Origin of the sequence: Pseudoalteromonas rubra (genome assembly GCF_001482385.1) — a bacterium.
Classification (GTDB): domain Bacteria; phylum Pseudomonadota; class Gammaproteobacteria; order Enterobacterales; family Alteromonadaceae; genus Pseudoalteromonas; species Pseudoalteromonas ardens.
Map to the genome: position 1 here is coordinate 1,902,017 of NZ_CP013611.1, position 57,671 is coordinate 1,959,687.

General features: G+C 48.8%; 55 protein-coding genes and 1 tRNA gene (2 of these 56 running past the window's edge). 28 read left to right on the forward strand and 28 right to left on the reverse strand.

Annotation, left to right across the window (positions count from 1 at the left end; all coding sequences use genetic code 11):
• The 8 genes from AT705_RS08380 to AT705_RS08415 all read left to right on the forward strand — a co-directional run.
• Nucleotides 1–696 carry the 3' portion of an LruC domain-containing protein gene (locus AT705_RS08380; protein ID WP_237113803.1) on the forward strand. 930 nt of this gene lie to the left of the window's left edge, so only the last 696 of its 1,626 coding nucleotides appear in the window; its start codon lies off the left edge, out of view; it ends in the stop codon at nucleotides 694–696.
• Between the two features lie 12 nt (nucleotides 697–708).
• Nucleotides 709–1,326: a hypothetical protein gene (locus AT705_RS08385; RefSeq protein ID WP_058796247.1), complete on the forward strand. Its 618-nt coding sequence runs from the start codon at nucleotides 709–711 to the stop codon at nucleotides 1,324–1,326.
• 147 nt (nucleotides 1,327–1,473) lie between these two features.
• On the forward strand, nucleotides 1,474–2,973 hold the full coding sequence (locus tag AT705_RS08390; protein ID WP_058796248.1) for a sigma-54-dependent transcriptional regulator: 1,500 nt from the start codon (nucleotides 1,474–1,476) through the stop codon (nucleotides 2,971–2,973).
• Between the two features lie 252 nt (nucleotides 2,974–3,225).
• Nucleotides 3,226–4,479 (forward strand): oligosaccharide flippase family protein, encoded by a 1,254-nt coding sequence (locus tag AT705_RS08395; RefSeq protein WP_082668954.1) that lies wholly within the window; start codon nucleotides 3,226–3,228, stop codon nucleotides 4,477–4,479.
• A 13-nt stretch (nucleotides 4,480–4,492) separates the two neighbouring features.
• On the forward strand, nucleotides 4,493–5,515 hold the full coding sequence (locus AT705_RS08400) for a glycosyltransferase family 2 protein (protein ID WP_058796250.1): 1,023 nt from the start codon (nucleotides 4,493–4,495) through the stop codon (nucleotides 5,513–5,515).
• Nucleotides 5,516–5,763: 248 nt separating this feature from the next.
• Complete coding sequence (locus AT705_RS08405) at nucleotides 5,764–7,032, forward strand: polysaccharide biosynthesis/export family protein (RefSeq protein ID WP_082668955.1); 1,269 nt, start codon at nucleotides 5,764–5,766, stop codon at nucleotides 7,030–7,032.
• The gene (locus AT705_RS08410; protein ID WP_058796251.1) at nucleotides 7,029–8,420 is read left to right on the forward strand and encodes a GumC family protein; all 1,392 of its coding nucleotides are present in this window, start codon (nucleotides 7,029–7,031) and stop codon (nucleotides 8,418–8,420) included. The genes AT705_RS08405 and AT705_RS08410 overlap by 4 nt, the downstream gene beginning before the upstream one ends.
• 12 nt (nucleotides 8,421–8,432) lie before the next feature.
• Nucleotides 8,433–9,716, forward strand: a complete 1,284-nt coding sequence (locus tag AT705_RS08415) for an O-antigen ligase family protein (protein ID WP_058796252.1) — start codon at nucleotides 8,433–8,435, stop codon at nucleotides 9,714–9,716.
• Here AT705_RS08415 and AT705_RS08420 read toward each other — a convergent pair.
• Nucleotides 9,650–10,156, reverse strand: a complete 507-nt coding sequence (locus AT705_RS08420) for a LabA-like NYN domain-containing protein (RefSeq protein WP_058796253.1) — start codon at nucleotides 10,154–10,156, stop codon at nucleotides 9,650–9,652. The two genes, AT705_RS08415 and AT705_RS08420, sit on opposite strands and share 67 nt — an antisense overlap.
• Before the next feature lie 25 nt (nucleotides 10,157–10,181).
• Nucleotides 10,182–10,520: a hypothetical protein gene (locus AT705_RS08425; protein ID WP_157576708.1), complete on the reverse strand. Its 339-nt coding sequence runs from the start codon at nucleotides 10,518–10,520 to the stop codon at nucleotides 10,182–10,184.
• A gap of 172 nt (nucleotides 10,521–10,692) precedes the next feature.
• Between AT705_RS08425 and AT705_RS08430 the strand changes: the two genes are divergently transcribed.
• The 3 genes from AT705_RS08430 to AT705_RS25225 all read left to right on the forward strand — a co-directional run bounded on the left by AT705_RS08430 (nucleotide 10,693) and on the right by AT705_RS25225 (nucleotide 15,540).
• A complete protein-coding gene (locus AT705_RS08430; protein ID WP_058796255.1) occupies nucleotides 10,693–13,341 on the forward strand; it encodes a purple acid phosphatase family protein in 2,649 nt (882 codons plus the stop codon).
• Between the two features lie 167 nt (nucleotides 13,342–13,508).
• The gene (locus tag AT705_RS08435; RefSeq protein ID WP_058796256.1) at nucleotides 13,509–15,128 is read left to right on the forward strand and encodes an FAD-binding protein; all 1,620 of its coding nucleotides are present in this window, start codon (nucleotides 13,509–13,511) and stop codon (nucleotides 15,126–15,128) included.
• A 205-nt stretch (nucleotides 15,129–15,333) separates the two neighbouring features.
• The gene (locus AT705_RS25225) at nucleotides 15,334–15,540 is read left to right on the forward strand and encodes a hypothetical protein (RefSeq protein ID WP_157576710.1); all 207 of its coding nucleotides are present in this window, start codon (nucleotides 15,334–15,336) and stop codon (nucleotides 15,538–15,540) included.
• A 114-nt stretch (nucleotides 15,541–15,654) separates the two neighbouring features.
• On the opposite strand, the gene AT705_RS08440 is transcribed toward AT705_RS25225, so the two are convergent.
• On the reverse strand, nucleotides 15,655–16,899 hold the full coding sequence (locus AT705_RS08440; RefSeq protein WP_420492118.1) for an amidohydrolase: 1,245 nt from the start codon (nucleotides 16,897–16,899) through the stop codon (nucleotides 15,655–15,657).
• A gap of 377 nt (nucleotides 16,900–17,276) precedes the next feature.
• On the opposite strand from AT705_RS08440, the gene AT705_RS08445 reads away from it, so the two are divergent.
• The 4 genes from AT705_RS08445 (at nucleotide 17,277) to AT705_RS08460 (ending at nucleotide 21,945) form a co-directional block, all read left to right on the forward strand.
• Nucleotides 17,277–17,507, forward strand: coding sequence for a hypothetical protein (locus tag AT705_RS08445; protein WP_058796258.1), 231 nt, complete (start codon nucleotides 17,277–17,279; stop codon nucleotides 17,505–17,507).
• Between the two features lie 61 nt (nucleotides 17,508–17,568).
• Nucleotides 17,569–18,483 (forward strand): IS5 family transposase, encoded by a 915-nt coding sequence (locus AT705_RS08450; RefSeq protein WP_058795072.1) that lies wholly within the window; start codon nucleotides 17,569–17,571, stop codon nucleotides 18,481–18,483.
• Nucleotides 18,480–19,502 carry a hypothetical protein gene (locus AT705_RS08455; RefSeq protein ID WP_058796259.1) on the forward strand — a complete coding sequence of 341 codons (1,023 nt, stop codon included), beginning with the start codon at nucleotides 18,480–18,482 and terminating at the stop codon, nucleotides 19,500–19,502. The genes AT705_RS08450 and AT705_RS08455 overlap by 4 nt, the downstream gene beginning before the upstream one ends.
• Complete coding sequence (locus AT705_RS08460) at nucleotides 19,483–21,945, forward strand: AAA family ATPase (protein WP_058796260.1); 2,463 nt, start codon at nucleotides 19,483–19,485, stop codon at nucleotides 21,943–21,945. Before AT705_RS08455 ends, AT705_RS08460 begins: the two co-directional genes overlap by 20 nt.
• 239 nt (nucleotides 21,946–22,184) lie before the next feature.
• On the opposite strand, the gene AT705_RS08465 is transcribed toward AT705_RS08460, so the two are convergent.
• Nucleotides 22,185–23,528 carry a serine hydrolase domain-containing protein gene (locus tag AT705_RS08465; RefSeq protein ID WP_058796261.1) on the reverse strand — a complete coding sequence of 448 codons (1,344 nt, stop codon included), beginning with the start codon at nucleotides 23,526–23,528 and terminating at the stop codon, nucleotides 22,185–22,187.
• A 358-nt stretch (nucleotides 23,529–23,886) separates the two neighbouring features.
• Here AT705_RS08465 and AT705_RS08470 point away from each other — a divergent pair, with 358 nt between their 5' ends.
• Nucleotides 23,887–24,108, forward strand: coding sequence for a hypothetical protein (locus tag AT705_RS08470; protein WP_058796262.1), 222 nt, complete (start codon nucleotides 23,887–23,889; stop codon nucleotides 24,106–24,108).
• A gap of 82 nt (nucleotides 24,109–24,190) precedes the next feature.
• On the opposite strand, the gene lpdA is transcribed toward AT705_RS08470, so the two are convergent.
• The 5 genes from lpdA to AT705_RS08495 form a co-directional block, all read right to left on the reverse strand.
• Complete coding sequence (gene lpdA / locus AT705_RS08475; RefSeq protein WP_010384093.1) at nucleotides 24,191–25,615, reverse strand: dihydrolipoyl dehydrogenase; 1,425 nt, start codon at nucleotides 25,613–25,615, stop codon at nucleotides 24,191–24,193.
• A 222-nt stretch (nucleotides 25,616–25,837) separates the two neighbouring features.
• Nucleotides 25,838–27,727 (reverse strand): pyruvate dehydrogenase complex dihydrolipoyllysine-residue acetyltransferase, encoded by a 1,890-nt coding sequence (gene aceF / locus AT705_RS08480; RefSeq protein WP_058796263.1) that lies wholly within the window; start codon nucleotides 27,725–27,727, stop codon nucleotides 25,838–25,840.
• An 11-nt stretch (nucleotides 27,728–27,738) separates the two neighbouring features.
• Nucleotides 27,739–30,405: a pyruvate dehydrogenase (acetyl-transferring), homodimeric type gene (aceE, locus tag AT705_RS08485; protein ID WP_058796264.1), complete on the reverse strand. Its 2,667-nt coding sequence runs from the start codon at nucleotides 30,403–30,405 to the stop codon at nucleotides 27,739–27,741.
• 68 nt (nucleotides 30,406–30,473) lie between these two features.
• Nucleotides 30,474–31,223, reverse strand: coding sequence for a pyruvate dehydrogenase complex transcriptional repressor PdhR (gene pdhR / locus AT705_RS08490; RefSeq protein WP_010384087.1), 750 nt, complete (start codon nucleotides 31,221–31,223; stop codon nucleotides 30,474–30,476).
• 479 nt (nucleotides 31,224–31,702) lie between these two features.
• Nucleotides 31,703–32,011: a hypothetical protein gene (locus AT705_RS08495; protein ID WP_058796265.1), complete on the reverse strand. Its 309-nt coding sequence runs from the start codon at nucleotides 32,009–32,011 to the stop codon at nucleotides 31,703–31,705.
• A 228-nt stretch (nucleotides 32,012–32,239) separates the two neighbouring features.
• On the opposite strand from AT705_RS08495, the gene AT705_RS08500 reads away from it, so the two are divergent.
• Nucleotides 32,240–32,563: a hypothetical protein gene (locus tag AT705_RS08500; protein ID WP_058796266.1), complete on the forward strand. Its 324-nt coding sequence runs from the start codon at nucleotides 32,240–32,242 to the stop codon at nucleotides 32,561–32,563.
• A gap of 19 nt (nucleotides 32,564–32,582) precedes the next feature.
• Here the strand turns inward: AT705_RS08500 and AT705_RS08505 are convergent, their stop codons facing one another.
• Nucleotides 32,583–33,047 carry a GNAT family N-acetyltransferase gene (locus tag AT705_RS08505; RefSeq protein ID WP_058796267.1) on the reverse strand — a complete coding sequence of 155 codons (465 nt, stop codon included), beginning with the start codon at nucleotides 33,045–33,047 and terminating at the stop codon, nucleotides 32,583–32,585.
• Nucleotides 33,048–33,254: 207 nt separating this feature from the next.
• On the opposite strand from AT705_RS08505, the gene AT705_RS08510 reads away from it, so the two are divergent.
• Nucleotides 33,255–34,904, forward strand: coding sequence for an alpha/beta fold hydrolase (locus AT705_RS08510; protein WP_058796268.1), 1,650 nt, complete (start codon nucleotides 33,255–33,257; stop codon nucleotides 34,902–34,904).
• Between the two features lie 38 nt (nucleotides 34,905–34,942).
• Here the strand turns inward: AT705_RS08510 and AT705_RS08515 are convergent, their stop codons facing one another.
• Entirely contained in the window at nucleotides 34,943–35,638 is a 696-nt protein-coding gene (locus AT705_RS08515; protein WP_335339066.1) for a penicillin-insensitive murein endopeptidase, read from the reverse strand.
• Between the two features lie 248 nt (nucleotides 35,639–35,886).
• Between AT705_RS08515 and AT705_RS08520 the strand changes: the two genes are divergently transcribed.
• Nucleotides 35,887–37,251: a hypothetical protein gene (locus AT705_RS08520; RefSeq protein ID WP_058796269.1), complete on the forward strand. Its 1,365-nt coding sequence runs from the start codon at nucleotides 35,887–35,889 to the stop codon at nucleotides 37,249–37,251.
• Between the two features lie 82 nt (nucleotides 37,252–37,333).
• Here the strand turns inward: AT705_RS08520 and AT705_RS08525 are convergent, their stop codons facing one another.
• Nucleotides 37,334–38,062, reverse strand: coding sequence for a hypothetical protein (locus AT705_RS08525; protein ID WP_058796270.1), 729 nt, complete (start codon nucleotides 38,060–38,062; stop codon nucleotides 37,334–37,336).
• A 245-nt stretch (nucleotides 38,063–38,307) separates the two neighbouring features.
• Nucleotides 38,308–39,354, reverse strand: a complete 1,047-nt coding sequence (locus AT705_RS08530; RefSeq protein WP_058796271.1) for a fibrinogen-like YCDxxxxGGGW domain-containing protein — start codon at nucleotides 39,352–39,354, stop codon at nucleotides 38,308–38,310.
• Between the two features lie 184 nt (nucleotides 39,355–39,538).
• Between AT705_RS08530 and AT705_RS08535 the strand changes: the two genes are divergently transcribed.
• Nucleotides 39,539–39,799, forward strand: coding sequence for a hypothetical protein (locus tag AT705_RS08535; RefSeq protein WP_058796272.1), 261 nt, complete (start codon nucleotides 39,539–39,541; stop codon nucleotides 39,797–39,799).
• An 88-nt stretch (nucleotides 39,800–39,887) separates the two neighbouring features.
• Here the strand turns inward: AT705_RS08535 and AT705_RS08540 are convergent, their stop codons facing one another.
• A complete protein-coding gene (locus tag AT705_RS08540) occupies nucleotides 39,888–40,727 on the reverse strand; it encodes a hypothetical protein (RefSeq protein WP_058796273.1) in 840 nt (279 codons plus the stop codon).
• Between the two features lie 205 nt (nucleotides 40,728–40,932).
• Between AT705_RS08540 and AT705_RS08545 the strand changes: the two genes are divergently transcribed.
• Nucleotides 40,933–41,235, forward strand: a complete 303-nt coding sequence (locus AT705_RS08545) for a hypothetical protein (protein WP_058796274.1) — start codon at nucleotides 40,933–40,935, stop codon at nucleotides 41,233–41,235.
• A gap of 50 nt (nucleotides 41,236–41,285) precedes the next feature.
• Here AT705_RS08545 and AT705_RS08550 read toward each other — a convergent pair whose 3' ends face one another.
• Complete coding sequence (locus AT705_RS08550) at nucleotides 41,286–42,125, reverse strand: hypothetical protein (RefSeq protein WP_058796275.1); 840 nt, start codon at nucleotides 42,123–42,125, stop codon at nucleotides 41,286–41,288.
• Nucleotides 42,126–42,325: 200 nt separating this feature from the next.
• Here AT705_RS08550 and AT705_RS08555 point away from each other — a divergent pair, with 200 nt between their 5' ends.
• Nucleotides 42,326–42,739 carry a KR domain-containing protein gene (locus AT705_RS08555; protein ID WP_058796276.1) on the forward strand — a complete coding sequence of 138 codons (414 nt, stop codon included), beginning with the start codon at nucleotides 42,326–42,328 and terminating at the stop codon, nucleotides 42,737–42,739.
• A 211-nt stretch (nucleotides 42,740–42,950) separates the two neighbouring features.
• A complete protein-coding gene (locus AT705_RS25230) occupies nucleotides 42,951–43,115 on the forward strand; it encodes a hypothetical protein (protein WP_157576714.1) in 165 nt (54 codons plus the stop codon).
• A gap of 51 nt (nucleotides 43,116–43,166) precedes the next feature.
• Here the strand turns inward: AT705_RS25230 and serB are convergent, their stop codons facing one another.
• The gene (serB, locus tag AT705_RS08560; protein ID WP_058796277.1) at nucleotides 43,167–44,180 is read right to left on the reverse strand and encodes a phosphoserine phosphatase SerB; all 1,014 of its coding nucleotides are present in this window, start codon (nucleotides 44,178–44,180) and stop codon (nucleotides 43,167–43,169) included.
• A gap of 120 nt (nucleotides 44,181–44,300) precedes the next feature.
• Here serB and AT705_RS08565 point away from each other — a divergent pair, with 120 nt between their 5' ends.
• On the forward strand, nucleotides 44,301–44,921 hold the full coding sequence (locus AT705_RS08565) for an AhpA/YtjB family protein (protein ID WP_058796278.1): 621 nt from the start codon (nucleotides 44,301–44,303) through the stop codon (nucleotides 44,919–44,921).
• On the opposite strand, the gene AT705_RS08570 is transcribed toward AT705_RS08565, so the two are convergent.
• The 4 genes from AT705_RS08570 to prfC all read right to left on the reverse strand — a co-directional run bounded on the left by AT705_RS08570 (nucleotide 44,888) and on the right by prfC (nucleotide 49,925).
• Nucleotides 44,888–45,652, reverse strand: a complete 765-nt coding sequence (locus AT705_RS08570; RefSeq protein ID WP_058796279.1) for a TatD family hydrolase — start codon at nucleotides 45,650–45,652, stop codon at nucleotides 44,888–44,890. The genes AT705_RS08565 and AT705_RS08570 overlap by 34 nt on opposite strands.
• Before the next feature lie 11 nt (nucleotides 45,653–45,663).
• A complete protein-coding gene (gene pdxH / locus AT705_RS08575) occupies nucleotides 45,664–46,302 on the reverse strand; it encodes a pyridoxamine 5'-phosphate oxidase (protein ID WP_058796280.1) in 639 nt (212 codons plus the stop codon).
• Between the two features lie 93 nt (nucleotides 46,303–46,395).
• Nucleotides 46,396–48,138, reverse strand: a complete 1,743-nt coding sequence (gene argS / locus AT705_RS08580) for an arginine--tRNA ligase (protein WP_058796281.1) — start codon at nucleotides 48,136–48,138, stop codon at nucleotides 46,396–46,398.
• A gap of 197 nt (nucleotides 48,139–48,335) precedes the next feature.
• On the reverse strand, nucleotides 48,336–49,925 hold the full coding sequence (prfC, locus tag AT705_RS08585) for a peptide chain release factor 3 (protein WP_058796282.1): 1,590 nt from the start codon (nucleotides 49,923–49,925) through the stop codon (nucleotides 48,336–48,338).
• A gap of 293 nt (nucleotides 49,926–50,218) precedes the next feature.
• Between prfC and AT705_RS08590 the strand changes: the two genes are divergently transcribed.
• The 3 genes from AT705_RS08590 (at nucleotide 50,219) to AT705_RS25680 (ending at nucleotide 51,995) form a co-directional block, all read left to right on the forward strand.
• Nucleotides 50,219–50,959 (forward strand): thioesterase II family protein, encoded by a 741-nt coding sequence (locus tag AT705_RS08590; protein WP_058796283.1) that lies wholly within the window; start codon nucleotides 50,219–50,221, stop codon nucleotides 50,957–50,959.
• 65 nt (nucleotides 50,960–51,024) lie between these two features.
• The gene (locus tag AT705_RS25675; RefSeq protein WP_237113804.1) at nucleotides 51,025–51,165 is read left to right on the forward strand and encodes a hypothetical protein; all 141 of its coding nucleotides are present in this window, start codon (nucleotides 51,025–51,027) and stop codon (nucleotides 51,163–51,165) included.
• 197 nt (nucleotides 51,166–51,362) lie between these two features.
• On the forward strand, nucleotides 51,363–51,995 hold the full coding sequence (locus tag AT705_RS25680) for a CorA family divalent cation transporter (protein ID WP_237113805.1): 633 nt from the start codon (nucleotides 51,363–51,365) through the stop codon (nucleotides 51,993–51,995).
• Nucleotides 51,996–52,016: 21 nt separating this feature from the next.
• On the opposite strand, the gene AT705_RS08600 is transcribed toward AT705_RS25680, so the two are convergent.
• Nucleotides 52,017–52,091 (reverse strand) — tRNA-Arg (locus AT705_RS08600).
• A 221-nt stretch (nucleotides 52,092–52,312) separates the two neighbouring features.
• Between AT705_RS08600 and AT705_RS08605 the strand changes: the two genes are divergently transcribed.
• On the forward strand, nucleotides 52,313–52,495 hold the full coding sequence (locus tag AT705_RS08605; protein WP_010384046.1) for a helix-turn-helix domain-containing protein: 183 nt from the start codon (nucleotides 52,313–52,315) through the stop codon (nucleotides 52,493–52,495).
• Between the two features lie 87 nt (nucleotides 52,496–52,582).
• Here AT705_RS08605 and AT705_RS08610 read toward each other — a convergent pair whose 3' ends face one another.
• The 7 genes from AT705_RS08610 to AT705_RS08640 form a co-directional block, all read right to left on the reverse strand.
• Nucleotides 52,583–53,380, reverse strand: a complete 798-nt coding sequence (locus tag AT705_RS08610; RefSeq protein ID WP_058796284.1) for a phosphotransferase — start codon at nucleotides 53,378–53,380, stop codon at nucleotides 52,583–52,585.
• The gene (gene pnuC, locus AT705_RS08615; RefSeq protein WP_058797945.1) at nucleotides 53,367–53,987 is read right to left on the reverse strand and encodes a nicotinamide riboside transporter PnuC; all 621 of its coding nucleotides are present in this window, start codon (nucleotides 53,985–53,987) and stop codon (nucleotides 53,367–53,369) included. Before pnuC ends, AT705_RS08610 begins: the two co-directional genes overlap by 14 nt.
• Nucleotides 53,987–54,241 (reverse strand): hypothetical protein, encoded by a 255-nt coding sequence (locus AT705_RS08620; protein WP_058796285.1) that lies wholly within the window; start codon nucleotides 54,239–54,241, stop codon nucleotides 53,987–53,989. The genes pnuC and AT705_RS08620 overlap by 1 nt, the downstream gene beginning before the upstream one ends.
• Before the next feature lie 30 nt (nucleotides 54,242–54,271).
• Nucleotides 54,272–54,808: a nuclear transport factor 2 family protein gene (locus AT705_RS08625; RefSeq protein WP_237113806.1), complete on the reverse strand. Its 537-nt coding sequence runs from the start codon at nucleotides 54,806–54,808 to the stop codon at nucleotides 54,272–54,274.
• A gap of 98 nt (nucleotides 54,809–54,906) precedes the next feature.
• Complete coding sequence (locus tag AT705_RS08630; RefSeq protein ID WP_058796286.1) at nucleotides 54,907–56,283, reverse strand: Gfo/Idh/MocA family protein; 1,377 nt, start codon at nucleotides 56,281–56,283, stop codon at nucleotides 54,907–54,909.
• A gap of 154 nt (nucleotides 56,284–56,437) precedes the next feature.
• Complete coding sequence (locus AT705_RS08635; RefSeq protein ID WP_058797947.1) at nucleotides 56,438–57,511, reverse strand: phosphotransferase enzyme family protein; 1,074 nt, start codon at nucleotides 57,509–57,511, stop codon at nucleotides 56,438–56,440.
• Between the two features lie 43 nt (nucleotides 57,512–57,554).
• Nucleotides 57,555–57,671 carry the 3' portion of an NTP transferase domain-containing protein gene (locus AT705_RS08640; protein WP_058796287.1) on the reverse strand. It continues 768 nt past the right edge of the window, so the window shows 117 of its 885 coding nt (coding positions 769–885); the start codon falls outside the window, past its right edge — the gene reads right to left on this strand; it ends in the stop codon at nucleotides 57,555–57,557.

Sequence of the window (57,671 nt, forward strand, 5' to 3'; positions counted from 1 at the left end):
GTTGTTAAACAACGCATTCGCTTTACCTACAATGCAGACAACCAGATCAGCGGATTCATCATTTATGGTTGGATCACGGCGCGCGGTGCGGCCTACCAAAATGGCTTTGGTCTGCGCCTGATGAACAGTGACCCGGCTTTGATAAAACAAGCCACCCTGACTGTAGATGGCACAAATTATGACAAAGAGGCAGAAAGTGGACAAACTAACGCCGTGATATCGGTGTGGAGCAACACCCATACTTTTACCACCACAAATCAGCCTGGCCAGTGCCAGCACTTTAATACGGTGATGACCTGCGACTACTTTGAACCTGTGCCATACACCTTAGATGTCAGCTTTGAACAAAACCTGGGTGCACTGAGCATTAACGATTTCGATTTCTTCCTGTACAGAACACAAGATCGTTCACTGGAAATCCACATGGCAGATTACCCGCCAACAGACAAGTTTGATGCTAACCGCTTTGGCACAGCCGATGATACCTCAGATGCGCAAGCGGGCCGCTACTTCAGAACAGCCGAGAACCTGCCTTGGGCCTTGATGATCAGTAATGACTGGCACTACCCCAGAGAGTATCTCGACGTGATTTGGGCGTATCCTGCCTACGAAACCTGGGTGGAAAGTAATGGCGAGCAGGCCCAGGACTGGTTTATGACCAACGAACGCACCACCCACACTTTCAGCGCACATTAAGAGGATACGACCATGAATACATTGACTAAATTTTCAGCTTTAACTTTGGTTTGTTTCACTTTAAGTGGCTGCGGAGGAGGCGGTGGTGAAGGTGGCTCAACAGGCACTTCAACCAGCAGCGGTAATACGGCCACAGCACCGGCAAATAACACCAGCACACCTGCATCTACTAGCACCACACAGAGTCAAAGTCAGACGCAGAACGACGCAGCAACACCTGTCGAGGCAACAGAGCCTGAACCAAGTTACGAGCCGGACCCGACATTGCTGGACAGCCAGGCTGAAACCTCTAACGATTTGCATGTCAAAGCGGATTTTAACTTCAGTACCAGCAAAACAGTGACCTTAGATCTGGGTGGCCAGGATGTGCTTGGAGACAGTCTGGCTAATAAGATGGTAAAAGTCTATGCCATGCATGAGGTGGTTGAAAGCTATGAGGACGAGGCGATGGCCGACAAAGCCCTGCTGGCAACGGCGCGCTTTAACAACGCCGGACAAATCACCATGACACTGGATATTCCAGTCAATTACAAAACCTTGCTGATCAGCGTAGATGGTATGTTGCAGAGCAATCATTTACTCACCGAACTGAATATGCAGGCCACCACGGTAGCACATCAGTTCAATTAAACAATGACAGTTCCTCGCTAAACCGCCTGCTCCTCTCTCATCGCAGGCGGTTTTATCTATCATCAAAAAGTCCAGTGTATAAATGCTTCACTTTGTCTAGGACTGTGTAATACTTCTATTAACACGCGTTAACTTAGGCAGGATTACATGGACCCGGTTACTAACATTACCTTACTGTTCGTCGATGACGAACCCCTTATTCTGCGCTCCCTCACCCGTGCGCTTAAAAGCGAGCCTTATACGGTGTTCACCGCGACAAGTGGAGAAGAAGGCCTGGCCTTGTTAGAACAGCACCCTATCGACGTTGTTGTCTCAGATAAAATGATGCCCAATATGTCCGGCATTGAATTTCTGGCTCAGGTCGCCGAGCGTTTTCCGGACACCATTCGTATGATGCTCACCGCCTTCACCGAAGTAGAAGATCTCATTGACGCAATTAACCAAGGTAAGGTATGGGGCTATATGCAAAAGCCCTTCGACATCAGTAATATCAAGCTGACACTTGAGCAAGCCGTTCAGACTAAGATGTTGGTCGCCGAACGCAATATGTTGCGGGCCAGCCTACAGCGCTATCATAGCTCAATCAAATCGCAGTTTTATCGCTTTGTAGGGGGCTCCATTGCCATGCAAATGGTGTATAAAGCCATCGAAAAAGCAGGCCCCAGTCAGGCTAATGTATTTATCACCGGGCCCAGTGGGACCGGTAAAGAGCTGGCTGCCGATGCTATTCACCGCGCCAGCACACGTAAAGACAAACCGCTGGTGTGCATCAACTGTGCTGCGATCCCCAATGAACTGATGGAATCAGAGATCTTTGGTCACATCAAAGGCGCATTCTCGGGGGCAGTCACTAACCGCGATGGTGCTGCCACGCAAGCAGATGGCGGCACCCTGTTTTTAGATGAAATCGGCGAAATGGACATGAACCTGCAGGCTAAGATCTTACGCTTTGTCCAGTCAGGGGCCTTCCAGAAGGTCGGTAGTGGCAAAGAAGAAAAGGTCGATGTGCGTTTTATCTGCGCGACCAACCGCGAACCACATCAGGCCATTGCCGATCAGCGGTTACGTGAAGACTTGTTTTACCGTCTGAACGTCATTGCCATTGATTTGCCCGCATTGCATGAACGAGATCACGATGCCCTGCAAATTGCGCAGCACTTTTTGAGCAAGTTCAGTGAAATCGAAAACAAAGTCTTTGTTGGTTTTTCATCTGCCGCAGAGCGACTCATCGTAAACTATGACTGGCCCGGTAATGTACGTCAGCTCGAAAACCTGATCCACAGCTGTGTGGTAATGTCCGATGGTCCCCTCATCACCGAAGACACGTTACAAATGCAGCTTAAGCTCAAGCCGAGCGATGCCCAGGTTTTACTTAACGGTCAGTCTGGCAGCGCCGCTGCAGCTCAGGACACACCAATGCCGCAACCCGTGGCAGTGCAGGAAAGTGGCTATGCAGCCCCCCTTCCACCGGAAGTTCCTTCTGAAAATCAGATTTGTTCACTCGCCGAGGTTGAACGTATCGCCATAGAAAAGGCCATTGCAGCATGCGATGACAATGTGGTGAAAGCTGCCAGTTTACTCGAAGTTAGCCCTTCAACGCTGTATCGCAAAATACAGCAATGGGGAGACAATAAAACCGGTGCCTGATCCACTCAAGCATGCTGTCTGTGCAGATTGCAAATTGCAAAATCGCCATTGCAAAATGCAATCTGCAAACACTTCCTGTTACTAAACTTGCTCCATCTGTTGTCTTCAAATTGAGCTCAGTCACCTCAAGAAAACTGTTAAAACCATATAAAACAAACAATTAAAATCATTTCCCGGTTTATTTTTTGTGCTCACCCACCTTGGTACAAATTTTGGTTAGTAAAGGTATCTGATAAAAAAGAGCGCGATGCCATGACTAACCCATCCAGCACAATGCGGACCCTGCTCAGCAACACGTCTTACCTGATTGGTACAGAGGTGGTTGCCAAAGCATCCAGGCTGTTAAGCATTATGGCCATGGCCGCTTGCTTGTCAGCCGCAGAGTATGGCGCTGCTATGCTGGCACTGACCATTCATGAAGTAATGAGGCTGTTAATGCGCTCTGGCGCTGGCACGCAGATCATTCGCGCCAACGATCAGGAATTACCGGCTTACTTGAAAAATGGGCTAATTTTGCAATGGCTCTTATGTAGCTCGTTGTGTGTGGTGCAAATTATTGTGGCGTTGACCACCATCTGGCTGTTTCCTGGGCAGGATATCGCGCTGCCCGTCAGCCTTATGGCACTGTCTTATCTGGTTTTTCCATTTATGTGCATTCGCGGCTACTTAATGCAGCGCCGCAACCAGCTGGGGCTATTTGGCTTGCTTAGCAGCATAGGTGTCATAGTCGAGAACCTGGTACTTGCCATCGCTCTATACCTGGGTGCTGGTCTGATGGCCATCGTGATTGGCAAGTGGGCATTTACTTTGGTCTGGCTTGTTTGCTTCTCATTCGTCAAGTCAACACCGATCACAGGGACATTTAGTAAGCCTGTGTTTGTTCGTCTGCTTCGCGCCTCCACTCAGATGGTCGGTAGCGACATTCTGCGCTCATTGCGCGTCAACATGGATATGTTTCTGGGAGCCCGCCTATTGAGTCCGGAACTGTTCGGTTTATATAGCTTTGCCAAGAGCGTTGGAGTCGGGCTAGCAATATCACTGACGCAAGCCTATACCACTGCACTCTACCCCTATGTGTGTAAACTGAAAAACAGCAATGTGTTTGACTCAAAACACAAACAACAACTTATTGTTATAACAACGGTTATATCGACCATTTTTATTATGCAGGCGTTGCTGGTTCCCTGGTATGTACCAGTGTTGTTCACCGAAAACTGGCAAGAGAGCTTCATAACAGCCAGCCTGCTGTGCTTAATTGCCACCAGCACAACCTGGACAGACAGCTACGCCGTGATACAGAGAGCAAATGGCCGCTTCACTCGAGAATGCCAACTGAATGCTTACTGTTTACTGATTTCATTGACCGGGCTGTTAATGATACAGCCAGATCAACCCACTTTACTTGCCGCCGTACTGGTTAGTTGCAGCGTCTTATGGTTGCTCTTCCCATTGGCAGACATTGCGCTGAAACATTGTCACGTCAGCACAGCAAAATCTTCTTCATGATCCGGAGCCCATTATGACTAACTATGTAATTAACTCAAAACCCGTTGTCAGTATCATCATCCCTATGTACAACGTTGAAAAGTATATCGATAAATGTATCTGCTCAGTACTTAATCAGACTTATCAGAATTTTGAAGTGATCTGTGTAGATGATGGCTGCAGCGACAACACACTCAGTTACCTGAGAGACTATAAAGACCACCGTATCCACATCATTCGTCAGCAAAATCGTGGCTTATCCGGGGCCCGTAATACGGGGATACGAAATGCACGAGGCGTTTATATCGCTTTGCTGGATGCCGATGACTATTGGGCAGTTAATAAACTTGAAAAACACGTTGCCCACTTAAATCGTAATCCTCATGTTGATGTCAGCTACTGCCCTTCGCTGTTTGTTGATGATGACAACAAACAGCTGGGCATTGGCCAGTTTCCAAAGTTAGATAACATAGATGCTAAGACCATTTTTTGTCGTAACCCCGTTGGTAATGGCTCAGCACCGGTGGTTCGTGCTTCTATACTGGAAAAAGTAGCGTTTCACGACGATACCCGCAGCTGGAGACAGTACTTTGATGAAAACCTGAGACAGTCCGAAGACATAGAAATGTGGCTGCGCCTGGCGCTAAATGCTCAGGCGATCTTCGCCGGGATCCCTGAACCCTTAACCTTTTATCGTGTTAATGCCAGCGGCCTGTCCGCCAACTTGAAAAAGCAATATCAGAGCTGGGAAACGGCGGTCAATAAACATCGCCGTAGCCATGCGAAGTTTTTCAGACAGTGTGGGTCGCTTGCCCGCGCTTATCAGCTCAGATACCTGAGTCGTCGTGCCGTACAATCGCGCAATGCATTTGCCGCAATAAAACTGATACATCAGGCACTATTCACTGATATCCGCATTCTATTAGATGAGCCTGGCCGCACAGCACTCACCTGGTGTTGTGCCCTGACCAGCCTATTGCCAAAATCGCTGTACAATCGCGCAGAAAAACTGGCGATGCGCACTGTGGGCCAGTCTAACAAACATCCTGTAGGCTAACCTCTCACTCCCGGGCCTACGCATTTATCTGCTTGTCGCAGATACTGCACCTCGCACCTGAGGCCCTTAAGCCAGCATTTGCTGGCTTCTTTTCATTTTGAAATTGCTTTGCAAAATACAAAAAGCCACGCAGAAAAACACAAAAAAAACCTTAAGCGTCTGATTGTTATAAATTTTAAAAATTGGCTCAAATTGTGCTCATATCTTGTTAAGACCACTTAGAGAGACAGACCTCCAAGGAGCACATTATGAGACCAACCACTGCAATCACAGCCCTGCTGACCCGCACTTGTGCGCTCGTACTGTGTGTCCTTGGCTCAGGGTGCTCACTCAGCCCGGACTATAATGACGAGGACTTTTACGGCATGCCGCATGCGGTTGGCACGCAATTTGGACAATCCAATTCTGTGTTTGCCTCTCGCCTGACCTGCACCGATGCCGATGACTTTGCCGCGGCAGCGAATTATCGGGTTGATCAACCAATCCCTTTGTCTGCACCCGCTGTCACTCCAGTAGACCATCGTTCACCAGATTTGCAGGGCTCTGCACCGCTCAGCCCGGGAGATCTGATACAGGTCAATATGGAATACGGAGAAGGCTTTAATGGCGATTATGTCATTAACAACTCAGGGACATTAGACTTACCTGTCATTGAGCCTGTTTATGCCGCAGGCCTGACAACAGCAGCACTGGCTAAAAAGGTGGAACTTGCTCTGATCCGTGCCAAAATATTTCGTGCTCAAACGCTGGATGTCACCATAAAAATTAAAAACTGGGCTGCAATCGAAGTTCCAGTATCCGGGGCGGTTTTTTCACCAGGACGCGTCACAATTAACGCTAAAATCCCAGCTCAATTACTTGAAGAGCAAATTGCAGCTTCTGGCGACCATTCGAAACAACGCCTGTTGTCTGAGGCTATACGTGCTGCCGCAGGTGTGCGCCCCGACGCCAAATTGGATCAGGTGATCCTGGTTCGTCAAGGCTGGCGTATCGAAGCAGATATGAGTGGTATATTAACTGGCCAACCTGTTACAGATCACGTGCTCATTGCAGGCGACCAAGTGATCGTGCCCAGCACGGGGTGTTTTCAACCTAACCTGGTGCGCCCTTCACAAATTACGCCAAAAGGCTTTCGGGTCTTTATGTCTAACCTGATTGACTCGTCAATGAGTAACGCTAATGCCGCAATAGGTCGTTTTTCAAGTAACCTGCCATATGGCACCCGTTTATTACAGGCCGCGATTTCAGCGAACTGTGTAGGTGGTAAAGAATATACCAATGCCCCTCGTCGCGTCGTGCTGGTCAGCAATCATCCACTGACAGGCCAAACCCAGGTCGTCGAGCGCTCTGTAGAAGAGCTGATGCGTATGTCTTATCGCGACCATGTTAACCCGTATGTTATGCCGAATGATGCGATAGCCTGCTATGATTCAGATATCACTAACTTGCGTGATATCGCCAAAACCCTGCTCGATATCGTGGCACCTTTCTCTTTGCTGAGTAAGGAGGATTCATGAACACGCAACTTCAGGTAACCACGCCGTACTCACGGTTTAGATCTGCGATTTATCGCACCCTGCATAAGCCTTACCTGGTCACCTGTCTGGTTAGCTATGCCGTTATTTTGTTACTGGTCTTTGCCTACCTGCAACAACCCGCAAAATACCGTAGTGACCTGGATATGGTACTACCCGGAACCGGTGCAAACAGTAATGTCTCTCTGGATGAGGTTGGTCAGGTCGTGTCTTCAACCACCGCACCGTTTGGTAAAGGCTATAACCCCAAGGTCAATTACAAAGAAATGCTGATGAGTAAAAACCTGATCGAAAACGCCGCCAAATCCATGGGTATGACTGCCGCAGCATTTGGCCGCCCTAAAGTGCGCCTGACTGAGCAAACATCCATTTTGAAAATCGAGATCACTGGTGCCAGCCCACGGATCGCCGAAAACAAAGCCTGGGCCCTGTACGACGCTTTGCAAAACCAGCTTGATTACCTCAGGGCCGACGAAGTAAAACGCCGTGACGCCAGCATCAAGTCTGTCTTAGATCAGTACAGAGAAAGACTCAACTACACACGGAACAACATCACCGATTTCCAGCAACGGTCATTACTGATCAGTCGGGACCAACTTGACCAGCAAATGCGCACTCTCTCCAATTTGAAAGAGCAGGTAGCCATTGTTAAAGCTGAGATTGGGCGTTCCGAATATTATGTCAGTCAGCTCAGTGTCGACTTGGGGGTCTCCCCCTCTATGGCTGGTCAGGCGTTTGTACTGCAATCGGATGGCGAATTCAGGGCCTACCTGTCTGAGCTGGATAACAGTGCTGCGCAACTGAGCGAGTACCGTTCACGCTGGGACGATGGTCACCCAATGGTGAAAGCGGAACTAGCCCGTTTTGACCAATCAAAAGTGGCACTCATAAACCGTTCGGTGGGACTGGTAGGCATCAATGCCGCCCATGCCTTTCATACCACAGATCTGGCCAACAACCCCAATCGGGCGCAATTGTTTGCCGACCTGATCAGCGCCTTCGCCGCTAAAAAAGGGTCTGAAGCAAAACTGATTGAACTGGAAAATGCGGTTCAGTTGTTAAACGAAAAACTGAAAGTTTATGCCCGGGAAGCCGCAGAACTTGAACGCCTAGAACGTGAGTTTGATCTGGCAAAAGCCGTTTTCACCTCAGCAGTCGCAAGACTCGAAGCTAGCAAGGCGGACGTCTTCGCCTCATACCCGGTTATTCAATTGATGTCACCACCATCACTGCCGGTTAACTCCTATTCCCCGAAAAAGTCCATTGCCATTGCGGCAGCACTGGCCGCGATGATCTTCTTATCCATGGGGATATTGATGATCAACAAGCGTCGGGTGATTATCTCCGCCTTGATGAAGCAACCAGACTAACCGGAGGCAAGCATGTTATTCACTGCCTACTTACCGTTTAAGGAGAAACGCTTCATCAGCACAGAAGAAAAGCTGGTCTGGGCTGGGCTAGTGCTGACCTACCCCGCCTTTTTGCTGGGTATGCTGTATGTCATGGGCTCCGTCATCGGCTGGCTGATTTTTATGGTCGTACTAATGCGTTGTTACCTGAACTTACGCGCGAAGCCCCCTCCACTCTCACCAATCATCTGGATGTGGATCATCGCGATGTTACTCATGCTGCTGGCTTTACTCATCGCCCATAGCGAGTGGTCTCTGGGCGTAGGAAAAACCATAAAGTCCACCATTGGCTGGATGAAAGGCTGGGCGTTACTCGCGATTTTCCCTGTTATTGCAGCCTTGGCAAAAATTCGCAAAGAAGTGGTGATCCGCGGCGTATGTATAATCGCCATTCATACCCTGATCTTTTCATTCATCTCTATCGCATTTTACATCGTGAAACTACCCGGCGATATCTTCCTGTCGCCGTTAAAAGTTATTGGCGGACCCGGGGAAACGTTTTTCATGGTCAGTCTTTATGGCATTAATCCCGAAACGGGCGCCGGGCGCTGGCGTTTCTTTACCCCCTGGGCACCGGCAGCCGGCTTTATGGCCTGCATATATCTGGTGTTTTGCTTGCAGGAAAAAAATGCGCAGCTGCGCCGCTGGGCCATTACCGGCTGCTGGGCTATGTTATTGCTGTCACAATCCCGTGCCGGTATCGCCATTTTCATTATGCTGTTTCCACTGGTGCTGTTCAGTGATAAATTTAAAGAGCCCTGGATGCTGTTACTGCTTGGTATTACTGTACCCATCATATTGCTACTCGGTGAACCCATCTACAATTCGCTTATGGATTCCTACGAAGCGGTGAAACAGCAACGTCCCGGCTCAACGCGGGTGCGTAAAGCGCTGGCCAACATTGCCATTCAGCGCTGGCAGGCAGAAGCGCCCATCTGGGGACATGGCATTGTTGAGCGCGGGCCTAAAATGGTGGAATTTATGCCGATTGGCTCGCACCACAGCTGGTACGGGTTGTTGTTTGTTAAAGGCATAGTTGGTGCGGTTGCGCTGGCTGTCCCTATGCTTGTTTCGAGTGTCTATTTACTGTGGGCATCGCAAGACTCAAAAACTGCCCAGACAGCACTTTGCCTGATGGCCGTGCTAGTCTGCTACAGCTTTTTTGAAAACCTGGAGATCCTGTCGTTCCTCTACTGGCCTGCGCTACTGTGGTTTGGCTTTGCGTTTAGTAACAAGCGTTCATCAATGGCAATGTAACGGGTGGCCGCGCGCTTCAGCGAGTTAGCTGTGAGCTGAGGCACGCCGTACACTTCGACTTCACAGCCATGACGGCTGCGAATACGCTCGGCGAGTAGATCGAAGTCACCATCTCCGGTCAGCAACACCACCACATCACAATGTGGCGCACATTCCATGGCATCGAGGGTGATCCCCACATCCCAGTCACATTTGGCCGAGCCATCGGCGCGCTGAATATAGGGTTTTTGCTTAACCTCAAAGCCAATGGCTCTGAGAATATTCTGAAACTGTTGCTGCTTAGGTGCATTCGGCTCACTGGAATACGCCAAAGCACGATACAAAATGCGCTCTTTTAATACCGCCTCCCAGAAGCCGTTGTAATCAAAGCTTCTGCCATAGGCCTGTCTGGTGGTGTAATAGATGTTCTGGACATCGACCAGAATGGCGATTTTTTTCATAGTGCTACGGACCTTTTAGATTCATTCATGATGACGGCCGTGCACCACACTGAGTGTCAATGAATGCATCTATGCCCTCGTAATAAAATTGCTTGCCAAGCTCAGGCTGTTGCTTAATAGCCTTGCTCAGTGCTGTCAGCAAAGTGTCCGGGCTCCAGGCGTGCAGACACTGACCATCGACCCCACGCGGTGGATTCAGTTTGAGCGCATCAAGAAAACCAAATAAATAGCCCTGGCAACCCTGTCTGAGTGCACTGTGCTGCTCAGAACGACAGTCATCGACAAAGTGCATAAGCCGACTTGGCTGATAAGCCTCACTATGAAAACATACCCAGGCCAACGTAAAGATCACACTTACCCGCACATTTGGCTCCCCCGCATCTGAGTGCGTATCGGCTGCATAATGGCCTAACTATATCACAGACCCCTGCCAGTGGGGGTCATAAATAAGACGTTAAAAATTCACAACGTTTACATTCCAAATACACTTGTTCCCCGGATAATCCCGCGTTTCGTTTAATTACCAAGGAAATACTATGACCTATTCTCTGCGAATACTGGGTCTGGGTCTGGTGCTGGCGCTCGGTCAGGCACACGCCCACACCGACGGGCTGGCAGTCCACCCCTATTTGCAATCTGCAACCCCGACCAGCATCTGGATCAAATGGGAAACCAGCAGTGGTGATGAGTCCATTGTAGAATGGGGCACCACCGCTGAGCTGGGCCAGCAAGCCAGCGGTACCAGTGATACAGGTTATCTGCTGAGTCGTATCCATGAGGTCCAATTAACAAATCTTGAACCGGATAGCGTGTATTTCTACCGGGTCAGAACCGGCGATACTTACAGTCATGTTCACCAGTTCAGAACCCCACCGCTGGCCTCTGCCGAGAAGAGCAGCCGCATTCTGGCGGTCAGTGACATGCAACGCGACTCGGGGAACCCGGGCAAATTTGGCGAGATCATTAACCAGGGTGTATTGCCTTATGTGCAACAGGCACTGGGACTTGAGTTACACGATGGCCTGAATATGACCCTGATCCCCGGTGATTTAGTCGACAATGGCCAGGATTACAACAGCTGGCGCACCAGCTTCTTTTCACCCATTGCTGCGCTGGCCAGCTCAGTGCCGTTGTATCCTGCCCCCGGCAATCACGAGCGTGATACTCCAACCTACTTTAAATACTTCCGGCTGCCAGAAAACGGTACACCCGGCTATGAAGAACACTGGTGGTATCAGGACCATTCCAATGTCCGGGTGCTGTCACTCGACACCAATACCAATTACCGTATTGATGAACAGCTCGTCTGGCTGGACAAAGTGCTGGCCGAAACCTGTCTGCGTGCACAAACCGATTTTGTCTTCGCCCAGATGCACCACCCGCATAAATCAGAAATGTGGATTGCCGGTGAGACCGATTACAGCGGTAAAATTGTTGAACGTCTTGAGGCCTTTTCAACGCGCTGCAACAAACCGAGCATTCACTTTTTTGGCCACACTCACGCCTACTCTCGAGGCACCAGCCGGGATCATAATCACACTATGGTGAATGTGGCTTCCGCCGGTGGCAACCTGGATTACTTTGGCGAGTTTGCACAGCGCGACTACACGGAATTCTCAGTCAGTGAAGACGAATATGGCTTTGTGGTGGTAGATATTACCGCCGGTGATGACCCGGCCTTTGAGCTCAAGCGCATTTCAATGGGTGATGAACAAGTGCCACTGAACAGTCAGATCAAGGACACCCTGACTGTAAGATTAAACAACACGGTACCGTTTACGCCTGAAATATTGGCCCCCACAGGACAAGTCCCGGCCAGTTGTGCCAATGCAGTTGCAACCTTATTTGCAGATCCCGATAAAGATCTGTTTGGTGCTGCGCACTGGCAATTGAGCACTCACTGCGATGACTTCAGCCAGCCGCTGATCGATACCTGGTATCAGCATGAAAATATCTGGGATGGGGTTGATACCCGTGCAGGCCTTGCACCTAACCGCTTTGCACTGGGTCAGCTGACGCCTGGCGCGCAATATTGCGTCCGCATGCGCATGCGAGACCGCTCTCTGGCCTGGAGCGACTGGTCACAGCCACACTCATTTACCACCACCGATAGCGCACAACTGACCGATAACCTGTTACAAAACCCGGGTGCAGAACTGGGCACCGACAGCTGGCAAGGTGACGGGCCGCTGGAAAGCCTAACAGATAAAGCCTGTGGTTCCGTTTCTCCTTATCAGGGAGAACGCTTCTTTGCCGTCGGTGGTGTCTGTGATAATGAACGCCAAAGCGGACGCGCATATCAGCGTGTTGATGTCAGCAACTGGGCAGCCAGCATTGACAATGGCACCCTAAAAGCCCTGTACTCGGGCATGCTACGTAACTGGGGTGGCAGCGATATTCCCGCTTTTGCCCTTGAATTTCGTGATGCAGATCTGGCGCTATTGAGCAGCACACCCGAAGTTAAAGGCGGGACTGCCAACTGGCAGGCCTATGCCCAGGAGGCACCGCTGCCCGCCAATACCCGTTATATTGATTTCGTCCTGACAGGCCAGCGCACCAGTGGGACCGACAATGACAGCTATTTTGACAACTTAGCACTCAAGCTGGCCGAGCAAAGTAACTGCGCCACAGTGTCAGATCAGGGACCTGCTGGCGTGGCGGAAGAATACATTACCCAGCAACCAGGCAACTCAGCTAACCTGCTGCAAAACCCGGGCGCCGAAGCCGGCATTCAGGGCTGGAGCGGCGCCGGTCCGGTGGAATCTTTGACGGTTCAAGAATGTGACTCTATTCCCCCTGCGACTGGCGAGCGGTTTTTTGCCGTGGGTGGCGTGTGTACGGGCGAATCCGCTCAGGGCCAGATCAGTCAGACACTGTCTGTACAACACTACAGCCGATTAATCGAAGCTGGCCGGGTCAGCGTCAGTTATGGCGGTCAACTTCGCAATTATAGTGGCAAGGATGTGCCTGCCATTCAGCTGCGTTTCCTTGATAACCGTCGACAAAGGGTGAGTGACAGTGAACAACTCAACACCACAGCTGCACAGTGGACAACCGTATCCGGGCAAACATTGCTACCTCAGGGGACGGCCTATATTGAGTTTGTCCTGCGAGGGACGCGTAATCAGGGCAGCGACAATGACAGCTACTTTGATGATTTGATCTTGCAAATACTTGTTGAATAAGCCATCCGTCGCCGACCCACATCGGCGGCATCTTGAACTTTTCGCATCATGACACTTTTTTGATTGTTTTTTACACTTTCCCGATCCGGTATCTGATACATTCAATTTGCGTAAAAATCATCCCATTTACGTCCCCTCATTTTATACAACATAAAAAGGAAGTGTTTATGGAACACAATAAAAAGCAATCAGGCGAACATATCGCCACCTCACGACGTCAATTTCTCAAATCATCACTGGCTATGGGCGGTGCCGTCGGTGCAGCCCCTCTCATGCTCAGCAACCCGGCTACCGCCAGTCCTCAGTACGGCCAGTATCATAAAGTGTATGCCGACGACCCCAGATATCTCTCTATGCTCACCGGTTCTAACCTGAGGTTTCCCAATCAGCCAGGCTATATCGCGGCATGCAGCTCTGCCCATGAAGTTTACATGGCAGCCAGGGAAGCCGTGGAAAATAAACTCAGGTTCACTGTGCGATCTGGGGGACATTGCTATGAAGGCTTTGTGGTGAATGATCAGGGTGTGGTTATTGACCTTAGCAATATGGATCGAGTCTATCGCAGCGATGATCACTATGTCGTTGAAGCAGGCGCTTCTTTAGGACATACCTATAAAACCCTGTTTAAGGAATTTGGCGTGATCATTCCTGGCGGCTCCTGCTTTGGCGTCGGTGTTGGTGGTCACGTTTGCGGTGGCGGATTCGGCATTCATTCCAGGCAATACGGACTCAGCAGTGACTACCTGGTGGGGGTAGAATTAATCACCTTTGATCAATGGGGCGGACAGGCCAACTACCCGCGCAGCTATTTTAAAGGTCAATCAGCAAAAGCTGACGAAATCGTCTGGGCACATCAGGGCGGCGGCGGAGGCAACTTTGGCATAGTCACTAAGTATTTCTTTAAAGACCTGCCCCCTGTGCCGGCATATATCCACCTACAGGAAATTGCCCTGCCCTGGCACTTGTTCGATTATGACCAGTTCGCCCAGCTGCTGCGCAATTATGGCGAATTCTGGTACGCACATAACGGCCCCAATAGTCGGTTTAATGCTTTGCACACGTCGATGGCATTACCCAACTCGGTGGCTGGCAGCGGCGACATTCGACTATCCCTGTATTGTAGTGGCGATCCAGCCCTGATTGATGAATTTATCGATGCCTTGTTTACCCCAGAACAACTCACGGAGGCAAAAAAGGGGCTACGTACCACCAATCATATGGGCTTGCAGGAACAAGAAAACGCCCCTCAGCGCCCGGTGCCACCGGGCAGTTACTTTAGCATGCCCTGGTGGTATGGCACTCAGTATGGCGCTGGGACACTGGTTGGCGCACGGGGCAAGAATAAATCGGCTTATATGAAACAGCCTTTTCCCGACGCACAAATTCAAACACTCTGGCAAACATTGCGCCATGGCGACTATCTGAGCCCAGGCGGCATGTTGCAGTTGTCTTCTTATGGCGGCCAGATCAACGCGCTATCAGATACCGACACTGCCGTTTCCCACCGCGATTCCATTATGAAACTACAGTATCAGACCTACTGGTTTGATGCGGCCCAGGACCCCTACCATATTGGCTGGATCAATGGCTTTTATCATGCCATGTACGGCGCTAAAGGGCCGCTGCCCGACGAGGTGATGGATGGCTGTTATGTGAATTATGCCGATGTCGATATCCCGAACTGGCAGCATTTATACTACAAACAAAATTATGCCAGGTTACAGCAGCTGAAACGTCAGCTGGACCCTGGGAATCAACTTCATCATGCTCAATCTATCGAGCTGTAAGTATTTAGCTCAGAGAGTTAATTTTTAACGTTATAATAACCAATGTTGAGCCCTGCCAATCACCACGGGCTCACTGAAAATAAGAAAAAAACTACCCAAAACAACAAATTATACAAAAATACTCACAAACCTTGTTGACTCCCCCCCACCAAAATGTAAATATTTTCACGCATTTAATGCAGAAATGAAAAATAAGGAAATAACAATGAAACTTAAAATATCTAAAAAGAAACTTAAAAGTCTATCGAAAGACCTGTCAGCTATCCCGGCAACAAAAACAGCCGAAATCGCTGGTGGTGATAAATACTCTCTCTATCGTGAGTGCATCCATACTATGGTTGTTCAATGTGGTTCTTTCACTTGCCCATCACGTCCAAACAATACGAACTGCGGTACAGATACCTGTCACTAAGCTTTAAGTTATGATGCGACCCTGGTCGCATCATTTTGTCTCCCTCCATGCAGCTTATCCGCTGTCACAAAGCACGAGCCCGGCAGCATGCGTTTCAGACCTAGCTTACGGCGTCTATTGTTTTGCCTGCTGCATATAGTCCAGAGTAAACTGGGTCAGCGCCCGCGTGCCCAGCTTGAACGACGATTCGTCGGCCATGAAATAAGGGGAATGGTTACTGGCCGCATTTCTGGGGTCGATGCCTTTTGCTGTTCCGCCCAGAAAAACGAACAATCCGGGTACTTCCATGGCGTAAAATGAGAAGTCTTCGGCCCCCGTCACCTTAGGCATTTCAATCATGCCCTGTGCACCAAACACCTTCTCCAATGTCGGCAACATTTGCTCAGTCAGAGCCGGATCGTTCACGGTTACCGGATAACCCTCGATGATATTCACTTCTGCGGTGTTACCAGAAGCCTGCGCGATGTGCTCCGCAGTGTGGGTAATTTTATCGAAGATCTGTGCCCGGTTGTCCATGTCGAAGTTACGAATGGTCCCTACCATATTCACCTCTTCGGGAATGATGTTATTGCGCACCCCACCGGCGATTTTGCCAAATGACACAATGGCTGGCTCTTTGGTGATATTGATCTGACGGCTGACGATATGATTCACCCCGGAGACAATTTGCGCAGCAGCGGCAATGGGATCGGCACCTGCCCAGGGTGTAGAACCGTGAGTTTGCTCTCCTTTCACACTGATCTCAAAGCGATCGGCACTGGCCATAGTCGGGCCACTGCGATACCCCAGCTGACCGACATTGAGCTTAGAAGTAATGTGCAAACCAAACGCCACTTCCGGCTGATACTTTTTAAAGATCCCCTCTTTAAGCATTAGCTCTGCCCCGCCTTCTTCCCCTTCTGGTGCGCCTTCTTCAGCAGGCTGAAAGACAAACATCACGTTACCTGCCAGCTCATCACGCATTCCCGCCAGCACCTCAGCGGCGCCCATTAGCATGGCGACATGGGTGTCATGCCCACACGCATGCATGATGCCCACATCCACCCCACGATAATTGGTCGTCTTAGTTGATTTAAACGCCAGGTCGTTCTTCTCGGTCACCGGTAGTGCATCCATATCGGCACGCAACATGACGGTGGGCCCGGGCTTCGCACCTTTCAATATCCCTACCACACCGGTATAAGCAATCCCGGTCTCCACTTCCATGCCCAGTGATTTTAGGTGCTTGGCCACCTTAGCTGCGGTCCGCACCTCCCGGTTACCCAGCTCCGGGTTCTGGTGAATATCCCGACGCCACTCAATCACTTTAGGTTCAACCTGTTTCAGCAAACTGGCATGATCCGATGCCAGGGCAGGCATGCTCAATGTGCCCAGAATCGACGCCAGACTCAAACTCAGAATAGATTTGTTCATTTCCCTTCCTTTTATATTTTTTATTAGTCACCAATCAAAATAACAAACAAAACTATTAGGAGAAGAGATTTGCGACAGAGCCTGGATGAGTACGATAAGCTAAACAGGGTCAGCTAGGTTGCAATCGAGTTTTGATGCTTTTGAAGCCGCATTTAGTGCTACCCAGGCGCAGTTGACAGCATTGGGCTGGATACCGCAAAGGCCATTCGGGCAATTTTGACCACACCTTATATGCCTCCTGACAAAAAATTTATAGCTAAATCTTTTGACAATATTTTTATTGTCACTATATTTTAGCTATAAATATTTTGTCAGGAGGCATTATGGCGGGTCAGGTGGTTCGGGGTGATAAATATTTCCCCAGAGAAAAAGATCAAAATAAGCTGTTGCGGCGGCTCAGAGACGGAAGTCACTTGCTGGTCCTTGCCCCGCGGCGTGTCGGTAAAACGTCTATGCTGTTTTACCTGCAAGACAACCCGCCAGATGGCTACGTGTTTCTCTATAATATCGTGCAATCCTGTGCAACCGAGCACGAATACGGCGTTGTTTCCTAAATCATTGAACTAATTTAGCCTTATGTGATCAGATCTCGAAAGCAAACACAGAGGCTGAACTTTGAAAGAAAAGCGTATCACCAACTGGCGCGAATACAACAAAGCCCTTATCGCCAGAGGTAACATCCAACTTTGGTTTTCCGAGGACGCGATTGAACAGTGGAACAACACGCAACATCACGGCGGTAAAGGCCGGGCTAATCATTTCTCTGAACTGGCAATTGAGACCTGCCTGACTTTGCGGGCTGTATTTCGCTTGTCTCTTCGAGCTGCACAGGGTTTTGTTTCGTCACTAATATCAATGATGAAGCTTGATTTGGATACGCCAACTTATAGTTGTTTGTGCAAGCGTAGTGCAGAGCTGGCAGTTCGCTATAGGCCACACTCCAGTGCATCCGGAGGCATTGATATTGTGGTTGATAGCACTGGTTTGAAGGTGTACGGAAATGGTGAGTGGCATGCAAGAAAACATGGTGCAAACAAGCGCCGAACATGGCGAAAGCTACACCTGGCAGTTGATCCAGATACACACCAAATCGTAGGCGCTGAGTTGTCCACAGTGTCTGTAGCTGATTCAGAAGTTTTGGGTGACCTACTCAGACCATTGCGCAGGAAGATCAGCTCAGTTAAAGCAGATGGTGCCTATGATACCAGAGGCTGTTATGCCGAAGTAGCAGCTAAAAAGGCCGAAGCAGTGATCCCACCAAGGAGTAACGCACAGTTGTGGGAGGATGGACATGCTCGCAACAGCGCGGTCATTTTAACAAAGCATATAGGCAGCAGTGAGTGGAAAAAATGTGTGAACTACCATCAACGTTCACTGGCGGAAACGGCAATGTACCGATACAAACAGCTAATGGGTGACAAGCTGGTCAGTCGTGGATTCAATCAGCAACACACTGAAGCGATGATCAAAGTGAAAGTACTCAATAGAATGACTAGGCTAGGTATGCCTGAATATCAGGGAAGCAGTTGAAATCTCGGTGTTACCTAAGTTATCTGGATTTGATCAACAAGGCCCACGAATACTACAAACAGATCATAGATAACCTGTTCCGCTCCGAGTTTACCGACCAACTGAGTAGCCTTTTTAAATGGGGCAAAGATCAAATTGACAAGTTTTGCAGCAGCATTACCGGCGTATCAGTCGGCGCCACGGGTATCGAGTTTGATCATCCGGACCGTCAGCTCACTCACCGAGATCTCAGCACCGCCCTCAATGCACTGACACTGGACAAAAAACTGGTGCTAATCATTGACGAGTTCCCGGATGTTGTTGAGAAAATCTATGATCAGCAAGATCACAAAAGCGCGGAGTCATTTTTATCTGGTTGTCGTGAATTGTGGTCAGAGCAAAGGCTCAACCAACATGTGCAGTTTGTGCTGACGGGTTCAATTGGGCTGGACACGCTGGTGAGCAAAATGGCACTGTCAGATCTCATCAATGTGCTCATCCCGGTGTCTATTGCGCCACTAAGCCAGGCTCAGGGCCGCGAGTTTATCAACACGCTCAACTACCGTGAACAGGAGCCCATCCAGATTGATGCCACAGCGCAGGATTATCTGCTCGACAAGGTTGGTTGGCTGATGCCCTATTACATCGAGATCCTGTGGATGCAGCTGGTTGATGTGTATTTTGATGAAGGACTGGATTCTGTCAGCCCGACAAATATTGACGCCGCTTACAACAAGCTGTTCTCGATACAGTATCAATCTCACTTTAATCACTGGGCAGAACGACTAAACCGTTTTGCGGACAGCGAAAAAGCACTGGCAAGTGACGTTTTAACAGCGATGTGTGAGCATGCCGAGCTGCCGGGATCCCACTTGTTTAACCTCTCGCAGGCGAGCCCGTATCAGCAAATCAATTGCCAATACGTGATCGACTGTCTGATCCACGATGGTTATATTTTTATCAATCAGGCGCAGTGTTATCAGTTCACCTCGCCCATGCTCAAAGAATGGTGGAGGCGCTATGCAACTCGACGACTATAAAGAAGGCGTAAAGCTATACAACGCACAAAATGCATCAGACCAGTTCATTAAAACGCACTTTGTGATCCGCCTGAAAGAATACAAAAAAATCTGGCGTGCCATTGCCAGCACCAACAAAGAGGTGCCCGAACAAAATTACCTGATCCAGGGCGTGCGCGGCGCCGGTAAAACCACCCTGCTGCGACGCCTTGCCATAGAGCTTGCACAAAGTGACGTGCTGAACACCTGGCTACTGCCTGTCACCTTTAAAGAAGAAGAATACGGGATCAGCTCTTTGTTTGCGCTCTGGGAGCGCGTCGCTGAAGAGCTGGAAGAGCATTATCACGACCAGTTTGCCGGGCTGCTGGATGGGCTGGATGCCATTGCGGGCCAGGATCCAGACCCTAAAGCCGCGATTCAGTTGCTGAGTAACCGGCTCAAAAAGCAAGACAAACGGGTTGTGTTATTTATTGATAACCTGGTGGAACTATTCGAAAACTTTAACCGCAAAGAAACAGAAATACTCAGGGAAGTACTTACCACCAATCCTTACTTCAGGCTGATAGGTGGCTCGGCGGTCAGCCTGGAAGCCTTTTACGACCACCAGGCCCCTTTTTACCAGTTCTTTGAAGTGATCAATCTAGCCGGATTAGACAAGCCAGATACCGAGGCGCTGTTGCGGGCACTGGCCAGTCACAGTGGTGAACGTGAAGAACAAAGGTTGCTGGCTATCCTTGAGCAAGAACCGCAGCGCATTGAATCTATACGGCGCTTAACGGGCGGTATTCCGCGCACGCTGGTTATTTTGTTTAATATTCTGATGGAAGGGGCCAACGGCCAGACCTATGCTCTGCTGGAAGAAACCATAGACCGGACCACGCCACTTTATAAACACCGCATGGACGACCTGGCGCCGCAGCAAAAACCCATAGTCAACGCCATCGCACTGCACTGGGATGCCATCTCAGCCAAAGAGATAGCCGAAAAAACTCGTCTGCCCAGTAAAAATATCTCGGCCCAGCTCAGCCAGCTGGAGAAAAACTGGGTCATCGAGAAAATCAAAACCGATGGCAAGAATAACCTGTATCGCATCAAAGAACGCTTTTTTAATATCTGGTACCTGATGCGCTACGGCAGACGCCGGGACAAAAACCGGGTCCTCTGGCTGACGCGCTTTATGGAAGTCTGGTGTGTTGGCGACGAACTAAAGCATCGCAGCCAGTCTTTTCTTGCGCAACTCACAGGCCCGTGCCATCCCCAAGCGACACTGACTTTTGCCAATGCATTGTTATGCAGTGACCAGCTTGAGCACACAGACAAACAACAAATTCTTGAGCAAACCCAGCAGTATCTGAGCGGTGCGGGACATACTGCGCTGAGTAAAGAGCTAATTGATATCACAGATGTAGAAGGTGATAAAAACAAACAGATCCTGATTGAGTGGCTGCGAAGTGACAAACCGGCAGATATGACAGAGGCGGTTAAACATACTGTCAGTGCACTTCCTATGCTGAGCATTTTCCAGATCGCCATGGCCAAGGATAAAGAAAATAAATCAAGTAAACTACTCACACTTGCTGAAACGCTAGAAGAAAGAGACAGTTTTAAAGCCCTCATAGTTAAAGGCTTTGCCTACTTTAGTTCGGGCCAAGATGCTGATGCGAAGATGGTATTTCAGCAAATCACAGACAGAGAGCCTGCAAATGTCGTTGCTGCAATGGGGTTGCACGGCATTTATCAAGATTCAGCTCAATGGGATAAAGCCCTAACGGCTTTGCAAGCCGCAAAATCTAAACTGATAAACAATTTCCCAGGCTACTATCACAGGAGCATAGGTGAAATATACTATCAACTAGGTAAATATGACCTTTCAGAACAACACTTTCTATCCGCTCTGGACGCTGGAGAATCTGTATTGGACAGATTGGGTTTTCTAAACATGTGCAAAACAAACCTTTCACAAGCAATCGACTATTTTAAACAATACCTGAGCAATAATGAGGATAGTGTTGTTTATTCAATGCTGGCACTGTGCTACTACTTCCAGGCAGATCCAATAAACAAATCTACGGCTTTGCAATACGCCAGGCAGGGAATGGAAAACAACCCATCGCTAAATTCCACTGCCGTACTCATTCGAGTTATGCTGTGGAATAACCACTTTCAAGACGCAACCCAAACCATGGACGCATTACTCAGTCAGAATGACGGGCTTAACAGCTCAGATCACCCCCTGCATACAGATCTCATAGTTCCATTCCTAGCCAAAGGCCAGACGAACCTGGTCGAGCGCTGGTTTGAACAATATGAACTGAAAGAACGTTTTAAGCCCACCTACTATGCCCTGATGACCTTAATGCAGGATAAATACCCGAATGAAGTATTAAAAATGGGCGACGAACTTAAAGAAACCGTTGATGAAGTGCTCAACGAAATAGAAGATTGGTCGGTAAAATATGCTTAGGCGCAGATATCAAGAAAGTGAGTAACCTTGTGCCACGCACTTTCTGTTCGCTCAGGGCCTTTTCCAGTATGGTTGAATGGCTCTGGCGGGGCGAAGTCAATTTGACAACCGCCATACCGCCCCACACCTCCGTCATACCGGCCCTGAGCCGGTATCTACTCACAGACCAAAAGCGGGCCACCTGAATCTTTGTAGTCAAACACAAGGCTCAAATATGCGTGTTCTGTAAGCAGAAGCGCTTACAACTTAAACAACGGCTTACCCTTACCCCGATACAGCCCAACAGGCGTCAGGCTGGTTGTCCCTTCTGTTACACTAAGTTGATAGTAATTCTGGGTGCATTCAAAAGAAAAAGCATGATTGGCTCTGGCGATGAGTTTGCGCTTTTCACCTTGCCCTTTTTGCCCGTACAGAATCCCCTTCTCAAACGTCACTTTCAGGGACTGCTGCCCGGCTGACTGATACTCGCCAACTAAGGCTTTGGCAAAACGGCTCAGCTCTGTATCTGGCAAGGGCTTTGGTGTTATGTTCAGGTACTGCGCGACCATATCCAGCAGTGCAGGGCCCGGATGCAGGGTATCCCGATTACTCAGGCCTAACGCGTATAAGTCGGCTTCTGGAAAGTACACCGTCATGGCTAAAAACCCGGGGACTCCCCCCTCATGAAAATAACTTGGCAGCCCGGCCAGCGGCCGCAGGTAAAAGCCATAGCCATAAGTGGCTGGGGTACCATCATTCAGGATAGCACTGGTTACCATAGCGCGATATGAAGCTGGTTTGACGACTTTTCCGCCTTTTAAACCATGATGCCAGCGGCTCATATCGGCCAGGGTTGTTTCTATGCCGCCGGCAGAATAAATCCAGCTGCGATCAACATGAAATGGAGCAACTGGTGTCCTTTTACTGTCAACTGAGCTATAGCCTTTTACTTCATCGCCTCCTGTACCTTTGGTGAGCACCTGGGAGTTTTTCATTCCCAGTGGCGTAAAGATATGCTGTTGCAGATAGTCTTTGTAGCTTAACCCGGATACCTGCTCAATGACCTTGCCAAGTAACAGATATCCAGTATTGGAATAGGTGTGCCCTTCTCCTGAAGGATAAATCATCGGAGCTTGTACAATCTGAGAAAGGATCTGATCCAGAGTGCGGTAATGTGCCATTTTGGCGCCGATCTCAGGGCCTTCATTATAGTTCGGTAAACCGGCAGTATGTGAAAGCACCCGATCCAGGGTTAATTTACCATAGTCGGTACTCAATGAGGGTATGAACTTACCGAGCGGATCCTGAAGCGAGAGTTTGTTGCGCTCTGCCAGCTGCAAAATAGCCGCCGCCGTAAATTGTTTGGTGATAGAGCCAATCTGAAACACCTGCTCAGTATTCAGTGGCCGTTTACGCTTGATATCAGCAAGGCCGTTTGCACCGCTGTATAGCAGCTTGTTGCCTTGCTCAATACGCACGGCGATCCCAGGTTGATCAGGTTGTGTATAGCACGCCAAAGTGGCATCAAAATCATTTTTATCTGCATGTACACTACAGCTTATTGCCAATCCAATAATGCCAGCATGATACGGCTTAATTCCCATGACGAAGTCCTTGTTATAATTATTTTTATAGGTCCACCCACGCTAACATACTGGCCCGACACCCACAATGCTGCGTAGTTTTTAACCGGGTCATATAATGTGGGTGTCTCGAAGATGAAAACGGCCCTGCAGGTGTTGTTGCTCACAGGAACGCAGTGAGACTTCTAAAGTGAATTCTGCCCTTAACCTGTTCAACGAAAACAACATACAGGACGACTCAGTCCATGGCAATAGCTCGCAGCGCCTTTCAAAATTCAACCGTTCAACCTTGACTTATAGATAAATAGCCGATAGAAATGTTAACGAAGGTACAAAAATAGACTTTTAACACTAAAAATACTGCAAAGGAAATATTGCTATGAAATTAAAAAAGGTGAAACTCAAAAACCTCAGCCCGGCAGCACATAGTCTGCACAATGCCAACACTCCTCATATCGCCGGTGGTGCCGGTGGCTGGTCTAATCTTAACCGCTGCTATACTGATGTGGGTGATATTTGTAAGTTTCCCAAAACGGTGAAACGCTGTATGCCGATGGAGTCAGATAATTCCAGATGTCCAGAATGTGATGATATGATGTAAAAAGTCACAAAATAATACGAACAACAGACACGAAAAACCCGGCCAATTTAAGCCGGGTTTTTAGTTCATTCAGAAGTAACGATTACTTCTTCTTCACTGCCTTTTTGTTAGGCAAGTCAGTGATTGAACCTTCAAAAATCTCAGCCGCCAGGCCGATTGACTCGTTCAGCGTTGGGTGAGCGTGGATAGTCAGTGCTACGTCTTCTGCGTCAGCACCCATCTCAACTGCCAGGCCGATCTCGCCCAGCATTTCACCAGCGTTGATACCAACCATTGCACCACCGATCACGCGACCAGTCTCTTTGTCGAAGATCATCTTAGTCTGACCTTCAGTACGTGCAGAAGCAATCGCACGACCAGATGCAGCCCACGGGAATACCGCAGTTTCGATGCTCAGGCCTTGTTCTTTCGCTTCTTTCTCAGTCACACCAACCCATGCGATTTCTGGATCTGTGTACGCGATTGAAGGAATGCACTTAGGATCGAAGTAGTGTTTCTTACCAGAGATCACTTCTGCAGCAACGTGTGCTTCGTGAACTGCTTTGTGCGCAAGCATAGGCTGACCTACGATGTCACCAATCGCGTAGATGTGGTTTACGTTCGTCTTCATTTGCTTGTCAGTGTTAATGAAGCCACGCTCGTCAACCGCAACACCGGCTTTGTCTGCGTCAAGCAGTTTACCGTTAGGCGTACGACCAACAGCAACCAATACTTTGTCGTAACGTACCTGGCCTTCTGGTGCTTGCTTGCCTTCAAACGATACATAGATACCGTCTTCTTTCGCTTCAACTGCAACAACCTTAGTAGACAGCATCACGTTGAACTTGTCTTTCACGTACTTCTGGTAGATCTTGATAACGTCTTTGTCAGCTGCAGGTACCAGCTGGTCTGCAAACTCAACGACGTCGATTTGCGAGCCCAGTGCACGGTATACTGTGCCCATCTCAAGACCGATGATACCACCACCCAGAACAAGTAACTTTTCTGGTACGTCTTTCAGCTCAAGTGCGCCAGTTGAATCAATGATACGCTCATCTTGTGGGATGAAAGGCAGGTTTACAGGCTGAGAGCCCGCAGCGATGATGGCGTTGTCGAAGTTTACAGTGGTTGTGCCGTCAGCACCTTCAACTGCGATAGAGTTAGAGCCAGTGAATTTACCGTAACCACTAACCACTTTAACTTTACGCATTTTCGCCATGCCAGACAGACCGCCTGTCAGCTGACCAATTACAGACTCTTTCCAGCTACGGATTTTGTCCAGGTCGATTTGAGGAGCACCGAAAGTCACACCGTGTGAAGCCATTTCCGCCGCGTCGTCGATTACCTTAGCCACGTGTAAAAGTGCTTTTGAAGGAATACAACCTACGTTCAAGCACACACCACCCAGGGTATCGCGAGATTCGATCAATGTAACTTCTAAACCTAGGTCTGCTGCACGGAATGCTGCAGAGTAACCACCAGGACCACCGCCTAGTACAACAACTTGAGTTTTGATTTCGTTGCTCATGTTATTACCTTAACTATTATTCGAACGGGACTCTACTCGAGTGAGTATCCGCACCCAATTGTGCCTGATCATCGGCAAGCGCTGCCACCAACAACCAGAGAGAGTTTTTTGTTGCGCGAAAGTGTATCATTCGCACCCACAGATGTCCCGCCCAAATATCAGACAGGACAGTAAAAATATGACAAAACCGCACAACCTGGGGTCATGCGGTTTTGCTTTGGCTTACATTACCAGCTGACGAATGTCGCTCAGGTAATTGGCCAGGGTCACAGTAAAGCGGGCTGCCAGCGCACCGTCAATAACACGGTGGTCGTATGAACAGCTTAGCGGCACCATCAGGCGCGGCTCAAACTCTTTACCATTCCACTTCGGCTTCATCTCAGACTTAGACACACCTAAGATTGCCACTTCTGGCGCATTCACGATTGGCGTAAACGCCGTACCGCCGATACCACCCAGGCTTGAGATAGTGAAACACCCACCCTGCATGTCAGCAGCCGTCAGCTTACCTTCACGGGCCTTCTTAGAGACGTCCATCAGCTCGCGAGACAGCTCGATGATGCCTTTTTTGTTGACGTCTTTGAAGACAGGCACAACCAGGCCATTTGGCGTATCGACCGCCACACCGATGTTCACATACTTTTTCAGGATCAGGCTTTCACCATCTTCTGACAGTGACGAGTTAAAGGTTGGAAACTCTTCCAACGCTTTCGCTGCGGCTTTCATCACGAATACCAACGGGGTGATCTTCACGCCCATTTTCTTCTTCTCAGCCAGCACATTCTGCTCTTTACGGAATGCTTCCAGCGTCGTGATATCAGCTTCATCGAACTGCGTCACGTGCGGGATTTGAACCCAGTTACGGTGCAGGTTAGCGCCTGAGATCTTCTGAATACGAGACAGTTTCTTCTCTTCGACTTCACCAAACTTGCTGAAGTCGACTTTAGGCCAAGGGATAAGGCCCAGCTCACCGCCACCTGAGTTGCCGCCTTTGCTGATTTCGCCAGACTCAACCTTACGAACCAGTTCTTTCACATAGTTCTGAACGTCTTCTTTCAGAACACGGTTCTTACGACCTGTGCCTTTAACGCGTGCCAGGTTAACACCAAACTCGCGTGCCAGACGACGTACGACAGGCGATGCATGCGCATAATCATCATTGGCCACAAATTCGTCTTTCGCTGCACTTGGTGCAGGCGCTGCAGCTGGTGCAGCTTTCGCCGCAGGAGCCGGTGCTGCTGCAGGCGCTGGTGCTGCCGGTGCTGGTGCCGCTGCCGAAACCGTTTCAAAAACAAAGATCAGCGAGCCAGTAGAGACTTTATCGCCCGCTGCAACTTTGATCTCTTTGACCGTACCGGCAAATGGCGCTGGTACTTCCATTGAGGCTTTATCGCCTTCAACGGTGATCAGCGACTGCTCTTCTTCAATGCTGTCGCCCACTGCCACCATGATTTCAGTGACTTCAACTTCATCGCCACCGATATCCGGTACCTGTACTTCCTGCAAAGAAGGCGTCGCTTCAACAGGAGCTACCGCTGGTGCGGTTTCAGCTGCCACGGGGGCTGCTGCACCCGCTGTTTCAAATACAAAAACTAAGCTGCCTGTTGCAACTTTGCCGCCAATTTCAACTTTGATTTCTTTGACTGTGCCAGCAAATGGGGCTGGTACTTCCATTGACGCCTTGTCGCCTTCAACGGTGATCAAAGACTGCTCAGCTTCAACACTGTCGCCAACCGCAACCAGGATTTCAGTGACTTCAACTTCGTCGCCACCAATGTCTGGTACGTGAACTTCTTTCACTTCAGCAGTTGCCGGTGCAGGCGCCGCAGCAGCCGGAGCTACTGCTGGTGCTGGTGCCGCTTCAGCAGCAGGCGCATCGCCCGCTGCTTCAAAAACCATAATCAATGAGCCAGTCGATACTTTATCGCCTTCGCTGATTTTGATTTCTTTAACCGTACCCGCTTGCGCAGCAGGCACTTCCATTGACGCTTTGTCGCCTTCAACGGTGATCAGCGACTGCTCTTCTTCTACCGTGTCGCCAACGCTCACCAAAATCTCGGTTACTTCAACCTCATCGGCGCCAATATCTGGTACATGAATTTCGATTGCCATCACTTAGCCTCTTATGCGTAAAGTGGGTTGGTTTTGGTTGTGTCGATATCAAATTTCTTGATAGCGTCTGTTACTACTGATTTCTCAACTTTGCCTTGTTTGACCAGCTCGCTCAGTGCAGCAACGACCACATAGCCTGCATTCACTTCAAAGTGACGACGCAGGTTTTCACGGCTGTCTGAACGACCGTAACCGTCGGTGCCCAGCACTTTGTATGATTCGCTTGGCATGAAAGCACGTACCTGATCGGCATAGCTCTTCATGTAGTCAGTGGCCGCAATTGCTGGTGCGTCGCTCAATACCGTTGCGATATAAGGTACTTTTTGCTCTGCATCTGGGTTCAGCATGTTGAAACGCTCAGCGTCCTGACCGTCACGTGCCAGCTCGTTGAATGACGTCACAGAGAATACGTCTGAAGCAATGCCGTAATCGTCGCTCAGGATCTGTGCGGCTTTACGTACTTCGTTCAGGATGGTACCTGAACCCATCAGCTGTACCTGCGCTTTATCGCCTGCATAGCTTTCCAGCTTGTAGATACCTTTACGGATACCGTCTTCAGCACCTTCAGGCATTGCAGGCTGATGGTAGTTTTCGTTCATCAGTGTCAGGTAGTAGAAGATGTTTTCCTGCTCCGGGCCGTACATACGACGGATACCGTCTTGCAGAATAACAGCAACTTCAAATGCAAATGTCGGGTCGTAAGAAATACAGTTAGGGATAGTACCTGCCTGAATGTGCGAGTGACCATCTTCGTGCTGCAGACCTTCACCGTTGAGCGTTGTACGACCTGCAGTCGCACCTAACAGGAAACCACGTGCCTGTTGGTCACCCGCCATCCACGCCATGTCGCCAACACGTTGGAAACCGAACATAGAGTAGTAGATGTAGAACGGGATCATTGGCAGGTCATTGGTGCTGTAAGACGTTGCAGCAGCCACCCATGAAGACATTGCACCCAGCTCGTTGATACCTTCTTGCAGTACCTGACCAGACGTGGCTTCTTTGTAGTAAGAAACGATGTCGCGATCCTGAGGTGTGTAGTTCTGACCGTGCGGGTTGTAAATACCAATCTGACGGAACAGGCCTTCCATACCGAAAGTACGCGCTTCGTCGGCAATAATAGGCACGATGTTTTTGCCTACGCCTTTGTCTTTCAGCAGAATATTCAACGCACGGACATAGGCCATGGTGGTTGAGATATCACGCTTTTGCTCTTCAAGCAGCGGCTTGAATGCATCCAGCTCTGGCAGCGTCAGTGCTTCTGTGAAGTTAGGCAAACGCTGTGGCGTGTAACCATGCAGTGATTTACGACGTGCGTGCAGGTATTCGTACTCTGCAGACCCTGCTTCCAGTGTCAGGTAAGGCAAGTCTTTGATTTGCTCGTCAGATACCAGATCTTCCAGGCCCAGACGAGAACGCAGGTGCTCAACGTGCGTCATGTCCATTTTCTTCACCTGGTGGGCGATGTTTTTACCTTCCGCCGCTTCACCCATGCCGTAACCTTTTACAGTCTTGGCCAGGATCACCGTCGGACGACCTTTGGTGTCTTGTGCCGCTTTGAATGCAGCAAACAGTTTAGAAGGCTCATGACCACCGCGCTTCAGCGCGAAGATCTCTTCGTCTGTCATATCAGCAACCAGTGCCGCAGTCTCCGGATAACGACCGAAGAAGTGCTCACGTACATACGCCCCATCTTTAGCTTTATACGTCTGGTAGTCACCATCGATGGTTTCGTTCATCAGCTGTAGTAGCTTACCTGTAGTGTCTTTTGCCAGTAGCTTGTCCCAGCCTGAACCCCATACCACTTTGATGACGTTCCAGCCAGCACCTTTGAACAGACCTTCCAGTTCCTGGATGATTTTACCATTACCCATTACCGGGCCATCCAGGCGCTGTAGGTTACAGTTGATCAGGTAACACAGGTTATCCAGCTTCTCACGGGCCGCGAAAGAGATCGCACCACGAGATTCCGGCTCATCCATTTCACCGTCGCCCAGGAAGGCGTAAACACGCTGCTCGGCAGTGTCTTTCAGACCACGACCATCAAGGTATTTCAGGAAACGAGCCTGATAAATAGACGCGATTGGACCCAGACCCATAGATACGGTCGGGAATTGCCAGAATTCAGGCATCAGTTTAGGGTGCGGGTAAGAAGACAGACCTTTACCGTCTACTTCCTGACGGAAGTTGTCCAGCTGCTCAGCGCTCAGACGACCTTCAACGAATGCACGGGCATAGATACCTGGTGAAATGTGACCCTGATAGTAAACCAGGTCGCCACCGTCTTTTTCATTTGGCGCACGGAAGAAATGGTTGAAACACATTTCATAAAATGCAGCTGACGACTGGTACGACGCCATATGCCCGCCCAGCTCCAGATCTTTCTTGGAAGCGCGCAGTACGATCATGATCGCATTCCAGCGGATGATAGAGCGAATACGACGCTCCAGATTCACATCCCCCGGATAGGCAGGTTCCTGATCTGCCGGGATAGTGTTGACATAGTTGGTCGTAATGCCAGTTGGCATATCAACGCCATCCAGACGCGCCTGCTCAAGTACCTGCTCAAGCAGGAATTGCGCGCGCTCTACGCCTTCTTCTTTTACAACCGACTCAAGCGCCTGCAACCACTCTTGGGTTTCTAGCGCGTCTACGTCAAATTTATTGACTTCAGACATATGGAGTGTTCCTTATGTTTAAAATACGAATTTATTCTATAGCGTTAGCTTATGGCTCTGTTTATCTATTACTGCGCTTTAGTGCGACGCAAACTGCGCTCAATACGCGACCGCTCTCGTCCTGCTTCCAGCAACGCCTCTTCGATAAAGGCTAAGTGTGCGTTACTGGCCAGTCGTGCCTGCTCAGGCTTACCTTCGATCACCGCGTTTTTTAACACTTCGCGATGATGAGCAAGCTGTTCACTGGCATCTGGCTTTTGCACCAGCACGGTTAAGTTCTGCAATACATTTTGTTCCAGTAAAGATTGCATACCACGCATCAGATGCAGCAACACCACGTTGTGTGATGCTTCTGCTACGGTAAAATGGAAAGTGTTGATGGCTCTGGCTTTTTGCACCAGATCATCACCAACACTGGCAATGTCATCAAAGCTCTGTTCCACTTTATCGAGATCGGTTTGTGTGCCACGCATGGCTGCATAATAAGCTGCAATGCCCTCCAGGGCATGACGAAACTCCAGTAAATCAAATTGTGACTCGGGATGTTTACTGATCAACTCAAATAAGGGATCAGTCAGACCTTCCTCAAGCTGATTTTTCACATAAGTACCGCCACCCTGACGTCGGGTAACCAGCCCTTTTGCTTCAAGCTTTTGAATTGCCTCGCGCAGTGATGGCCGCGACACTTCAAATTGCTTGGCCAGCTCACGCTCCGGCGGCAGCTTTTCACCTGGCATCAACGACCCTTCGAGGATCATGTTTTCCAGTTGTTCCAGAATCACATCTGATAGTTTCGCTGCTTTTATCTTTAAAGACATTGATTAAACGCCGAGTTTATTGGTGAAACCCCAAGCCAGCTGTACTTGCTCTGCCCGTCAAAACTCAGGCAAGGCGCTGATCCAGCTCACTCTTTACTTAAACAGATCCGGTAAGCCCAACCCTAAAGGTAAATTGGTCATACCAAATTTGTGCACTACGTTATCAAAATCAAGCGCAACTGTCAAAATTCGGCGCTTTGCGGCTAAAAGTAATACAGAAAAGCCCTCGCAAAGTGTCTAAACTTTATACAAGTTAGATGATTTAAAAAAGGAAAATAAAATGGTCAGACCAGATAGAAAAACCAATCATGGGGTTACGTCAAACTTACCCGGGTGACAAACGTGTAAGGCTATGCAAGTAAAGGAAGACGCTATCAGGTTATGAACAGGATCAGCGTGAGGAAGGCGTAAACTATCAGAACGCCAGAAGGATGAGGCACTGGCAAGCTGACATTTTCAGCAGCCAGTGCGTTATTTGGCTAAGCACTAATGCTCAAAACGGACACTCTGGGATAACCGGATGTGCTCGGATAATAACGGATCCAGGTTTTTTTCCCGGACAGAGCCGCAGCCAGTGCAATAGCAACCCATGCATCCGTCTTCGCATCACCTACTTTACCCAGTTCAAGCCAGTTATCATGGGACTCAATACGGATCAAAGCAAGGCCGCCCGAGTTAACATATACTTTGGTCACTTTTGGGTAGGTATCTACGTAGCTATTGGCCTGTGCTTTAAAACCAGTCACAGATAAGAAGAGAAGTGCGAGTACTAAAACTATATTTTTCATTATTAGATTTCCTTGTTTGTTACAGTGTGCACCACGTTATTATGTGCACCGCGACTATACTGAACCGTGCCTGTTAAATCAACAAAAATAAATTAAACCACTTACATATCAAAAACTTGAGCTTTTAGGTTGTATAAATCGTTATCTCTAATAACTGGCACAAAGCAATACCTGTATAGCGCTGTGTGTGATAGAGTCCGTCCCGAAGCTAATAACAAAGGAAATACAATGAAAAAGCTATTAACAGCAGCATGTACGCTACTTCTTTCTGGTCAGGTGTATGCAGGTGCGCAAACCAGTCTCGGCGAGATTCAAACTATCTATGTAAATAACAGCTGGACTATGGTTCACGGCAGCAACATTACGGGAAACCCGGATGGCTGCTCAAATCCAGAGTACTATGCAATCGTCCCTTCTCACCCTAACTACAGCGCTATGCACGCAACCTTACTGGCTGCTAAATTTGCGGGAAAGAAGGTCCGTTTTTGGGTAAGCGGTTGCTCAGGTCAAAATAACAGACACCCGAGAATTCACAGTATCTGGGTATATTAAGCCCAAGCTGATGGGGGTTTTACACCCCATCACTGTCGCCCAGATTGATATAGAGTCTCAGTGCGTCCTTATGTTGAATGCCGTCTTCAATTATCGGCTCAGCGTAATGACGCACAAAATGGTCCTTAACCACACTACCCACTCTAAACCCTAAACGCTGATAGTAGGTTAACTGATAACCAAATGCCCCCGTACTCAGCTCTACCCGAATAGCCTGTTTCTCAACAAGCCCTGCCAGCACATATTTCAGCAATTTAGTCCCAATCCCTTGCTGCTGGAATGCTGGAAGCACAGACACATTAAAAATCTCAACACACGGTACGTTTTTTGATCCAACTACGCAGGCCGCCACAATTTGACTCTCTGCTTTGACAACATAGCACCAAGCATCCCGCATATACTGACGAATGTTATGCTCCGAGGGATCCGCTTCAAGTAACAAAGCCTGGGGGACTTGTGAGGTACTGATTTCTGTACAGAGCAATGTAACTTCCTTATTTAATGAGTCGGCACATGGTACTCCTTTGTAACGGTAACAGACAACGGATGCAATTGTGATGATTACTTCCTGTACATTTACTTCATATACCAAAATGAACCTTTTTCAGGTAAAAAACGATACACAACAAAATGGATATGAGCTAATGTAAAACATCAAAACAAAAAATTAACAACAAGGTAAAGGAATAACATGAAAACCTCGTTTTTCACACTCACCATGCTCACCCTGGCCAGTACCAGTCAGGCCGCTGAGTTGACCCAATCTGACTTTAACCGCTATCTGGATTTTAACTGGGGCGAGTGCCCGACGCAGTTTCAATCCGCAGATGGCAAAAACACCTGTACGCTGGCCGACGTGCCTCTCAACTGGCAGGCACCCGACGATAAAAAAATCTCTGTGCTGGTCTCTAAATACCCGGCTAAATCAGGCACCAGCAAGGGGCAGATATGGCTGTTACAAGGCGGACCTGGTGGCTCAGGCAGCTTTTTTGCAAAACAACTGGGCACCACCTTGGCACCTTTTACCGAGCACTATGATTTATACGTGCTGGAACATCGCGGCGTTGGCTGGTCTACTCATCTGGCCTGCAGCAATCCGCTTGACGCCGATTATGCTCAGTATGCCCAAACCTGTTTTGATGATCTCCATCAGCAATGGGGAGACGGCCTGTTTGAGTTTAATACCACAGCAGCGGCGCGGGACCTGGATTATGTGATCGGCAAAAGTAAGGTGCGAGACTGGCAACCCAGTTATGTGTATGGTGTCTCTTACGGCACGCTGTGGGCACAAAGATTCAGCCAGGTTGCCCCAACCGGTGCTCAGGCCATTATCCTCGACTCAGTGCTGCCACCAGCCGAATTTGGTAATGACCTGTGGGATGAAAACTTTAACGCGACACTGGACGATTTGTTAGCTTACTGCCAGCTTGATACGGGGTGTCAGTCGCGGTTAAATTTCAGCTCACTGTCGCAGCTAAGACTGCGCCTGAATGACATTTTTACCACTCAGAGCTGCCCGGGACTGGACTTTGACCGCCAGGCACTGCAAATGCTCTCGATCCTCGGCTTGTCACGCTCGGTAGAACAAATACTGATCCCCACCCTACATCGCCTTAATCGTTGCAACAGCGACGACGTAATGGCACTGAATAACCTGCATAATTTTGTCTTTAAAGGCCTGGGCAAGCAGATCATGCAACTCCCGGCAAAAGACCCGCTCGGTTTTTCACAGGTAGTCTCAAAGCTCATTACAAACAACGAAATTAATCATGTGCAACGTGATTTGCAAAGTAAGCTGGCTTATTGTCAGGACGCTATTGCCTGTTACCCGGATTTTATGAACTACCGGATACACCTGGACAAACAGGTTTGGGGTAATCGCTACACTGACCCCTATGTGTATCAACCCATGCACCATTACATGCCCACACTCGCACTCAATGGCGATTTAGACCCGCAAACACCACATACTTATATGTCGCTCATCCAAAACGCGTTTACTAACATTAATCAGCGTTATGTTGAGCTTCCACAAACCCATCATGGGGTACTTTTTGTCAGCCAGACCCATGACGCCAGTACCAGCACCTGTGGCGCAGAGATCATGAAGAATTTTATTGAAGATATCTGGAGCCAACCGGATACCGGCTGTATCGCGAATTTGCAGGGCCTCAACTTTACCGCTTCCGCAATGGCAAGCCATGTACTGTTCGGTACTCCAGATGCCTTTGACGGTCAGCCTGAGATCATGTCAGAGGCAAACATCATGCAGTTAAAGCAATCTGATCCAGCCGCATTTGTGCAGGCCTACGCCACCTTTATGCCGCTGATAGATTTCTGATAAATTTATTTGCTATTAACGCCATGACTGAAACCGTACTATCCGGTTTCAGTCATGGGCTCGCAGGGTACATCAAAATCAACGTGATAGTGCTCATCATGACGAACCCAGGACGGTTTTTTAGAAAACTGCATATGGGTTTTCAGATATTCCCCATACTGTGTACTGAACAAGTTTAGCTGTAATTTAGGATCAAAAATAACCCGCCACAGATCGTGGCCACGACGCTTAGCCTCTTTGTGCAAAGCGACAATATGCGCCGCCATCGCTTCATAACCTATCTCCAGACCGTCAAACTGATCATGCTCATCAAACTCAATAAGATAACCAAACTTATTGAATGGATGCGTGGGTAAGTGCACTGACTGATCTGCTTCATCGATGACGGGTGTCATAAAATCCACGGATAAACCATTGCTGTGGGTTTTGTGTGGCCTGAATTGCCCACCGTCGGCAAAACCTGTCTCAGCGTACTTATAGACTTTATCTGGGTGTATTGTTTCCAGCATCTGATAAGAAGCTGTCACAATTTCATACACCTCTGAATGCACATAGGTACGCCCGGCCAGACGCGCAAGCGTGCTATAACCGACAAAGTTATTGCCAGCCCTAGGCAGTTCGATCCCATCAGCCAGCGAGCCATGTGCCGTTGTCCCATAACAAGTACTGGTACGGGCATACGCAGGAGGTAAAAGTGAGGCGACGAGATATAAATAGCTTAGTTTCATTTCCATAACTTAGTGATGTCCACCTGAACCCACACTGATGGACGAGCAGCACAGGCTGCTCAGCTCTCTTAGTCTGAACCTTATTTACCAAACTACAGCAAACACTGAAGTACAAAAGCATAAATTAGCGCTCTTTATCCTGTCGATTCATACAAGCTAATTTGATAATAAATTAGGAACAAACAGATTGAGTACCAGTCTAAATTATGTTTTTATGACAACGGATAACCCAATAATATAATAAGGAAAATTATATGAAATTAACTAAAATAGCCGTGTCTGTTTTATCCCTAAGTGTACTGTCATCAGCCTATGCAAACTCGCATGATTTAACCCCGGCAGGTAAGGTAGAACGCTTCGCAGCACCGGATATCCTGACACATCCAGTTCAAAAAGCGCCCCTTCACCAGCTCAAGACTAACCCCTTAGCTCAAGCCCAGACAGTAAATACGACAGCAATTACCCCGGTCTGCCCAACATTGAGCACGGGTAACTTGTATACGTTAAGTGGTTTTAAAGCCGGCGATACCGATTGTTATCACTTTGAAATCACCGAACGAAGCAAAACAACCGCGCTTTTGGTTGGGCAAACAGGTGCATCCAATATCAATCTGAGTGTGCTGCGTCATAATGATGACAACACCTACAGCGCCGTAGGTACCAGTGCAAACCCAGGCATAGATGATGAAGTGATTGTCGCCTTAACGGAACCCGGACACTATTACTGGTTCTTTGAAGCAGTTGAGTCTGATGGTTCTGCTTTTAACTTTGGTGCCGCCGTAGCAACACAACTGGACAGCTACGAGTTCAATGATACGGTGACCACAGCCACTCAACTATCAACCGGACAAAACGTCATTACAGCCAATATGGACAGCCTGAATGACATTGACTTGTACCAGTTTACCGCGGTTAATGGTCAGGACTTAATCCTCAACTTTACCGATAATAAATCGGATGAGTTTATTTTCGAAATCTACAACAACGGTTGGGTACCTTTACCTGCCAATGAGTTAATTCCTATCTCTGATCTGCAACCTAATCAGGTGCTCACCATGCGCGTGAAGGCCAATGATGCATTGCCGGTCAACCCAAGCAATCAGTACACCCTGTCAGTTCAGTCTTTTGTTGCCTCGATCAGTGATCACAACGTGACTGGCGAAGCCGGTGTTACCCGGATCCCACATTCAGCAATTCGCTACCTGACAACTCAGGCTTACCGCAAGCTCAACTGGTCACTCACCATCAATGACTCGACGGGGGCCCCAATCAAAAATGCCACTGCGACATTGCGGATACAAAAAAGGTTGAATGATCCCAGCTCTGAGCGCGATTACACCGTGGTAACGGATGAAAACGGCAGAATCACACATAGCACGGACTTAGGGCCATGTTCTCCTAGTGTGGAAGACGTCATACATACCGAGTACAGCTTTGGATACAAAAACACCTGGCGCTCTGACATTGAAATCGGTGCCTGGCGTGTCCTAGTCCCAACTAACTTTGATAGTAATGGGGACCAAAAAATAGACGAGATTGGTATTGGCGGCGCGAACCATACTTGGGTGACTCTGGGCCACTTGTGTGATCAGACTCTGGTTTCCAGCGTTAAATCCTAGTTTAGCCAAGTTTAGGTTTGCTCTGTCAGGCAGATCCAAACCTTCAACGCATAACCCTGTCGGGGTTATGCGTTATTACCAGTCACTCTTTATTCACCAAAAAAGCGACTTCCGCTTTGCTCTTAAGCTGCTCCCCCATATTATCAACAAAATCTAGCAGGCTGAGCTTTTCACCAAAATTAGGCATCTGCCCCCTTTTGCTCCCTCTTTCTTCCATCAGGGATTTCATATCAATAATATCGGCAAAATTTTCGTTACTCACATCGTACTTGCCCCATCCCTTACTGGAAGGGATCCCGGGCCCCCGCTCCATCTCTGTATACTTCAGGAAAGCATCTTTAACTTCGTTGGCATATTTGACCAGTGCGTCGTTGCTATTGAGCTTTTCTTCTAACGTCGCTATTTCATCCTCACTCAAATTACCACTCACTTTCAGCAGCCCTTGCTCGTCTACTGAAAACCCCCAGTTTTTCTTTGCTAACTGTGGGTCGGTCTGTTCAAGCATGCCCATAACTTCATCATAGTGCTCAGCCATTTTGTCAGCTGCATGAAACATATCACCACCAAGATAAAGCTGAGACTCGGCATCAAGCGTTCTCTTGATGGTTTCTTCAGCCGTTTCAACAATCGTTCGCCCTTCCCCAATTACCATAGGACGACTGTAAGTGGGGGTTTGATCTTGCTCGCCGGAACGATGATAAATATCGGGTTCCAATGTACTCGTTGCAGCATCTTTGGGGGGGGATTTCGGGGCTGTTGGCCCATTATGCTGCAGCGGTGACTGTGCCAATGCACTTGTATCCACTTTCATAAAAATATCCTTTTAATACATGTGTTTTTTCTTTATCGGTCAGACAGCATAAAAGTTGAGCACGAATTAATCCACCCACCTTTGCATCTGTAGGATCTGATTGTTAACGAGACAAAAGCTTAAGTGCAAGTCTTTTACGTGCAACTCCAGGTAACAAGATGACTGATTAGGTGCAGATTTGTTTAGGCGCATTCTGCGAGTTGCTTCAAAATGGGGCAAACCTCTTCACCCCATATTCGCCGCGCCTATCGCATCCAGAGTAATGCAAAGGTTTCGTTATTCGGCTCTACGCGAGAAATACAGGACGTTGAACCCAGCCTGTCTGAGTTATAACTGCCACGAGCAACCCAACAGTGAGTGGTACCATACAAGTCAATCTGCCAACCCACCTGGTAACTGCTACGATACACATCATCATCCCAGGCCAGATAGTCCGGATTCACACAGCCAATTTTAGCCGTACTGGCATCATCATAATCAGTGCGGCAGCCAGGGATATCTCTCAGTTCCTTCATGTAATCTCCTCGATCTAGGAAGCCCCATGAATATCGGATCAGCTCCAGCTCTTGCGTTGTCAGGTTGTCGGCAAAAGCATTCTTACTGTTATTGCAGCCTGTGCCTACTGGGCAGGCAATTTGTTCACGGGCATCCGCAAACCGGGCTAAATCGCCCTGATACAACCACAGCTTGGTCGGTGCCAGATGGTTTGTTTCGGGGACTGTGCCGTAATCTGAGATCCGCGCCTTGCCGCCCGGCTCAGTATTTGGGTAACTGCCAACCAGTGTCCAACCACCCCCATTGGTTGTCATATCACAGTACACAGAGAGCGGTTCGTCATTATCGTCGACAATCTGATACACGCCATCGCCGATACTTGCACCGGCATCCAAAATTTGTTGACAGGTTCTGAATGCTTCATCAGCCGCATTCGCCATGCCCCAGTCCCCCGCGCGTCCATCGTCACTGTGCCAGCTGCCCTGATAGTGTCCTGATGCACCGCGGTGGCCAGAGAAATACTGACTCTGACCTGATACTAGATCGCTCACTTCAAAACGAATACTGGTGCCATTCGTGCTAGTGGAGCCAGACAGAATTTTGTTCTCTGTCGTAGCGATAAAGTGTTTGCTAAACCCCTGCATCGTAAAATCAAAGGTCAGCTCATTGAGCAGTACACCATTGTGATGGTTATCCATATTGAGTAAGTAGGTGCCTTCGAATTGTGTCGGTGACTGGTTAGCAAAAACGCTGCCGCTAAGTACGGCGAGTGATAGTAAAGTCCGATAAGAGCTCATAGTTAAATCCTTAACTTATAAAGAAAATGTACTTTAAAGTCATTTGTTTCACTATTCAATACGACTAGATGATGATAAATACCCTATTCCTGTGACGATAATTTAGACTCCTCCAACCTCCTGCTTCTCCATTATGTTTTCATAATTATGTATTAAGGTTCGGTGTAATTATCATGCTCGGGCATTGATTCATACTCTCTCAGGCGACACCAGCCCAAACCAGTTTCCAGCCATTTCAGCGCAACAGCTGGGCGCCACCTCGTTCAGAGCTGACTATGGCGTAAAATACGCGTATGTCAGCGGCATGTATCGGGGCATTTCCTCGGCAAAACTGGTTATCGCCATGGCACAAGCCGGCTTGCTGGGCTCAGGTGGCTTGTCTGTCGACGCTGTTGACCAAGTGCAGGGGGGAGTTTCTCTGATGAGAAATAGTAAGGGAGGTTAATCACCTCTCCTTACAGAACGTTGCATTATTTAATTTAATAACGCTACTATTGTATGATTTTTGTCATCTGTCTGATTCATTGCGTCAGTTAGGGTACCCACTGACATACCACTTGTCTTTGCAGATCAGGAAGCGTCCCCGTATAACCGAATGTACAGACATAATCAGAATTACCGAAAAACTTTCGGAATGAGTTGTCCAATGCAAAAAGTCTTTCGTGTTGCTGCCTTGTATTTACTTCCGCACTGTATTTTACCTTAACCTTGTTCGGTGGAATGACCAGGATGTCCACGTCTTCATCGGTGATACATCCGTGTTCTTTCACCTCACACACCGTCCAGGGGATCTCTCGACCACCAGATTTTTTATAGGCCTGGACAAGCATCTTAGGAATTGTCGATGTACCATTTTTTTTCATAAGATGCTCTGAGAGCGCTCTTACAGCCTGAGTGCCAAATTCCTGCGCGGCACTGTTTAACATGGTCCCTACAGGTCCCTTTTCCTGTTGTGGTGCTTCTGAACGCTGTCGACGATAGTTTCTGCTGGGTGCTTCAACAGCCCGCTGCGATGCGGATGCTGAGCTGACATCGCTTTCAGCTGGCTCCACACCGTGTGGAACACAGCCATTGCGCGGGTCCATACAAGGGTCATAGGGCACATAGCGGTAAGTGTAGAGTTTATCGTTCAGAACACTGTCGACGAAGGCTTCCATTATATCGCTGGTATGTGCGTATGTTGTACAATATCCGTTGTTCGAATAGCAAAAAGTTTCAAAGGAGATACTGTCAAGCTCACCGTTAACGTATGATGGGCTCAGCCTGATTTCCTCACCCTGTCTCGTTTTGAAGTATAACCCCTCGCTGGATAAAGCATTGAGAGAGTTTAAAAGTAGTACGAGCGTCATGCCCACATAAAAAATAAATTTCATAACATTTTCCTTAATTGAAATCGATGTAAATCGAAGCTCAAAAGATAACAAAAGGTAAACAAAGGATCAAACAGCAAAATAAATCATTTACATTTTGTCAAGCTAGTACACCCTGCTGCCACTCCTCCAACCTCCTGCTTCTCCATTATGTTTTCATAATTATGTATTACGGTTCAGTGTAATTACCATACTCTGGCATTGACCCTTGATTCATACTCTCTCAGGCGACACCAGCCCAAACCAGTTTCCAGCCATTTCAGCGCAACAGCTGGGCGCCACCTCGTTCAGAGCTGACTATGGCGTAAAATACGCGTATGTCAGCGGCGGTATGTATCGGGGCATTGCCTCGGCAAAACTGGTTATCGCCATGGCACAAGCCGGCTTGCTGGGCTCAGGTGGCTCGTCTGTCGACGCCGTTGATCAAGTGCAGGGGGGAGTTTCTCTGATTAGAAATAGTAAGGAGAGGTTAATTACCTCTCCTTACAGAACGTTGTATTGTTTAACTTGATAACGCTACTATTGTATGATTTTTGTCATCTGTCTGATTCATTGCGTCAGTTAGGGTACCCACTGACATACCACTTGTCTTTGCAGGTCAGGAAGCGTCCCCGTATAACCGAATGTACAGACGTAATCAGAATTACCGAAAAACTTTCGGAATGAGTTTTCAATTGCATGAACCCTTTCTTGCTGCTGTTGAGTGTTCATTTCCGCACTGTACTTTACCTTAACCTTGTTCGGTGGAACGACCTGAATATCCACGTCTTCATCGGTGATACATCCGTGTTCTTTCACTTCACACACCGTCCAGGGGATCTCTCGACCACCAGATTTTTTATAGGCCTGGACAAGCATTTTAGGAATTGTCGATGTACCATTTTTTTTCATAAGATGCTCTGAGAGCGCTCTTACAGCCTGGGTGCCAAATTCCTGTGCAGCACCGTTCAACATGGTCTCTACTGGTCCCTTTTCCTGTTGTGGTGCTTCTGAACGCTGTCGACGATAGTTTCTGCTAGACGTTTCAACAGCCCGCTGCGATGCAGATACTGAGCTGGTATCACTTTCAATTAGCTCTACGCCGTGTGGAACACAGCCATTGCGTGGGTCCATGCAGGGGTCATAGGGCACATAGCGATAAGTGTAGAGTTTATCGTTCAGAACACTGTCGACGAAGGCTTCCATTATATCGCTGGTATGTGCGTATGTTGTGCAATATCCGTTGTTCGAATAGCAAAAAGTTTCAAAGGAGATACTGGTAAGCTCACCGTTAATGTAGGCAGGGCTCAGTCTTATTTCCTCACCCAGTCTCGTTTTAAAGTATAACCCCTCGCTGGATAAAGCACTGAGAGAGTTTAAGAGTAGTACGAGCGTCATGCTCACATAAAAAACAAATTTCATAACATTTTCCTTAATTGAAATCGATGTAGATCGAAACGCAGAAGATAACAAAAGGTAACCAAACCGTCAAAAGTTGAGATACTATTTACATCCTGTTAAATCAGTACACCCTACCACTCCTCCAACCTCCAGCTTCTCCATTATGTTTTCATAATTATGTATTACGGTTCGATGTAATTATCATGACTAGGCATTAATTCTTGATTCATACTCTCTCAGGCGACACCAACCCAAACCAGTTTCCAGCAATTTCAGCGCAACAGCTGGGCACTGCCTCGTTCAGAGCTGACTATGACGTTAAATATGCGTATGTCAGCGGCTGTATGTATCGGGGCACAGCCTCTCAGTGTGACTACGGCACAGCCAATGCGTTTCTCGACAGATATATGCAGCAACGTCATATCCGGATTGCCCGTGGTGAACGTCACGGTCTGAGCGCCAGTATTGACTGGCTTTTCTGGCAAGAGGGCGATATGCAGCACAGTGCGCAGTTTACTCACACGGACACAGCGATGCCTACCAACAATGGCATCAATGTATTTTACCAAGCACTGCAACAGCCTCAGAGCCCATATTATCGCCTAATGTGGCGATACGCTGATCGCAAAGACTAACGAGGTTCAAACGAGCTCAAAGAACAGCTGCAAGCGACTGGCTGTATGGTGACTTCGCTGTGCTTTGAACAACTGGACAACTGAGCGCTGGATCCACTGGATCTGCCGGATGCCATTTTTGTGCTGGGCTCAGGCTCGTTGCCTGATCCTGAGCAACAAATAAAACCTCTGTTCGAGCTGATGCAACGCCCCGGTTACGACGAGTACCTGTTTGAAGCGTTTTTTATGCCGATGGACCCCCTATGATAAGGACAACTTCATTGCGGTGACAGAGCGCTATGACATCACGCTGGGCGACTGGGAGAGCTTGTTTGATACTTACTTTACCCAGTGGCTTGAAGACAGACACTATCGGGAGATCTGGCAGGAAAGTTAAGTAGATAACAAAGCGGGCTTGATTGCCCGCTTTACTTTTTTTTACTCACAACTAAACCGGCACACTCAACAGATAAAGCAGCTGAGTCAACGACCCTTGAGTAATCGCGGCATCGGCCTGCTCGACCACCTTAGGTTTGCCATGTACAGCGACGCCTAGCCCGGCAGCAGCCATCATGATTAAATCATTAGCGCCGTCGCCCATGGCCACGGTTTGTTTAGGTGCAATACCAAACTGTTCAGCCAGAGATTTAAGCACCTCGGCTTTTTTGCTGCCATCAACGACCTCGCCCAGCACTTTACCAGTCAGCTTATCGTCGGCAATTTCCAATGTGTTAGCAAACACGGCATCCAGTTGTAACGGCGCTTTTAGCGCCTCGGCAAACCAGGTAAAGCCACCGGAGGCAATCGCCAGATGCCAGTGATGTGCTTTGAGCACCGCACACAGCTGGGCAACCCCCTCCATCAGCGGCAGGTTGTCTTTGAGCTGCTGAATCAGCGGCAATTCGACGCCGGACAGCTTAGCAACACGCTGATACAGACTGTCGTTAAACGCCAGTTGCCCGGCCATGGCCTGTGCGGTCACAGCAGCAACCTCATCATACACCCCGGCCAGTCTGGCAATTTCATCAATACACTCGATGGTGATTGCCGTCGAGTCCATATCCATTACCAGTAACCCGGGCTTAAGCAAACTGGGCGGCTGGCTGATAGCTGCACCTTGCAGGCCACACTGAGCCGCTAAAGCGCGAATGGGTGCACGCACATCGCGTGCCGAATGCGTGTATACAACCAGGCCAGGCGTCATCGTTGCTGTTGGCTGATATAGCGCCAGTCTGGCGACCTCAATATCCGCCTGCTGACACAAGCGTAGAATCTCCAGAACATTGGCACTACTGAGCTCAGCGCCAAAAAAACACAGGTACTGACCACCTTCAGACAACGGGCTGCTGCCAGGTCTTAGCTGATCATCGTTTTCAATGTGATACCAATTTGCTACAGTGAGGCACTGCTGAGCAGGCTCAGCCGTGGCACGCAACTGGATTGACGCGAGTGACTTTGACATGGATACTCCTGATTGGGGTCATATCCGGCTCATTGAGCCGATGTGTGAATACTTGCTTGGTAACGGTATGCGCCCTTTTTAACATCTTAATCGTGGCATGTCAGCAGGCAAACAAGATCTATGAAAAATACACAAGCCCTTGAAACCCTTTCTTCTTCACGCAATCGGCGACTACTGCGCCTGCTCATCGCTGCAGTGTGCTTTTTAACCATTACCTGGCTGGCATTTAACACCAGTTTTCGCTCCCATCAGCTGTTACACAGCAATGCCGACCACGCTGGCCGCAGCCTGACTAAGCAATTGGCACTGAATGCCGCTCTGCCAATGAGCCGCATGGATACGCCCCAGCTCAGAGCTTTGAGCAACCACCTCGCCAGTGACGACTATGTGCTGTCTGTCAGAGTCTACAACCACCAGGGCCAGTTTATTATTGGTAATGATGGCCAGAATGCGCCACCTCAGATAACCGATTTGCCCCGCCACCTGCCCGGACTGGCTCAGTCAAAGCAACCCATTGTGGAACCCATATATGACGCAGAGCAACAGCCCATTGGCTTTGTCAGCGTAGAATACTTAACGGAAGCTGCGATGGCACAAAGCCACCGTCATTTTCATGAGCTGGGTCGCGTGGTACTGCTGATGCTGGGCATTGCCTGTATTTTTACCTGGCAGATAGGGCGCGCGCTGAAACGCTGGGAAGTGAAACGTCAGATCCGAAACAGTGCAGCAGAAGAGGAGTAAAGCGCGTGTGCAAGCTGCTGTGCAGGTTCCTTTCGGATGTCACACAAATGCGCAAATACCTCCGCCATGCGTTTCGGTACGTTAGGCTGTCCCTGATAACCCGCTAACGGCATCGACGGTGCATCCGTCTCCAGCACCAATGCATCCAACGGAACTTGCGCCAGGGTGGTACGGGTTTTCGCCGCTCGCGGATAACTGATGGTGCCACCCACACCGAGTTTAAACCCGAGCTTCAGATAACTCTGCGCATCTTGCAATGAACCAGAGAAAGCATGAATAACGCCCCCGTTTTGAGGGGACAGTCGTTTAAAGGCGTTCGCCAACAGATGATGACTTTTGCGGTGATGCACAATCAGCGGCAGACCCAGCGCATTGGCCAGCGCGATGTGTTCAATAAACAGGTGTTGCTGCGCGTCAATATCCTCCACCATGGCATCAATACCACACTCACCAATTGCCACCAACTGTGCACGATGCTGATGGGCAAGCGCTGCTAAGTCAGACATATCTGTGGCACTGTGCTGTGCCATAAAGTAAGGATGAAGACCAAAGGCGATGTGCACGCCCGCATGCTGCTGTGCGAAAACAGGCAATGTGTGGCACTGTTCCAGTGTTACCCCTGGCACCACCCATTGCCCGACACCCAGCGCCTGCGCCTCTGTCAGGTGTTGTGGCAAACTCTCTTTAAGTACGTCAAAGTCGAGGTGGCAATGGGTATCAATGAAGCGCATGGGGTATGACACTACGGGTTAAGACGTTCAACCTGCCACTGTCCGCTGACGTCTTTACGATACATAAAGCGGTCATGCAAACGATGCTCTCCCCCTTGCCAGAATTCAATCTGATGTGGTTTAACACAATACCCGCCCCAGAAATCCGGCAACGGAATATCGCCTTTCGCAAACTTGCTTTTCATGCTGTTGAAGGTCTGCATCAGGGCCTGGCGAGAGGAGACCGGACGCGACTGGGCTGAAGCCCAGGCAGCCAGCTGGCTTTCTTTTGGACGGGAAAGAAAGTATTTAGCAACCGCAGCCGTCGGCAGCGGCTCGGCTTCACCGTACACGATCACCTGACGCTCCAGATTGTGCCAGGGAAAGTGCAATGAAATCTTATTATTACCTTTTAGCTCTTGTGCCTTACGCGATCCGGTATTGGTGAAAAAGACAAAGCCGTTGTTGTCCACTTGTTTGAGCAACACGATCCGCTGTGACGGCTGACCCTGCTCATCTACCGTGGCCACCACCATGGCGGTCGGATCGCTGAGGTTTGCATCCACGGCCTGTTGCAGCCAGTGTTCAAACTGCACGATGGGGTTATCATCGAGCTTCTCGCGGGAGAGGCCATCTTTAGTATATTCGCGACGAATATCATCAAGTTTCATAGTGGTCATTCCTTACATAACACAAAAGGCCGCAATAGTGCGGCCTCAGTCTAACACAACGTGATGCATGCATTGCATGACCTCACGCAGGACTTACATCTGCTCCATCACCTCGATGCCCAGCAGTTCAAGACCGGTATTGAGTGTTCTGGCAACCAGATTACACAGCAACAGACGACTTTCACGTACTTCAGCAGACACATCGTCTTTAAGGATTGGACAAGCTTCGTAGAAGGTCATGTACAGACTCGCCAGCTCATACAGATACCCACATAGTACGTGTGGTGTGGCTTCGCCGATCATCAGATCCAATACTTCTTCAAGCTGCAGGAGTTTCAGCGCAAGCGCCTTTTCCTGTGGCTCTACGATATTGATGCTGCCACTGAGCGCGGCACTGTCGACGCCGGCTTTGCGGAAAATACTGCGCACACGGGTATATGCATACTGTAAGTAAGGTGCGGTTGCGCCTTCAAAGCTCAGCATAGTATCCCAGTTGAAGATATAATCACTGGTACGGTGTTTCGACAGATCGGCATATTTCACCGCGCCAATACCCACTTTGCGAGCGATTTCAGCACGCGCTTCTGCACTCAGCTCAGACGCACGGTCGGCCAATTTTTCGCTGGCACGGCTAACCGCTTCATCCAACAGTTCAGCCAGCTTGACTGTGCCGCCTGTACGGGTCTTGAACGGCTTGCCGTCGCTGCCCATCATAGTGCCAAACGGACAGAACTCATAGCTGGTTTCGTCGCGCAGCAGGCCCGCTTTGCGTGCAGTCAGCTCAACCTGGTTAAAGTGCAGGCTTTGACGGGCATCCACGAAGATCAGGATACGCTCAGCGCCCAGCTCATTGGAGCGGTAGTCACACGCAGCCAGATCGGTCGTGGCATACAAGAAACCACCACCCGATTTTTGCACGATAAACACCGATGGCTCACCATCTTTGTTTGCCAGCTCATCCAGGAACACCACCTGTGCGCCCTGATCTTCAACCGCAATGTTTTTCTCTTTTAACAGCGTGATGATCCCGGCCAAACGATCGTTGTAAGCACTTTCAGCCATAATGTCGTCGCGCGTGAGCGTCACATTCAGCTTTTTGTATACTTCTTCAGAATGCTTCACAGACGTGTCGATAAACAACTGCCATAATTTCTGGCAATGTGCATCACCGCCTTGTAATTTAACCACGTAATCACGGGCCTTATCCGAGAACCCTTCCTCATCGTCGAAGCGCTTCTTAGCGTCACGATAGAAAGTTTCTAAATCCGCCAGCGCCACGTTTTCCAGATCAATACCTTGCGCCAGCATATCTTCCAGGTGTGCGATCAGCATACCAAACTGCGTGCCCCAGTCGCCCACGTGGTTCTGACGCGTGACTTTGTCACCACGGAACTCAAGCGCACGTACCACGGCATCACCGATGATGGTAGAACGCAGGTGACCCACGTGCATTTCTTTGGCCAGGTTAGGCGACGAGAAGTCGACGACCACGTTTTGCGCCTGAGCATGCTCAGCCACGCCTAGCTTGGCATCCTGATTGGCGGCTTCCAGGCTCGCAGCCAGAAACTCCGGCTTAAGGTGAATATTGATAAAGCCCGGGCCAGCAATTTCAGTTTTAGCAGCCACATCGCTCACATCCAGATTATCAATGATCTTCTGTGCCAGCTCACGCGGGTTGGTTTTTAGTGCTTTTGCAGCGCCCATTGCGCCATTGATTTGATAGTCACCAAACTGCGCACGGGTACTTTGCGTTACCGCCGGATTGGTGCCTTCAGGGATCCCTGCCGCGGCCATCGCAGACAGAGCTTTTTCAATTAGAATACTTTTAATGTTCATTGTGTTTCCTTTGGGTCAGTGCCAGCCTGGGCACTGAGCAAACATCATCGGCGCCTCGGGCGCCGGAATAAAACGCAGCTTTAAACAGTCAGCGAACAATAGGGTCGAATGCACCAGCTTATAGGAAGCGCCAGAGCCAAATCAACCCGCAGCATGACTTTTGGGGCCATCAGACAAGCCGGATGGCCCACGTTAACTTAGTGTTCGCGCGTCTGATGGAACTGCACGTCCGGATAACGTTCCATCGACAGGTTTAGATTCACCCGGCTTGGCGCGATATAAGTCAGGTTATCGCCTCCATCGAGTGCCAGGTTCTGCTCACACTTGCGGCGGAATTCAGCCAGTTTTTTCTCGTCTTCACAATTAACCCAACGCGCCGTCTGAACGTTAACGCTTTCGTAAATCGCATCCACGTTGTACTCAGACTTCAGTCGTGCCACTACCACGTCAAACTGCAGCACACCGACCGCGCCTACGATTAGATCGTTGTTGATCAGCGGGCGGAACACCTGTACGGCACCTTCTTCTGATAACTGTACCAGACCTTTGAGCAACTGCTTTTGCTTGAGTGGATCTTTAAGGCGGATACGGCGGAACAGCTCAGGGGCAAAGTTCGGAATACCACTGAACTTGAGTTTTTCACCCTGAGTGAAGGTATCACCAATCTGGATTGTACCGTGGTTGTGCAAACCAATGATGTCACCGGCAAAGGCTTCCTGTGCGCGTTCACGATCTCCGGCCATAAAGGTCACGGCATCAGAGATGCTCACTTGTTTACCCAAGCGAACATGGTTCATCTTCATGCCCTGAGTGTATTTACCTGACACGATACGCATAAAGGCGATACGGTCACGGTGTTTCGGGTCCATGTTGGCCTGAATTTTAAACACGAAGCCGGTGAATTTATCATCGTCTGCACACACTTCGCGCTCATCGGTTTGACGCGGCAACGGTGACGGCGCCCACTCAGTCAGGCCATCCAGCATATGATCCACACCAAAGTTACCAAGGGCGGTACCAAAATACACAGGCGTCAGTTCGCCACTGAGGAATAACTCTTTATCGAATTCGTGCGATGCGCCAATGACCAGTTCCAGCTCTTCACGCAATTGCTCCGCCAGACTCTCACCGATAGCGGCATCCAAGTCAGCGTTATCTAACCCCTTAATGGTGCGGACTTCCTGAATGGTATGGCCCTGACCCGTTTGATACAAAATGGTCTCATCACGGTGGATGTGGTACACCCCTTTGAATTCTTTACCACAGCCAATCGGCCAGGTAACTGGCGCACACATGATGTTCAGTTCAGTCTCAACCTCGTCCAGCAGCTCCATTGGATCGCGGATATCACGGTCCAGCTTGTTCATGAAGGTCACGATAGGTGTATCGCGTAAACGGGTGACTTCCATCAGCTTACGGGTTCGATCCTCAACACCTTTGGCCGCGTCGATAACCATCAGACAGGAGTCCACGGCAGTCAGTGTACGGTAGGTATCTTCCGAGAAATCCTCGTGCCCCGGAGTATCCAGCAGGTTAACCAGGCTGTCGTTGAACGGGAACTGCATCACAGACGTGGTTACTGAGATACCACGCTCTTTTTCCATGTCCATCCAGTCTGATTTGGCGTGCTGGTTAGAGCCTCGGCCTTTTACGGTACCGGCCTGTTGCAGGGCCTTACCGAACAAAAGGACTTTTTCTGTGATGGTGGTCTTACCCGCATCCGGGTGAGAGATGATAGCGAAAGTACGTCGCTTGTTTATTTCATTGAGGAAAGTCTGGTCTGCCATTAGTCAATTCTTTAGGTTATACGCGGATCCACACATGCTGCGCAAAGTGTGCGCATGACACTTTGCAGGGTCATCCGGCGGGTTCATTTTTAATCGTGTACTATTTTCGCCGATCTTGGCGCTTTTAACAATCAGTGAAGGCCAGTTACACCATGATTTCGTTCAATATCGGGTCAAATCTCCCATACAGCATCCAAAGCCAAAAAAGGATATGAATATTTCTTGAATAAAATGACTTGCTTGGAGCTCGTCTGGTAGGATAGTTCCCAATTTCAGATAAAAGATATAACAACATGAACAACAAGCTTTTTGTAATACCCAAACCAAACCCCAACGCTAAATTAAGGTTATTTTGTTTCCCTTATGCAGGTGGCTCACCAGCTATTTTTATGCCCTGGGTTGGTTTACTGCCAAATGAAGTTGAATTGGTGTTTGTTCAGTTTCCTGGTCGTGGCGCACGCATGACCGAGACTGCCTACACTGACATGCAGCATAAAGTCGATGAACTTCTTACTCATCAGGCATATATAACAGAAAAACCCTTCGCGTTTTTTGGTCATAGTTTAGGTAGTCGAGTAATTTTTGAGACTACGAAACGCCTGGTTGCACTAGGTGCACCGTTACCCGTTCACTTAATTGCGTCAGGAAGTCGGGCGCCCCATACCAACTCAAATAAAACGCAAACATACCATTTACCACACGATGAGTTTGTGGCTGAACTACTTAAGCTCAACGGTACACCCAAAGAACTGTTAGAACATAAAGAGCTTATGGAATTGCTTATCCCTCTACTCAGAGCCGATTTTCAGATTGCCGAATGCTATCAGGCCGAGCCTGTCAGCCTGCCCTGTCCTATCACCGTATTTCATGGCTACGATGACATCGAAATCAGTGCCGAGCAGCTACACGGCTGGCAGGATTTGAGTAAGCACAAAATTGACATTCATTACTTTAATGGCGGCCACTTTTTCATCAACCAGTGCAAAGATGAAGTGATCAGTCAGGTCAATCAGGTACTTCGCAAAATACTGTAATTTGATTTGCCTAAGCGAGTAAGTTGGCCAAAGATAAACACATCTATGTGTATACAGGTAATAAAATGGAAGGCTTACTTCATGCGCTCATGCTGGACGGTCAGGGTGGCGTAACCCCGGTATCAGATTTAACACAGGCACTCAAAGACGAAGTGCCGCTTTGGCGCACTTTGACTACACCCAGGACGCAATTCAGCAATTCTTGAGCCAGCTGGATTTTCTGCAAGAGTGGGAGTGGCAGGCATTACTTGCAGAGGAAACCCAGCCTCGTGTGTCCCATGCAAGTCAGGGGTTTGCTGTTATTTTTGCGCGGCGTCAACCTCAACCCCAGACAAAATCCGGAAGGTATGGTCTCAGTGCGATGTTTTGTCAGTAAAAACCTGTGCTCACCTGCCGAAAGCGCGTGCTGATCTCTACCGAAGATTTACGTGATGCTTTGCTGGATGGCACAGGAGTAAGCTCAATTAGCGACCTGACTTGTGCTTTGATTGACCCCCTGACACATCGTATGCAAGATACACTGTGGCAGTTCGAGGAACAGCTGGACGAGTTTGAAGAGCAGCTGGACAAAGAGGCATACCAGCCCGACTATCACCAAATAACCTTACTGCGGCGTCAGGTTATTGCCTTAAAGCGTTGTATCAAACCGCGACGTCAGGCTATCTATGATTTGATTGACACTAAGGTGAACTTTCTGAGCCTTGGGCAGCGCCGCTTGCTCGGCGAGGCAAATAACACCCTCAGTCGCTATATTGAAGAACTGGACGCTTGTATTGAACGGGCACAAGTCCTGCAGCAAAGCATCACCAACCAACTCAATGAGCAGCTTAATCAGCGCATGTACATTATGTCCGTGGTCGCTGCCTTATTTCTGCCGTTGGGATTTTTAACCGGTCTATTGGGGATTAATATTAGAGGTATTCTAGGCACAGAGAATCCCTGGGCATTCACGATTTTCATACTTGCATTGGTGGTATTAAGTTGCTGCAGGCGTTCTATTCAAACGTCAGAAATGGATATGAAATGCGGAAATTAGAATCATCGGGATGGTGTAAAATGGCGCTCTCGCTAGGGATCGAACCTAGAACTTGGCCTCCGGAGGGCCACGTGATATCCATTTCACCACGAGAGCAGCATCTTAGTGGTGCCAATAATAATCATATCCAGACACAAATACTAGTCATTGTTGTCTATATGCTTAATTTATGGTCTAAAACTCGAAAAAAGACTTCACACAGAGCGAAATTCACGATATTTAACTATGCTTAGAACAATAACAATAATGACGACCTGTTAATACACGGAAAATTGGTCTCCTGTATTAACACGACATCATCCTGAGAGGACCGTATTATGACTCCAATGACCACTGAACAAGTTGCTGAATTTTTAGATGTTAAAGTGGAGCGCGTCAGGCGACTGGCACGCGAAAACCTGTTAGTTGCCAAACAACAGGATGAGCAGGGCGAACCCATTTTTGACAAAGATGACGTAGAAAAATACAAAGAACTGGCAAAACGACTGGGCGGCATTTAAGCACGACAGAAGTGACACCCCTGCCCTATATTGCTTCGTATCCAGGCTAATAAAATGCCCGGCTGATGTTCGGGCCAACTGAACTGTTCAAAGCGACTCGTGTCGCCATGTCTTTAATAAAACCAGCAAAGGGTCAGCATAGGAGGCGAGCCCACGTTGCTGATACCAGGCAAAACAGAGCACCAGGTAAACCTCTACATAGCACTTAAGCTTATCCTCGGCATATTCTGGCAACAGGCGCTGTGCCAGGCTGAAATAGCGCTTCAGCATTTGATTACCTTCTCGTACAGACAGCGAAAAAGAGACACATAAGGCCGCCAAATCAAAATATCGGTCGTTGTATTGCGCGTATTCAAAATCGATAAACACCGGCCCCTGTGCAGTTACCAGCATATTGTCTTTGACCAAATCATTGTGGCAAAAGCAGATATCAGGCTCAAACTGCATCAACCTTTGACCTAAAGTGGACACATCAGATACCCCTTCAAGCACCTGAGCGGCCTCAGAGAGTGCCGCACTCAGGTCAAGCTGCGCTAACTGGGGCCATACAAAGCCATGTAACGTGTGCAGCTTCGCCAATAAGTTATCGCTCAGGCACAGTGGCTCATCTCGCTGTGGTAAAAATTCAAACAACGCCAGCCGGGTCTGAACATGATAGCCAGCCAATGGCTGCGCTACGCCGAGTTGGGCAAGCTGTGCCTGCGCTTGCAGCGCATGAACGGGTATTGCGCCTGAATAGTGCTTTAACAAAAACCCCTGTTGCGCCTGCTCCAGATAGTAATTTTTGTTACTTAAGCCTTTGTTGAGTGGACGCAGTGCACTGATGGTAATATCAGGAAAAGCCAGCTTGATCAGCGCACTTAACTCAGCATCACAGTGCGGCAAGCGGTTTGCCCTCTTTTTGTTGATGCACTTCGTACCAACGCACATAACCCCAGCAGACTACAATGGTATAAAAACCAAATAACACCAGAGTGGGGTAATAGCCTTTAAGATAGTAAAGATACATAGATGCAGCATCAATCACCACCCAGTACAACCAGTTTTCCAGCACTTTACGGGCAACCAGGTAAGTGGTTACCACGGCAAAGCAGGTCGTCAGGCTGTCGAGATAAGCCAGCTCAGCATGCGTGTACTTATCCATCACATAGCCGATACCCAGTGCCACAAGTAGAGTGCCCAAAATAATGACGCTATGTCGATACAAGGACCAGGAAACGATCTCCAGGGACTTATCCTGTCTGCCACTGCGCCACATCCACCAACCTACTACCGCCATGAACATATAGTAAAAGTTCAGCAATGACTCCATCAGCAATGCACCATTCCAGTACATCACTGTATAGATAAAGGTGCTGATAAACGCCGCAGGCCAGCACCATGAGTTTTCTCTTATCGCCAGCAACAGGTAGGCGGCGGATAAGACCACGGCCAGATATTCCCACACTGACATGGCGGTAAACCCAGCCAGGGTTTCAGCTAGCCACTGCATCATGATTGAGGCGACAGGTCGCCACTGATGAATTTGCAGACAAACACAATTTTGCCATATTGCTCAAACGAGCGCTTCATTTCTACGGATAAGGTGTTCATCAGCACATCATAGTCACCAAACACCTGAGTAGACATGGTATTGGTCAGTACTTTTAGCTCCGAGTGCTGATTCAAGCGCTCGATAAAGTCTTTGATAAAAGGGATATAGTCAGCATGTAATGGGTATTTGCTGATCTCGACAGAGAGTTGCATCACAGTGTCCTCGTCAGAGTTATAAAGGAATTAGTTTTCGGGATAATTTAAATTGCTGCCACCGTCCGTTACCGAGCGAGGCCTGTAATTGATCCAATCCTGCTGATAGGTGATCTTGTTGTCCGGGTTAAAATGTAATACGGTCGTAAAACGCCAGGGGCCCATTTCCCGACCTTCATACTCAAAGCGCACATAGGTGCCACGAATAACGGCACGGCGTTGCTGCTCGTCTAAGATCACTTCACTGAGTGTATACGTCTGTTCACCATCCAGGATTTCGACGTTTCCGGCAGACCAATTAAAAAACTCAGCCAATGCCTGTTTGTCCTTGACGGCAAAGCCATAAATCATGTCTTCGAGCTGGATATCGTCGGCATAAAATGACAAAAAGAAGGCAAAATCCTGACGCGCCTGATAGGTCGCTATATAGTCATTGAGTACTTGTCTGAGCGCACTCGATTCGCGCGCTGACGCTCGGGTATTGTCTGTCAGGCCACAGCCAGTAACCACTAAGGTAACTAGTAACACAAGACAGAGAGTGAGCTGTGTGGTGAATGTGCCGCGCAAATCTACCTCCGGGTATGAAAATCAGTCTCAAATGGCCCTTGGGTAAGGGCTCAATGATTATATCATACCCGAATAGGATGATCTGTGCCGGCACACAACTAGGCGCCAACTATGCCTAATGGTTTAGCATTTTTCCAGGCACCACGGGTAAAGTCAGGAATGGTAACAGACTCACTGCGGTTTGCCACAGACAATGCCGACAAGGGCGAAATCACCGACCAGGCTGCACCATCATAGACATCCTGGTCCAACGGTTCGCCATTTCTCAGACAGTAAATCATCCGCCAGAACATCAAAAAGTCCATGCCACCATGGCCCCCATTGCGTTCGGCTTCTGCACCCATTTTCAGCCACAGAGGGTGATCATATTTAGCGTACCAGGTGCTCATATCCTCGTCCCAGTCATGAAAAGATCCGGTGCCACCATACTCCAGCGCAATGCGATTCGGAAAGCCGGCAAATACGCCATTGGTCCCCTGGATCAGATTGTGCCGGGAGTACGGACGCGGCGTTGTGGTATCGTGCTGGATCATAATAGAACGCCCTTTGATCGTTTTAACCAAAGTCGTATTCATATCACCAGCAACATATCGCCATTGATTACGCTGATGATCCGATGCAAACTCACGCTGGGCATAGGCAGCCCGGCCCAGTGCAGGTGAACTCATGGACGTCAGATAATCAAACCGATCGCCCCGATTGATGTTCATATACTGAGATACCGGTCCTAAACCATGAGTGGGATAAAGGTTACCGTTACGTTTGGTGTGCCACTCAGTACGCCATGAGCCGGTTTTATGTTCCAGCTCTTTCATCTGCCAGCGTAGTTCATGAATATAAGCCGCTTCACCATGTAGCAGTTCACCAAACAGGCCCTGACGCACCATATTCAGCACCATCAGCTCATCACGGCCATAGTTGACGTTTTCCATCATCATACAGTTTTTCTGGGTACGCTCTGCGGTGTCAACCAGTTGCCACATTTCTTCAACCGTCAGAGCTAATGGCACCTCGACAAAGGCATGCTTACCACTTTCCATGGTATCCACAGCCATAGGTGCGTGCCAGCGCCATGGAGTTGAAATGATAACGATGTCAATATCATCCCGGGCAAGCATTTCCCGATAAGCAAACTCGGATCCCTGATACAAAGCCGGGGCCTTCATTCCCCGCTCTGCCAGATAACTCGCTGAACGCAACAAGACTTCTTCATGCGTGTCACATAAGGCAACGATTTCGGCACCTTCAATATGACTCATGCGCTTTACATGGCCATAACCACGCTGACCCACTCCGATAAAACCAACACGAACAAGATCCATTTTTGGCGCAACCAGTCCAATGACTGACTTCCCCTGGCGTTCGGGTGTGACCTGAGTCGGGTCGACTTTACTTTGCGCGCAGCCTGAAACAACTCCGGCAGCCGCAGCGACACCTGCCGCCTTAAGAAAATCCCGGCGATTTAAATTTGTCATTATTATTGTCCTCGAAGATACTTCCTGTGCACGCTAACGGATTGTATCCTGGGTTGCAAAAGCGTTGCGACAAATAGAGGTTTAATCGGTACAAATGTGTGCCTGATACAAAAAAAGCACCTCAAGGCGCTTTTTTGTGTGAATCTAAAACAGATTATAGCTCTGAAATAATGGCGCTCAGCTGAGTTTCTTTTGCAACTATGTCCTGATAAAGGGCAAATTGGTTTTGCGCACGCTGTAAATTATGCTCTGAATGCTTAGTAGCGAAGTAATTGTCGCCATCGAGATAGTCGGTCAGGAAGCGCAAGCCAATCATAAATGGCATCACCTTCGCGCCAAGTATAAAACTGTGTTTTTCAGTCTCTGTCAGACTGGCCGACAACGGACCTTTATATCCTTTCACCAACGCCGCAAAGATCTCTTCACGCACACGCACGTTTGCTAGGTTAGTAGAGTCCTCCGCCTCAGGAGAGCAGAACGTCCTAACCATGTCACCAAAGTCATACAGCCAATAACCAGGCATACAGGTATCCAGGTCTATCACAGCGCGCGCATTATTTGACTCCGAGCAAAACAACATATTGTTGATCTTGGTGTCATTGTGGCAGGCTCGCAGCGGTAATTGCGCTTCAACGTCAATCACTTCCTGGGCAAGTGAGAATTGCGCTCGGCAAAATGCAATTTCCTCCTGACACCGAGCTGCACGACTCTGAGGATCCTGCCGGAGTGTTTCTTCAAACTTTTCTATGCGCATAGCAAGGTTGTGGAAATTCGGGATCACATGGTGTAACTGAGTCGCATCAAAATCATCCAATGCCGCAGCAAATTGACCAAATGCATTCGCCGCAACTGTCGCTTTGACTTCACTGTCGACTACGTCTTCACTGTAACTGCCACCGATAAACTCCAGTGCACGCCAGACCTCATCTTCAAAGTGAACAAGATACTCCCCCTTTACTGTCGGCACGTGGCGAATAATGGCCAGCTCATAGCCACCGTCATTGGCTTTGCGTGCTAAGTGCTGCTCAATTTTTCTGGCATTGGTGACGAGTTGCTCAGGCTCTGGAAAAACACAGGTATTGAGTTTTTGCACAACCAAAGCACGTTGCTTGTTTTTCAGCAACATCGTTGTATTAATATGTCCATTACCGATCGGACGTAGAGAAACAAACTCTCCCTGCAGGCCAAATTGCTGCGATAAGACCTCTGCAATTACACGATTTTTCATTGTTACCTCATTGCCGCTCTCAATACGATGGCAGGTGATAGGCTCATCCGTGACGTAGTTCATATAATAATCCTGAGACACTTTTTAATTCTTCTTTGTAAGTGATACCAAACCAGCGATCAGATGCACTATGTACTCTGACCTGAAGCAGGCCTTGTTG

Coding starts and splice junctions, on each gene's coding strand:
- AT705_RS08605 (WP_010384046.1), top strand. CDS start 52,313: ATGACTCCAATGACCACTGAACAAGTTGCTGAATTTTTAGATGTTAAA.
- argS (WP_058796281.1), bottom strand. CDS start 48,138: ATGAACATTAAAAGTATTCTAATTGAAAAAGCTCTGTCTGCGATGGCC.
- AT705_RS08550 (WP_058796275.1), bottom strand. CDS start 42,125: ATGAAATTTGTTTTTTATGTGAGCATGACGCTCGTACTACTCTTAAAC.
- AT705_RS08620 (WP_058796285.1), bottom strand. CDS start 54,241: ATGCAACTCTCTGTCGAGATCAGCAAATACCCATTACATGCTGACTAT.
- AT705_RS08570 (WP_058796279.1), bottom strand. CDS start 45,652: ATGCGCTTCATTGATACCCATTGCCACCTCGACTTTGACGTACTTAAA.
- AT705_RS08440 (WP_420492118.1), bottom strand. CDS start 16,899: ATGCCTGCCCTGGCATCGGATCATGCCAGTTTGCTGAAACAGGTTGAA.
- serB (WP_058796277.1), bottom strand. CDS start 44,180: ATGTCAAAGTCACTCGCGTCAATCCAGTTGCGTGCCACGGCTGAGCCT.
- AT705_RS08405 (WP_082668955.1), top strand. CDS start 5,764: ATGAGACCAACCACTGCAATCACAGCCCTGCTGACCCGCACTTGTGCG.
- AT705_RS08410 (WP_058796251.1), top strand. CDS start 7,029: ATGAACACGCAACTTCAGGTAACCACGCCGTACTCACGGTTTAGATCT.
- AT705_RS08420 (WP_058796253.1), bottom strand. CDS start 10,156: ATGAAAAAAATCGCCATTCTGGTCGATGTCCAGAACATCTATTACACC.
- AT705_RS08530 (WP_058796271.1), bottom strand. CDS start 39,354: ATGAGCTCTTATCGGACTTTACTATCACTCGCCGTACTTAGCGGCAGC.
- AT705_RS08500 (WP_058796266.1), top strand. CDS start 32,240: ATGAAAAAGCTATTAACAGCAGCATGTACGCTACTTCTTTCTGGTCAG.
- AT705_RS08470 (WP_058796262.1), top strand. CDS start 23,887: ATGAAATTAAAAAAGGTGAAACTCAAAAACCTCAGCCCGGCAGCACAT.
- AT705_RS08465 (WP_058796261.1), bottom strand. CDS start 23,528: ATGGGAATTAAGCCGTATCATGCTGGCATTATTGGATTGGCAATAAGC.
- AT705_RS08630 (WP_058796286.1), bottom strand. CDS start 56,283: ATGACAAATTTAAATCGCCGGGATTTTCTTAAGGCGGCAGGTGTCGCT.
- AT705_RS08520 (WP_058796269.1), top strand. CDS start 35,887: ATGAAATTAACTAAAATAGCCGTGTCTGTTTTATCCCTAAGTGTACTG.
- AT705_RS08435 (WP_058796256.1), top strand. CDS start 13,509: ATGGAACACAATAAAAAGCAATCAGGCGAACATATCGCCACCTCACGA.
- AT705_RS08565 (WP_058796278.1), top strand. CDS start 44,301: ATGAAAAATACACAAGCCCTTGAAACCCTTTCTTCTTCACGCAATCGG.
- pnuC (WP_058797945.1), bottom strand. CDS start 53,987: ATGCAGTGGCTAGCTGAAACCCTGGCTGGGTTTACCGCCATGTCAGTG.
- pdhR (WP_010384087.1), bottom strand. CDS start 31,223: ATGTCTTTAAAGATAAAAGCAGCGAAACTATCAGATGTGATTCTGGAA.
- aceF (WP_058796263.1), bottom strand. CDS start 27,727: ATGGCAATCGAAATTCATGTACCAGATATTGGCGCCGATGAGGTTGAA.
- AT705_RS08460 (WP_058796260.1), top strand. CDS start 19,483: ATGCAACTCGACGACTATAAAGAAGGCGTAAAGCTATACAACGCACAA.
- AT705_RS08430 (WP_058796255.1), top strand. CDS start 10,693: ATGACCTATTCTCTGCGAATACTGGGTCTGGGTCTGGTGCTGGCGCTC.
- prfC (WP_058796282.1), bottom strand. CDS start 49,925: ATGGCAGACCAGACTTTCCTCAATGAAATAAACAAGCGACGTACTTTC.
- AT705_RS08635 (WP_058797947.1), bottom strand. CDS start 57,511: ATGAAAAATCGTGTAATTGCAGAGGTCTTATCGCAGCAATTTGGCCTG.
- lpdA (WP_010384093.1), bottom strand. CDS start 25,615: ATGAGCAACGAAATCAAAACTCAAGTTGTTGTACTAGGCGGTGGTCCT.
- AT705_RS08400 (WP_058796250.1), top strand. CDS start 4,493: ATGACTAACTATGTAATTAACTCAAAACCCGTTGTCAGTATCATCATC.
- AT705_RS08390 (WP_058796248.1), top strand. CDS start 1,474: ATGGACCCGGTTACTAACATTACCTTACTGTTCGTCGATGACGAACCC.
- AT705_RS08590 (WP_058796283.1), top strand. CDS start 50,219: ATGAACAACAAGCTTTTTGTAATACCCAAACCAAACCCCAACGCTAAA.
- AT705_RS08385 (WP_058796247.1), top strand. CDS start 709: ATGAATACATTGACTAAATTTTCAGCTTTAACTTTGGTTTGTTTCACT.
- AT705_RS25225 (WP_157576710.1), top strand. CDS start 15,334: ATGAAACTTAAAATATCTAAAAAGAAACTTAAAAGTCTATCGAAAGAC.
- AT705_RS08495 (WP_058796265.1), bottom strand. CDS start 32,011: ATGAAAAATATAGTTTTAGTACTCGCACTTCTCTTCTTATCTGTGACT.
- AT705_RS08510 (WP_058796268.1), top strand. CDS start 33,255: ATGAAAACCTCGTTTTTCACACTCACCATGCTCACCCTGGCCAGTACC.
- AT705_RS08515 (WP_335339066.1), bottom strand. CDS start 35,638: ATGGAAATGAAACTAAGCTATTTATATCTCGTCGCCTCACTTTTACCT.
- AT705_RS08540 (WP_058796273.1), bottom strand. CDS start 40,727: ATGAAATTTATTTTTTATGTGGGCATGACGCTCGTACTACTTTTAAAC.
- pdxH (WP_058796280.1), bottom strand. CDS start 46,302: ATGAAACTTGATGATATTCGTCGCGAATATACTAAAGATGGCCTCTCC.
- AT705_RS08395 (WP_082668954.1), top strand. CDS start 3,226: ATGACTAACCCATCCAGCACAATGCGGACCCTGCTCAGCAACACGTCT.
- AT705_RS08445 (WP_058796258.1), top strand. CDS start 17,277: ATGGCGGGTCAGGTGGTTCGGGGTGATAAATATTTCCCCAGAGAAAAA.
- aceE (WP_058796264.1), bottom strand. CDS start 30,405: ATGTCTGAAGTCAATAAATTTGACGTAGACGCGCTAGAAACCCAAGAG.
- AT705_RS08525 (WP_058796270.1), bottom strand. CDS start 38,062: ATGAAAGTGGATACAAGTGCATTGGCACAGTCACCGCTGCAGCATAAT.
- AT705_RS25675 (WP_237113804.1), top strand. CDS start 51,025: ATGGAAGGCTTACTTCATGCGCTCATGCTGGACGGTCAGGGTGGCGTA.
- AT705_RS08415 (WP_058796252.1), top strand. CDS start 8,433: ATGTTATTCACTGCCTACTTACCGTTTAAGGAGAAACGCTTCATCAGC.